55 protein-coding genes and 1 pseudogene (1 of these 56 running past the window's edge) are annotated in these 57,671 nt (G+C 43.0%); 20 read left to right on the top strand and 36 right to left on the bottom strand.

The features are described 5' to 3' along the window. On the top strand, window positions 1-272 hold the 3' portion of the coding sequence (gene uraH / locus C8322_RS04815; protein WP_034425031.1) for a hydroxyisourate hydrolase. The gene continues 124 nt to the left of window position 1, outside the view; 272 of the gene's 396 nt are visible here — the last part of the coding sequence; its start codon lies beyond the left edge, outside the window; it ends in the stop codon at window positions 270-272. On the opposite strand, the gene C8322_RS04810 is transcribed toward uraH, so the two are convergent. From C8322_RS04810 to C8322_RS04800, 3 genes are all read right to left on the bottom strand, one after another. Continuing rightward, the gene (locus C8322_RS04810; RefSeq protein WP_004815426.1) at window positions 252-728 is read right to left on the bottom strand and encodes a hypothetical protein; all 477 of its coding nucleotides are present in this window, start codon (window positions 726-728) and stop codon (window positions 252-254) included. The two genes, uraH and C8322_RS04810, sit on opposite strands and share 21 nt — an antisense overlap. A gap of 3 nt (window positions 729-731) precedes the next feature. Further along, entirely contained in the window at window positions 732-995 is a 264-nt protein-coding gene (locus tag C8322_RS04805) for a hypothetical protein (RefSeq protein WP_008306700.1), read from the bottom strand. A 62-nt stretch (window positions 996-1,057) separates the two neighbouring features. Beyond that, on the bottom strand, window positions 1,058-2,761 hold the full coding sequence (locus C8322_RS04800) for a M61 family metallopeptidase (protein ID WP_004815423.1): 1,704 nt from the start codon (window positions 2,759-2,761) through the stop codon (window positions 1,058-1,060). A 175-nt stretch (window positions 2,762-2,936) separates the two neighbouring features. Here C8322_RS04800 and C8322_RS04795 point away from each other — a divergent pair, with 175 nt between their 5' ends. From C8322_RS04795 to slyD, 3 genes are all read left to right on the top strand, one after another. Next, window positions 2,937-4,241 carry a D-alanyl-D-alanine carboxypeptidase PBP6B gene (locus C8322_RS04795; protein WP_004815422.1) on the top strand — a complete coding sequence of 435 codons (1,305 nt, stop codon included), beginning with the start codon at window positions 2,937-2,939 and terminating at the stop codon, window positions 4,239-4,241. A gap of 232 nt (window positions 4,242-4,473) precedes the next feature. Then, entirely contained in the window at window positions 4,474-5,760 is a 1,287-nt protein-coding gene (locus C8322_RS04790) for an NAD(P)/FAD-dependent oxidoreductase (protein WP_004815420.1), read from the top strand. 138 nt (window positions 5,761-5,898) lie between these two features. After that, the gene (slyD, locus tag C8322_RS04785; RefSeq protein ID WP_004815419.1) at window positions 5,899-6,381 is read left to right on the top strand and encodes a peptidylprolyl isomerase; all 483 of its coding nucleotides are present in this window, start codon (window positions 5,899-5,901) and stop codon (window positions 6,379-6,381) included. 125 nt (window positions 6,382-6,506) lie between these two features. Here the strand turns inward: slyD and C8322_RS04780 are convergent, their stop codons facing one another. The 4 genes from C8322_RS04780 to C8322_RS04765 all read right to left on the bottom strand — a co-directional run bounded on the left by C8322_RS04780 (window position 6,507) and on the right by C8322_RS04765 (window position 10,429). Then, complete coding sequence (locus C8322_RS04780) at window positions 6,507-7,277, bottom strand: M48 family metallopeptidase (protein ID WP_004815416.1); 771 nt, start codon at window positions 7,275-7,277, stop codon at window positions 6,507-6,509. A gap of 113 nt (window positions 7,278-7,390) precedes the next feature. After that, window positions 7,391-7,699, bottom strand: a complete 309-nt coding sequence (locus tag C8322_RS04775) for a hypothetical protein (RefSeq protein WP_004815415.1) — start codon at window positions 7,697-7,699, stop codon at window positions 7,391-7,393. A gap of 164 nt (window positions 7,700-7,863) precedes the next feature. Further along, the gene (locus C8322_RS04770) at window positions 7,864-9,183 is read right to left on the bottom strand and encodes an adenylosuccinate synthase (protein ID WP_004784184.1); all 1,320 of its coding nucleotides are present in this window, start codon (window positions 9,181-9,183) and stop codon (window positions 7,864-7,866) included. Between the two features lie 79 nt (window positions 9,184-9,262). Next, window positions 9,263-10,429 (bottom strand): ATP phosphoribosyltransferase regulatory subunit, encoded by a 1,167-nt coding sequence (locus C8322_RS04765; RefSeq protein WP_004815411.1) that lies wholly within the window; start codon window positions 10,427-10,429, stop codon window positions 9,263-9,265. Window positions 10,430-10,902: 473 nt separating this feature from the next. On the opposite strand from C8322_RS04765, the gene C8322_RS04760 reads away from it, so the two are divergent. Next, window positions 10,903-11,649 carry an AzlC family ABC transporter permease gene (locus C8322_RS04760; protein ID WP_111810421.1) on the top strand — a complete coding sequence of 249 codons (747 nt, stop codon included), beginning with the start codon at window positions 10,903-10,905 and terminating at the stop codon, window positions 11,647-11,649. Further along, window positions 11,646-11,944, top strand: a pseudogene (locus C8322_RS04755) (AzlD family protein). The gene C8322_RS04760 and the pseudogene C8322_RS04755 overlap by 4 nt, the downstream one beginning before the upstream one ends. 36 nt (window positions 11,945-11,980) lie before the next feature. Here the strand turns inward: C8322_RS04755 and C8322_RS04750 are convergent. Next, window positions 11,981-12,277 (bottom strand): hypothetical protein, encoded by a 297-nt coding sequence (locus C8322_RS04750; protein WP_004815405.1) that lies wholly within the window; start codon window positions 12,275-12,277, stop codon window positions 11,981-11,983. A 179-nt stretch (window positions 12,278-12,456) separates the two neighbouring features. Then, window positions 12,457-13,485, bottom strand: a complete 1,029-nt coding sequence (locus tag C8322_RS04745; protein WP_004815403.1) for a type I glyceraldehyde-3-phosphate dehydrogenase — start codon at window positions 13,483-13,485, stop codon at window positions 12,457-12,459. A gap of 409 nt (window positions 13,486-13,894) precedes the next feature. On the opposite strand from C8322_RS04745, the gene alaS reads away from it, so the two are divergent. From alaS to csrA, 3 genes are all read left to right on the top strand, one after another. Further along, entirely contained in the window at window positions 13,895-16,588 is a 2,694-nt protein-coding gene (gene alaS, locus C8322_RS04735; RefSeq protein ID WP_171063230.1) for an alanine--tRNA ligase, read from the top strand. A 64-nt stretch (window positions 16,589-16,652) separates the two neighbouring features. Next, entirely contained in the window at window positions 16,653-17,933 is a 1,281-nt protein-coding gene (locus C8322_RS04730) for an aspartate kinase (protein ID WP_004815398.1), read from the top strand. Window positions 17,934-18,181: 248 nt separating this feature from the next. Then, window positions 18,182-18,439: a carbon storage regulator CsrA gene (gene csrA / locus C8322_RS04725; RefSeq protein ID WP_004784202.1), complete on the top strand. Its 258-nt coding sequence runs from the start codon at window positions 18,182-18,184 to the stop codon at window positions 18,437-18,439. Window positions 18,440-18,518: 79 nt separating this feature from the next. Here the strand turns inward: csrA and rnhB are convergent, their stop codons facing one another. From rnhB to yaaA, 6 genes are all read right to left on the bottom strand, one after another. Next, window positions 18,519-19,109 (bottom strand): ribonuclease HII, encoded by a 591-nt coding sequence (rnhB, locus tag C8322_RS04720; RefSeq protein WP_004815396.1) that lies wholly within the window; start codon window positions 19,107-19,109, stop codon window positions 18,519-18,521. A 57-nt stretch (window positions 19,110-19,166) separates the two neighbouring features. Next, a complete protein-coding gene (locus C8322_RS04715; protein ID WP_004815394.1) occupies window positions 19,167-19,547 on the bottom strand; it encodes a hypothetical protein in 381 nt (126 codons plus the stop codon). Between the two features lie 184 nt (window positions 19,548-19,731). Next, window positions 19,732-20,076 (bottom strand): hypothetical protein, encoded by a 345-nt coding sequence (locus C8322_RS04710; protein ID WP_004815392.1) that lies wholly within the window; start codon window positions 20,074-20,076, stop codon window positions 19,732-19,734. Window positions 20,077-20,158: 82 nt separating this feature from the next. Beyond that, window positions 20,159-21,160, bottom strand: coding sequence for an adenosine deaminase (locus C8322_RS04705; RefSeq protein ID WP_004815391.1), 1,002 nt, complete (start codon window positions 21,158-21,160; stop codon window positions 20,159-20,161). 77 nt (window positions 21,161-21,237) lie between these two features. After that, the gene (locus C8322_RS04700) at window positions 21,238-22,560 is read right to left on the bottom strand and encodes an NCS2 family permease (RefSeq protein WP_004815389.1); all 1,323 of its coding nucleotides are present in this window, start codon (window positions 22,558-22,560) and stop codon (window positions 21,238-21,240) included. 1,108 nt (window positions 22,561-23,668) lie between these two features. Then, window positions 23,669-24,451, bottom strand: a complete 783-nt coding sequence (gene yaaA, locus C8322_RS04690; RefSeq protein WP_004815385.1) for a peroxide stress protein YaaA — start codon at window positions 24,449-24,451, stop codon at window positions 23,669-23,671. A 122-nt stretch (window positions 24,452-24,573) separates the two neighbouring features. On the opposite strand from yaaA, the gene C8322_RS04685 reads away from it, so the two are divergent. Continuing rightward, entirely contained in the window at window positions 24,574-25,206 is a 633-nt protein-coding gene (locus C8322_RS04685; protein WP_034424958.1) for an alpha/beta hydrolase, read from the top strand. A gap of 31 nt (window positions 25,207-25,237) precedes the next feature. Here the strand turns inward: C8322_RS04685 and C8322_RS04680 are convergent, their stop codons facing one another. From C8322_RS04680 to pheA, 5 genes are all read right to left on the bottom strand, one after another. Beyond that, the gene (locus tag C8322_RS04680; RefSeq protein ID WP_004815380.1) at window positions 25,238-25,783 is read right to left on the bottom strand and encodes a GNAT family N-acetyltransferase; all 546 of its coding nucleotides are present in this window, start codon (window positions 25,781-25,783) and stop codon (window positions 25,238-25,240) included. Next, the gene (locus C8322_RS04675; protein WP_004815377.1) at window positions 25,771-26,136 is read right to left on the bottom strand and encodes a hypothetical protein; all 366 of its coding nucleotides are present in this window, start codon (window positions 26,134-26,136) and stop codon (window positions 25,771-25,773) included. Before C8322_RS04675 ends, C8322_RS04680 begins: the two co-directional genes overlap by 13 nt. 100 nt (window positions 26,137-26,236) lie before the next feature. Beyond that, a complete protein-coding gene (locus tag C8322_RS04670) occupies window positions 26,237-28,483 on the bottom strand; it encodes a bifunctional prephenate dehydrogenase/3-phosphoshikimate 1-carboxyvinyltransferase (RefSeq protein ID WP_004815375.1) in 2,247 nt (748 codons plus the stop codon). Between the two features lie 3 nt (window positions 28,484-28,486). Then, the gene (gene hisC / locus C8322_RS04665) at window positions 28,487-29,578 is read right to left on the bottom strand and encodes a histidinol-phosphate transaminase (protein WP_004815374.1); all 1,092 of its coding nucleotides are present in this window, start codon (window positions 29,576-29,578) and stop codon (window positions 28,487-28,489) included. Between the two features lie 66 nt (window positions 29,579-29,644). After that, window positions 29,645-30,754 (bottom strand): prephenate dehydratase, encoded by a 1,110-nt coding sequence (gene pheA, locus C8322_RS04660; RefSeq protein ID WP_004815372.1) that lies wholly within the window; start codon window positions 30,752-30,754, stop codon window positions 29,645-29,647. A 485-nt stretch (window positions 30,755-31,239) separates the two neighbouring features. Here pheA and C8322_RS04655 point away from each other — a divergent pair, with 485 nt between their 5' ends. Beyond that, complete coding sequence (locus C8322_RS04655) at window positions 31,240-31,758, top strand: DJ-1/PfpI family protein (protein WP_004815370.1); 519 nt, start codon at window positions 31,240-31,242, stop codon at window positions 31,756-31,758. Window positions 31,759-31,840: 82 nt separating this feature from the next. Here the strand turns inward: C8322_RS04655 and C8322_RS04650 are convergent, their stop codons facing one another. Continuing rightward, on the bottom strand, window positions 31,841-32,983 hold the full coding sequence (locus C8322_RS04650; protein WP_004815368.1) for an acyl-CoA dehydrogenase family protein: 1,143 nt from the start codon (window positions 32,981-32,983) through the stop codon (window positions 31,841-31,843). 165 nt (window positions 32,984-33,148) lie between these two features. Continuing rightward, window positions 33,149-34,492, bottom strand: a complete 1,344-nt coding sequence (locus C8322_RS04645) for a dicarboxylate/amino acid:cation symporter (RefSeq protein ID WP_004815367.1) — start codon at window positions 34,490-34,492, stop codon at window positions 33,149-33,151. A gap of 414 nt (window positions 34,493-34,906) precedes the next feature. On the opposite strand from C8322_RS04645, the gene C8322_RS04640 reads away from it, so the two are divergent. Next, window positions 34,907-35,908, top strand: coding sequence for a glycosyl transferase family protein (locus C8322_RS04640; RefSeq protein ID WP_004815366.1), 1,002 nt, complete (start codon window positions 34,907-34,909; stop codon window positions 35,906-35,908). A 58-nt stretch (window positions 35,909-35,966) separates the two neighbouring features. Here the strand turns inward: C8322_RS04640 and C8322_RS04635 are convergent, their stop codons facing one another. After that, window positions 35,967-36,239, bottom strand: coding sequence for a YeaC family protein (locus C8322_RS04635; protein WP_004815365.1), 273 nt, complete (start codon window positions 36,237-36,239; stop codon window positions 35,967-35,969). A 3-nt stretch (window positions 36,240-36,242) separates the two neighbouring features. After that, a complete protein-coding gene (locus C8322_RS04630; protein ID WP_004815364.1) occupies window positions 36,243-37,145 on the bottom strand; it encodes an NAD(+) kinase in 903 nt (300 codons plus the stop codon). A 226-nt stretch (window positions 37,146-37,371) separates the two neighbouring features. Here C8322_RS04630 and mrcB point away from each other — a divergent pair, with 226 nt between their 5' ends. After that, the gene (gene mrcB, locus C8322_RS04625) at window positions 37,372-39,765 is read left to right on the top strand and encodes a penicillin-binding protein 1B (protein ID WP_111810419.1); all 2,394 of its coding nucleotides are present in this window, start codon (window positions 37,372-37,374) and stop codon (window positions 39,763-39,765) included. Window positions 39,766-39,778: 13 nt separating this feature from the next. Next, a complete protein-coding gene (locus tag C8322_RS04620) occupies window positions 39,779-40,318 on the top strand; it encodes a tetratricopeptide repeat protein (RefSeq protein ID WP_004815362.1) in 540 nt (179 codons plus the stop codon). A gap of 29 nt (window positions 40,319-40,347) precedes the next feature. Here C8322_RS04620 and C8322_RS04615 read toward each other — a convergent pair whose 3' ends face one another. Continuing rightward, entirely contained in the window at window positions 40,348-41,247 is a 900-nt protein-coding gene (locus tag C8322_RS04615) for an NUDIX domain-containing protein (protein WP_004815361.1), read from the bottom strand. A gap of 142 nt (window positions 41,248-41,389) precedes the next feature. Here C8322_RS04615 and hemP point away from each other — a divergent pair, with 142 nt between their 5' ends. Further along, on the top strand, window positions 41,390-41,560 hold the full coding sequence (gene hemP, locus C8322_RS04610; RefSeq protein WP_004815360.1) for a hemin uptake protein HemP: 171 nt from the start codon (window positions 41,390-41,392) through the stop codon (window positions 41,558-41,560). 95 nt (window positions 41,561-41,655) lie between these two features. Here hemP and C8322_RS04605 read toward each other — a convergent pair whose 3' ends face one another. The 4 genes from C8322_RS04605 to C8322_RS04590 all read right to left on the bottom strand — a co-directional run bounded on the left by C8322_RS04605 (window position 41,656) and on the right by C8322_RS04590 (window position 45,981). After that, complete coding sequence (locus tag C8322_RS04605; protein WP_004815359.1) at window positions 41,656-42,966, bottom strand: sensor histidine kinase; 1,311 nt, start codon at window positions 42,964-42,966, stop codon at window positions 41,656-41,658. 7 nt (window positions 42,967-42,973) lie between these two features. Beyond that, window positions 42,974-43,639, bottom strand: a complete 666-nt coding sequence (locus C8322_RS04600) for a response regulator transcription factor (protein ID WP_004815358.1) — start codon at window positions 43,637-43,639, stop codon at window positions 42,974-42,976. A 118-nt stretch (window positions 43,640-43,757) separates the two neighbouring features. Then, window positions 43,758-44,120, bottom strand: coding sequence for a NirD/YgiW/YdeI family stress tolerance protein (locus tag C8322_RS04595; RefSeq protein ID WP_004815357.1), 363 nt, complete (start codon window positions 44,118-44,120; stop codon window positions 43,758-43,760). Between the two features lie 103 nt (window positions 44,121-44,223). Next, the gene (locus C8322_RS04590) at window positions 44,224-45,981 is read right to left on the bottom strand and encodes a GspE/PulE family protein (protein ID WP_004815355.1); all 1,758 of its coding nucleotides are present in this window, start codon (window positions 45,979-45,981) and stop codon (window positions 44,224-44,226) included. 229 nt (window positions 45,982-46,210) lie between these two features. Between C8322_RS04590 and C8322_RS04585 the strand changes: the two genes are divergently transcribed. Next, window positions 46,211-47,470 (top strand): MgtC/SapB family protein, encoded by a 1,260-nt coding sequence (locus C8322_RS04585; RefSeq protein ID WP_004815353.1) that lies wholly within the window; start codon window positions 46,211-46,213, stop codon window positions 47,468-47,470. Between the two features lie 43 nt (window positions 47,471-47,513). Here C8322_RS04585 and tsaA read toward each other — a convergent pair whose 3' ends face one another. After that, a complete protein-coding gene (gene tsaA, locus C8322_RS04580) occupies window positions 47,514-48,221 on the bottom strand; it encodes a tRNA (N6-threonylcarbamoyladenosine(37)-N6)-methyltransferase TrmO (protein ID WP_004815350.1) in 708 nt (235 codons plus the stop codon). A 105-nt stretch (window positions 48,222-48,326) separates the two neighbouring features. On the opposite strand from tsaA, the gene C8322_RS04575 reads away from it, so the two are divergent. Beyond that, window positions 48,327-49,106 (top strand): ferredoxin--NADP reductase, encoded by a 780-nt coding sequence (locus tag C8322_RS04575; RefSeq protein WP_004815348.1) that lies wholly within the window; start codon window positions 48,327-48,329, stop codon window positions 49,104-49,106. Window positions 49,107-49,168: 62 nt separating this feature from the next. Here the strand turns inward: C8322_RS04575 and C8322_RS04570 are convergent, their stop codons facing one another. Beyond that, window positions 49,169-49,783 carry a cation transporter gene (locus C8322_RS04570; protein ID WP_004815345.1) on the bottom strand — a complete coding sequence of 205 codons (615 nt, stop codon included), beginning with the start codon at window positions 49,781-49,783 and terminating at the stop codon, window positions 49,169-49,171. 85 nt (window positions 49,784-49,868) lie between these two features. Between C8322_RS04570 and C8322_RS04565 the strand changes: the two genes are divergently transcribed. The 3 genes from C8322_RS04565 (at window position 49,869) to C8322_RS04555 (ending at window position 52,080) form a co-directional block, all read left to right on the top strand. After that, window positions 49,869-50,285, top strand: a complete 417-nt coding sequence (locus C8322_RS04565; RefSeq protein WP_004815344.1) for a Cd(II)/Pb(II)-responsive transcriptional regulator — start codon at window positions 49,869-49,871, stop codon at window positions 50,283-50,285. 128 nt (window positions 50,286-50,413) lie between these two features. After that, on the top strand, window positions 50,414-51,823 hold the full coding sequence (gene yegQ, locus C8322_RS04560) for a tRNA 5-hydroxyuridine modification protein YegQ (protein ID WP_004815341.1): 1,410 nt from the start codon (window positions 50,414-50,416) through the stop codon (window positions 51,821-51,823). A gap of 2 nt (window positions 51,824-51,825) precedes the next feature. Further along, a complete protein-coding gene (locus tag C8322_RS04555) occupies window positions 51,826-52,080 on the top strand; it encodes a YfhL family 4Fe-4S dicluster ferredoxin (protein WP_004815339.1) in 255 nt (84 codons plus the stop codon). A gap of 268 nt (window positions 52,081-52,348) precedes the next feature. Here C8322_RS04555 and ahpF read toward each other — a convergent pair whose 3' ends face one another. The 5 genes from ahpF to C8322_RS04530 all read right to left on the bottom strand — a co-directional run bounded on the left by ahpF (window position 52,349) and on the right by C8322_RS04530 (window position 57,621). Further along, complete coding sequence (ahpF, locus tag C8322_RS04550) at window positions 52,349-53,914, bottom strand: alkyl hydroperoxide reductase subunit F (RefSeq protein WP_004815337.1); 1,566 nt, start codon at window positions 53,912-53,914, stop codon at window positions 52,349-52,351. Between the two features lie 237 nt (window positions 53,915-54,151). Then, a complete protein-coding gene (locus tag C8322_RS04545) occupies window positions 54,152-55,072 on the bottom strand; it encodes a hypothetical protein (RefSeq protein ID WP_004815335.1) in 921 nt (306 codons plus the stop codon). Between the two features lie 40 nt (window positions 55,073-55,112). Continuing rightward, on the bottom strand, window positions 55,113-56,240 hold the full coding sequence (locus tag C8322_RS04540; protein WP_004815333.1) for a toxic anion resistance protein: 1,128 nt from the start codon (window positions 56,238-56,240) through the stop codon (window positions 55,113-55,115). 16 nt (window positions 56,241-56,256) lie between these two features. After that, window positions 56,257-57,048, bottom strand: a complete 792-nt coding sequence (locus tag C8322_RS04535; protein ID WP_004815331.1) for a hypothetical protein — start codon at window positions 57,046-57,048, stop codon at window positions 56,257-56,259. Between the two features lie 228 nt (window positions 57,049-57,276). After that, the gene (locus tag C8322_RS04530) at window positions 57,277-57,621 is read right to left on the bottom strand and encodes a GreA/GreB family elongation factor (RefSeq protein ID WP_228156488.1); all 345 of its coding nucleotides are present in this window, start codon (window positions 57,619-57,621) and stop codon (window positions 57,277-57,279) included. Window positions 57,622-57,671: the final 50 nt, after the last annotated feature.

The following is a 57,671-nucleotide window of genomic DNA, read 5'->3' as shown; positions in this document are numbered from 1 at the left end:
TAGAAGCCCAGCAAGGTGAGAAATGGGTCAAACTCAATGAAGCCAAAACCGATAATAATGGCCGGATTAAAGAATTCTATCCTAAAGAGACTGCGCTACAAAAAGGTATTTATAAGGTGACTTTTAAAACGGGCGACTGGTTTAAGGCAAATAATCAACGCACCTTTTTCCCAGAAATTCCGGTTGTGTTTGTGATTGATGGTACTTTGGAGCATTACCATATTCCACTGTTGTTAAGTTCTTATGGATATTCAACGTATCGAGGGAATTGATTCACTATTGATAATTAGCACCTTATTTTCACTCTTTATTTGAATATCAAAGTAGTGTTCCAATTGAAATTCATTTCCATAAATATCTTCAAAATTAATAAGTATTTTGTATTTAATTTCATTACATTTATTTAAAAGTTCGGCTTCATTTATTGTTAGATAAGATGCTATCCAAACACTCTGGAAATCATTTATACGGTTTAATTTTCGTATTAATTTTAGCTTATCAACCCCACCTAAAACCTCAATAAAACAGGCTTTTTCTTTACCATCATTAAAAACTCTAAACTGAAAAAATGGTGCTTCTTGATATTCTATATTGGCATCTAGTGCATCAATAGAATGTGGTTTTAATCTAATTTTAGGATGAGTAAGCTCTAGTATAGGCTTCACAGATTCTTGTAGAGAATTATAGTATTTTTGCTGATCATCAACCAATCTTTTCTGCTGTTTCACACTTTACTTCATCTCATCAATTTGAAGCTGTAATGCTTGTTCTTGTTGTTCTAACGCTTTGGTATTTTGTTCAAGTTGCTTACCTTGTTGCACATAACCAAGTACTAGCCAAAGAAATGCCACAGGCGCAAAAATACCTGCAAGAAAATCACCTAATTCATTTAAAGATATTGGACTTTTCAAATCTCCGAAAAACCAAAATATAAAAATTATGGCTAACCAGACAACCGTAATTCCCATTCCCCAATTTAAACTCTTCTTATTCATATTCACATAAAAAAACCGATGCCTAAGCACCGGTTTTACATGGTTTATTTAAACTATGCAAATTACGCTTTCAACCATTTCTCAGCTTTAGCTTGATCTTCAATTTTAAGTTCGACTTCAGTCAATGCAGAACCAGCTGCTTGAACCTCAAAGGCCATTAACTCATCACGACGAAATGCATGAACAGTATAAGTTCCTTCCTGCTTCGCATATTTCTCGGCAAGCTTTGTCGTCGCTTTTAAACCATCAATCGCAATGATCACATCATTGGCTGACAGGCCTGCTTTCGCAGCAGGACTGTCACGACGAGCCGATTGAATGAATACACCTTCAGGCTTATCTACCAACTTCAAACCAAATGGCAGAGACTTGTCATTTTTCAGGGTATAGCTTACACCGAACTCAGGGAATAACTGATCCAGTGGTAATTCTTCTGTGGTATTGATCAAATGGTTGATTTGTTCTAACCAGTTATCACCAGTCAATTCTTCACATAACTCAAAGATAGTACACTCGCTCACCTGAATACCATTTTGCGCATTTTCATACAGCTTACGCATCAACGCATCCAGGCTTGAACCACGTAGACGCAAGCCTAAGTCTAAGCAAAGTGCTACTAAACAACCTTTGTTGTAATAGCTGGTGCCAGCATTATTCGAGTTTTCATCCTGACGATAGAATTTCACCCAGGCATCAAAGCTTGATTCAGACACACTTTGAATAAAGCGACCTGGGTTTTGCAAATAACGGTCAATCTGTGCTTTCAGTAAAGCAATATATGATTCCTGGTTAATCACACCACTACGTAGCAGAATCAGGTCATCATAATAAGAAGTAAATCCTTCAAAGATCCAAAGTAAAGAGGTGTAGCCTTCTTTGTTTAAATCGTAATTCACAAAGTTATCAGGGCGAATAAATTTCACTAACCAAGAGTGGAAATATTCATGGCTACATAAACCTAAGAAACGCTGATAATCCTTCGATGGCTCTTCCGGCTCGTTGGCTTTCGGCAGATCGTCACGTGGAGTAATCAGACTGGTTGAATTTGGATGTTCCAGACCACCATAACTGTTGCCTGTTGCCATGGTCATAAAGGTATAGTTACTAAATGGCGCCGAACCAAACATAGAAATTTCGGTACTACAGATCTTTTCCAGATCCTGCTGCATGCGTTCAGCATTCATCTCATGTTTGCCAGAAACCACGAACTCATGCGGAATACCATTGGCTTCAAAGCTAAAACGGGTCTGTTCTGCTAGTTCAAATGGTGAATCGATCAGCTCGGCATAATTTTCTGCTTTAAGCGTATAGCGGCCTTTGACCAGGCTCTTGGATGCCATACCGGTTGCTAACTGGAAGTGTTTCAGTTCATCTGGCAGGAAGATTTCAACTTCAATCGCTTTATTTTCTTGTCCTTCCAGCCCCAGACAAGCACAGGCCGGGTTCACATATAGACGTGTTTCATCGACATACGCACCGCGTACTGACAGATCATAGGCATAGACATCATATTCAACCGTAATCAGCTCATGGTCGGTATTAAACAAGCGCCATTTATTCTTTTCAAATTTCTGGATTTTCAGCTGGCGTCCTGCTTCATCAAAGGCTTTCACTCCTTCAATGTGCTTGGAAAATTCACGAATCAGGTAACTGCCCGGAATCCACGTTGGCAAAGACAACACCTGTGTAGGGTCTGCTAAAAAGCGAACAGTCACGTGAACAAGATGCTGACGATAATCGTCAAATTCGATTTGATAATGCAACATAATGGGCGATTCAAAAGAAATTAGAATGTGTTAAGTCTAAGCTTAACATTTTTTTCCAATACATTGCGGAAGTGTCTTAAATGTCTACAATGAGTACTAGCCATGACAAAAAAAAAGGCTTAGCATGCCTAAAATTTTTTTGCTCGCCAATGGACTGGTCGAATAAGGAACTCCCTTGAAATTTATCGCCTCACTGATTGCGACATTGTGCTTTTTTATGTCCGCAATCTCGCATGCTGCCCTACTGAATATTAATCCTGAAAGTGTTGAGGCAGAAGCCTGGACCATTCTGGACAGCCAGACCGGTCAGACTATTGCTTCACATAATGAAGACCTGCAACGTGCTCCGGCTTCCCTGACCAAAATGATGGTAGCTTATATCACGCTCAAGGAAATTCAGGCCGGAAAATTAGATAAAAATGAAGTAATAACTGCAACGTCTGTAGTGAATATGGTGATGTGGGATGAATCCCAGATGTACCTAAAAGAAGGTGATCAGATTTCAGTAGATCAGTTATTAGCAGGCTTAATTGTAATGTCTGCCAATGATGCCGCAGTGACGTTGGCGGAAAAAATTTCTGGAAGCGTACCCAAATTTGTGGAGCGTATGAATCAGGAAGCCAAAGCACTGGGCATGCAGCATACCAACTTCCAGAATCCGGCTGGTATCACCATGCCTGAGCACTATTCCACGGCAGCCGACCTGGCCAAACTGTCTCAGGCTTTGGTCAATGAAACGCCAAACTATCTGTTCTATTCCAAGCAACAGAGCTTCAGTTATAACCAGCGTTTCCACCGTGCCACCAATCTATTGCTAAAAATAGACCCAACAGTAGACGGCTTGAAAACTGGTTTTACCCGTGCCGCGGGTTATAACCTAGCTGCCACCGCGATCCGTCCAAGCATGGACATGAGTCTATCTAACCGTCGTTTAATCGTCGTGGTGATGGGGAGCAAAAGTGCGGTAAAACGTGCGGAAGTCGCTCATAAGCTAATGAATCTGGCCTATACCTATACCCGCAATGAGGTAGCACTTAAGGACAAGCAAGTGCTGGCTGAACTGCCTGTGGTTCAATCTACCCTGAAAATGTTTAAGGTAGCGACCAAAAAACCTGAATTAATTACTACTTCACTCTATGATCAGAGCTATAGCATTGACCTGAACCAGTTTGATCAAAGTACTCAACGCGTGATGTTAGATACAGGGAATGGTACTCTACAAAGCATTGAGCCATTACGCGAAACTCAGACCCACTTAAACATTGAAGTGAATGAGACCCAACTGACCGCGCCACTGGCAAAAGTCATGCAATTGGCAACGGTAAACGTCTATCAGAATAATCAGTTGATTCGTACCATCCTGATTGAAGATCAGGTCGATATTGAAGAAGCGAATTTTTTTGAAAAGTTCCTGCAATGGTTATTTGGCCTATTCTCAAATACGAACGCAGACGTTATATTGTATCCGATTGGCAAATAAAATCTGAGACAGACAAAGGATGGTAATTATATTAATTAGCCGTCCTTTTTTATTGCCTACATTTATTTTTAATTTTACCAATAACAACCTCCATAAAAGACATTATTAATTTATATCCTTGAATTGCTACAATTTGTAAGCTGTATAACAATTCTTATCAAGACCTTATTTTAAGCCTGTCATAGTATGTTTTCTTTCTATTTCATTAAAAAAATAAATAGGTTAATAAGGTATGACAGCCCATAAAATTGTGATTGTAGGTGGTGGTGCAGGTGGTCTGGAACTGGCTACCCAGTTAGGACAAAGCTTAGGCAGAAATGGTAAGGCCCAGATTACCCTGATCGACCAGAAGCTGACCCATATCTGGAAACCTCTTCTTCACGAAATTGCAGCGGGAACACTCAATCCGCATGAAGAAGAAACCAATTATTTTGCCCATGCCGCAGCAAATCATTATGAATTTGTTCTGGGCACGTTTAAAAATATTGACCGTGAAACCAAACAGATTTTGGTTGAAACCGAATACTTTTCTAAAAAAGTCCAACCTACCAAGAATAGAAATATTGACTATGACACCTTGGTGCTTGCTTTAGGCTCCACTTCAAATGACTTTAATACCAAAGGTGTCAAACAGTTCTGTCATTTCCTCGACAGTCGCGAACAGGCGGATATTTTCCAGCAAGACCTGCTGCATCTTTACTTAAATGCCCAGAATGAAGCAGATAGCCGTGAACTGAAAATTGCCATTATTGGTGCAGGTGCTACAGGCGTTGAACTGGCAGCAGAACTGGTTTCTGCCAAGAATAATTTTCATAAATATGGTCTAAACAAGATCGATCCGAATAAGGTCAAAATTACCCTGATTGAAGCTGCAGATCGTATTCTTCCTGCCCTGTCTCCCAAAGTTGCTGAGCACACGATGAAGCAGCTGAAACAGCTAGGTATTGAAGTACTAACTCAACATCGTGTGGCTAAAGTCGATGAAGAGCATATTTATTTTGCAGATGGTTCAAGTTTGGAAGCAGAAGTAAAAGTCTGGGCAGCCGGAATCAAGGCGCCTGAGGTACTCACGCAACTTGAGGGACTGGAAAGAGACAATATTCATCGCCTTAAAGTTTATGCGACATTGCAGACGACCGCAGATCCGAATATTTTTGCCTTTGGAGATTGTGCACATTGCAAGCCTAGAGCTGATGAACCCGTCTTGGGACCACGTGCACAGGTTGCCAGCCAGCAGGCCAGTTTCCTTGTCAATTCTTTACGATTACGTGCGAATGGTCAGACACAGTTACCGATGTTTGTCTTCTCGGATAAAGGTTCTCTGGTGTCCTTAAGTGAAAATAAAGCCGTAGGTGAATTACTCGGTCAGGTCAATGTACAGGGCTTTGTCGCCAAGTCGATGTATGTTTCATTATACCGGCTGCATCAGGCCACGATCTTGGGCTATACTCAGGCTGGGGTAATGACGGTAAAAGACTTCGTTACAAGAAAAATCTCGCCGAAGATAAAATTGCATTGAAATTTACAGATGCGCCCCCATCAATGAAAAAATCAGCATTTATATAGGGAAATTGCATTTTTTTTGCTAATTTTAGTCTACAAAAACTCAATTTCACTTTATGATGTATCTCTTAAAAAATTTGATTGGATCAATATCATGACTGCAGTTGCAAATGACCTCGTGGTTTCTTTCCACTACACATTGACTAACGCAGAGGGTGAAACTCTCGATAAATCTCAAGGTGAACCACTTGCATATTTGCATGGTGCAGGCAACATCATTCCTGGCCTTGAAAATGCACTACTTGGTAAAACTGTAGGCGACAAATTCACTGTAACTGTTCCAGCAGCTGAAGGCTATGGCGAATACAACCCAGAGCTAGTACAAGAAGTTCCTGCGAAAATGTTCCAGGGTGTGGACAACATCCAACCTGGTATGCAATTCCAGGCGCAAACTGATGACGGCGTTCAAATCGTAACTGTTAAAGCAGTTGAAGGCGAAAACATTGTTGTTGATGCGAACTTCCCACTTGCTGGCCAAGACCTGACTTTCGACGTTGAAATCGTGGAAATCCGTGAAGCTTCTCAAGAAGAACTTGACCATGGTCACGTACACGGTGCAGGCGGTCACCACCACTAAGATCGATTGATCTGAAGTGCAAAAGGCAAAGTGAAAACTTTGCCTTTTTTTGTTGCCTATATATTTTATTCAGGCATAAAAAAAGCAGAGCCTCTACCCTGCTTTTTTTATGATTCAAGCAATAATTATTTACGTTGGTTATAAATCTGCATTGCGGCTGGCAGATTTTGACGCATTGCGGCAATACGCTGGCTGCTTGATGGGTGAGTCGATAAGAACGCGACACCACTACTGGTTTGCTTACTCATTTTTTCCCACAGGGTAATTGCAGCATTCGGGTTATAACCTGCACGAGCCATCAACATTAAGCCACCTTGGTCAGCACGGCTTTCCAGATTACGTGAGTATGGCAGACCAATACCAATCTGGCTGCCTAGTTGTGCAGCTGCTGCACCACCCTGACCCACACCTGCCGCACTCAGGCCAATGCCCAAAGCCAAGTCAGTCAGTGCCTGAGCACCAATCTTCTGTTTAGAATGCTCTTCTAGCGCATGCACCATTTCATGACCCATAATTGCTGCAATTTCAGCATCAGTTAAGTTCAATTTATTGACGATACCTGTATAGAACACTACCTTACCGCCTGGTGCAACATAAGCATTGACCTGATCGCTCTTCAGTACAGCCAGCTGCCAGTCAAATCGGGTGCCTGTCTGGTTTAGTTGGTCTGCATAAGGACGCAATTTGTTAAATACGGTGTTGATACGCTTATAGGTAACAGAAGACGTATCCAGTGTATTGGCAGCACGTGCTTCCTGAACGGTCTTGTTAAAGCCTTGTGTCGCTACAGCGTTTAAGGTTGATGTATCCGCGCCCGCTATATCAGCGACAGTGGTACAACCTGATAAAGTGACGACTGTGGCCGCACACATGCTGAACAAAAAATTATTTTTCATTATAGATTCTCCACCCCAGTTTCAAGGCACAATACTTGTTAAAAATTATAATTGAAACATCGCTATAGCTGAAACGTGTAATTACTTCATCTTTTTAGCATTTATGTAATATTTCAGGTGATGAATTGTATGCCAAGCCAATAAATTAGACAAAGTACATTTAAAACCAGATAAAACTGGCTCAAAGGTTGGATCTTCAACTCCAGACTTTCACTTTTGCGCTTGGCAAACAGGATAGCGTTCTGGATCAGGATCATTGGCACCAATATGCAGGCAATAATGACACTTAAGCCCACCAGCGCATTATAGATAATTTCAGGATTACTGGTTTGAGCACGAATAATCAGCATGGCAATGGTGGGCGCCCCGCCCATGGCAAACAGCAACGAATAGAACATGGTTGCCGAGATATTTTTTTGCATCCTGCAAGCTCTTATAATTTCTTTAATATTTATTCTAACAAGCACAGCAGCATTACACATCACTCTGTGATGCAACTTTAGTCGTGCGCCCGTATTCCTTACTCGATACGTTATAAAAAAACCCTGTGAAATCACAGGGTTTTTATCATTTTTAGCTCAAAGGATTAAGCATCAAACGGATGGCGAAGAATAATGGTTTCTTCACGGTCTGGACCAGTTGAAATGATGTCGATTGGACATTCAATCAATTGTTCAAGACGTTTCACATAGTTAATTGCCGCTTGTGGCAATTGATCTAGTGATTTCGCACCGAAAGTAGATTCTTTCCAGCCTGGCATAGTCTCGTAAATTGGTTTTAAAGTTTCAAATGCAAGCGCATCAGAAGAACCAACACAGCCAGAATCAGCAGCTTCGTAACCTACACAGATTTTCACTTCTTCCAAACCGTCAAGAACGTCAAGTTTAGTCAAGCAAATACCAGACAGTGAGTTCACTTCTACTGAACGACGCAGGATTTCAGCATCGAACCAGCCACAACGACGTTGACGGCCAGTAGACGCACCAAATTCTGAACCTACAGTACCCAGGTGTTTACCAATTGCATCACCTGTATCTGTTGCAGCGTCATACACCAACTCAGTTGGGAATGGACCTGAACCTACACGAGTAGTATACGCTTTAGTAATACCAAGAACGTAGTCAAGGTGTAATGGACCAAGACCTGAACCTGAGCTTACGCCACCAGCAGTCGTGTTTGAAGAAGTCACGTACGGATATGTACCGTGGTCAACGTCAAGCAATGAACCTTGTGCACCTTCGAACATGATTTTCTTGCCAGCTTTACGGTAAGCGTGAAGTTCACCAGTCACGTCCATAACCATAGGCTCAATCACTTTGCGCCATTCGTCGCAAAGCGCAAGTACGTCTTCAACTTTAACTGCTTCAACACCGAAGAATTGAGTCAATTGGAAGTTGTGGTATTCAAGCAATTCTTCAAGCTGAGCTTTCAGATGTTCGCCACCACGTACCAGGTCAGCAACACGGATTGCACGACGTGCCACTTTATCTTCATAAGCAGGACCAATCCCACGACCAGTTGTACCAATTTTCGCATTACCACGTTTTTTCTCACGAGCTTGGTCAAGTGCGATGTGGTGTGGAAGAATCAATGGACAGTTTGGAGAAATGCGTAGACGTTCACGTACTGGCACGCCTTCTTTTTCAAGAATATCCATCTCTTTGATGAGCGCTTCAGGTGAAAGAACCACACCATTACCAATTAAGCACAATACGTTTTCACGTAAAATACCTGATGGAATGAGGTGTAATACAGTTTTCTTACCACCAACCACGAGAGTATGACCTGCGTTATGTCCGCCTTGATAACGAACTACTGCAGCCGCTTGATCTGTGAGCAGGTCGACGATTTTACCCTTACCTTCGTCGCCCCATTGGGTACCAAGTACCACAACATTCTTGCCCATAATAGCCTCATTACATCATGCTGTTAAAGTTGAAAGTCCCACTCAGCGACATGAACACTGAGTAAAACAATTAAAGCGATTAAATCGTTTTGATAGTCCACTCACCGTCCACATTCACCAGCTGGTGAGTTGCATACGGTACTGAGTTTAAATCATCATTACCTAATAACTGAATTACACTTAAGCCTTGTGCACGGGTTGCCTGAATCGCATTTAATAGCGCAGCATCTGTACCCTTTGGTGCTACCACAACTTTAGCTGTAGCAAACTTACCTGCACTTAAAGCATATAAGTCACAAGAGAAACCAGTTGCCGGACGTGCACGACCAAAATGCTCACCAATGCCATCATAACGGCCACCTTGTGCCAGTGCCGCAGCACGGTTTGGTGCATAAACTGCATACATCAGGCCGGTGTGATAATGGTATGAACGTAACTCGACGACATCAATCCCAATATGCAGATTCGGCCAGCGCACCTGAACTTCATTTTTGGTGGTTTGCAGTGCATCAAATGCTTGTTTGAAGGCTGGATTTTCTAATACTTCAGCACTTAAATTCGTTTTTAAGGCATCCAGGTCACTTGCAAAGCGGCCAAGCGTATAGAAGTCTGAACCAAACTTAAGATTTGCAGTAAATTCAGCCAGTTCCGGCAATGCTTTACGTTGATACAGATCAGACAGTTGGCGTTCGGTTGCTTTACTTAAACCCGCTTGTGCAATCAGACTACGGAACAGACCAACATGACCTAAATCAAGGTGGACGCCGTCGGCCAGACCCGCTTCCTGAATCAGGCTGATCATCAAGTCAACCATTTCCACGTCAGCGTCAATGCTGTCTGAACCAAATAATTCTGCACCTAACTGCAATGGTGCACGTGTGGTATTAAATCCTTGAGGTTTCGTATGTAAAACCGTACCCGCATAACAATAACGAGCCACACCTTCCACTGGATGTACATGCGCATCGATACGAGCCACTTGTGGTGTCATATCGGCACGCACACCAAGCAAACGGCCAGACAACTGGTCGATCACTTTAAAAGTGGCTAAGTCTAAATCCTGATTCGATTCTGAGAGAGAAGATAGAGATTCAATGTATTCAATAAATGGCGTGTACACCAGCTGATAACCTCGAGATGCGAGGAAATCCAGTGATTGACGGCGCAGGCTTTCGATGACTTGCGCTTGTTCTGGTAATACATCAGCTACACCATCAGGTAATAACCATGTCTCTGAAATGGGCATGTTGTAAACCTAAATTCTTGTCAGCGCGGAATAAACCGCATAAAAAAATCGGGAGCACACCCGATTTCTCCTAGTCTAGCACGATCGTTTAGGCTGTGCATCGCAATTTTGATAATTTTCTCTGACTGAACAAAGGACTTAGATAGATAAACCAAATCATCTCTTTCTTATTAAGAGAAGATAGGCTGAATAAAATTCAATAACCAACATATCAACTTGATTTTCTAATATATTTCCCTAACCAAAACAATGACGAAAAACTTATTCTTGATTCAATCCTCATCTATCCAAGGGTAAGAATTTATAAAATATCAGTACTAGATGCTTAAAAATAATCCTATACAAAAACCTAATGTGCAGCCTTAAATGACCAAGAAAACAGCATCATTCTGGTAGAGTTTAAAGGCACTGCAAAGACTCCTATATTTCTTATAAACTTTCTTTCTCCTTCTAGAATAAAACCCGATCATCTCATGCCTCCCTTCCAGCCACGTATTACGCCTTCTGATGCTACTCCTCTGAGTGAGTTTCAGCGTGGTGTGAAAGACTGCATGCCTTTATTATTGGGTGTAATTCCCCTGGCGCTGGTCTTGGGTGCAACAGCAGCACAAAAAAATTTTAGCCTGCTTGAAGTGCCTTTACTGACCGGGCTGAACTTTGCTGGCGGTTCCGAGTTTGCAGTTTTAGAAGACTGGACTGATCCACCGCATCTGCTTACCTTAATCTTTATTAGTTTTCTCATTAACAGCCGCTATATTCTGCTCGGTGCCAGTCTGGTGCCTTATTTAAGACATCTTCCAAATCGAAAAGTCTTTCCGGCATTATTTTTTATGGTCGATGAAAGCTGGGCCTTAAGCCTGACCGATGCACAGCGTCGACTGGCACAGTTTGGTTATCGATATGCTTTTAGTCTGCCTTATTATGCCGGGCTATGTATTGTTCTTTATCTGGCATGGGTCGGGTTTACGACGCTCGGTGCACTGCTTGGACCTATGCTAGTAGACATTAACCGTTTTGGTTTTGATATGGCTTTCCTCGCCATTATGCTGGTCTTACTGAAAGGTATGTGGAAAGGCTTTATTGAAGCCAGACCTTGGCTAATCAGTTGTATTTGTGCTGCACTGGCTTATAGCTATCTACCGGGAAACTGGTATGTGCTGATTGGTGCGCTTGCAGGCATTGCCTCTGCCTTCTGGCTCATTCAGGAGAATGAAGCATGATCCAGATGAGCACTTTTATCGCCATCTTATTGGTGGCGCTAACGACTTACTGCACTCGGATACTTGGCTATGTCCTACTCAAAAATAAAACTTTGAGCAAACGTCAGCGTAAAATTCTGGAAGTGATTCCGGTTGTGTACTGATTTCGATGATCACCCCATATTTTTTACGAGATGATCCAGCTGATCTGATCGCTATAATGGTGACACTATTCGTTGCATCACGCTTTGGCATGCTGCCGACCATTTTGATTAGCATGGCGTCGGCAGTTATTTTAAGAACGTTACTGGTTTAAATCCTTTATATAAGGCTAGGCCAGCATAAAAAGGTCTTATGACTTTGGTTCTACTACTTTAGCGAGCAGATTTACCAGTTCTGCATTTTGCAGTTCAACTTTTTGCAGTTTGGCTGTAGTCTGATCCAGTACTTCCTGCTGCACATGCATCTTTTTCGCCAGATCCTGCATAATTTCCAAGGTCTTTTTTAAATTTTCTTCCAGATGTGCCACTTTTTCCTCAACTGGCACGCCTTCCACATTTTGTGAACTCTCATTATTATTAAATTGCAGCCAGATCAAAAAAATCACAGCCAAGGTCAGTAATATAATAAATCCCCAGATCAACATCATGTGCTTGCTCTTATTCCATTTAATTATCTTTATCTTAACGAAAAAATATCCAGATCACAGAAATATTCGGCATAAATCCAGAGCTTTTCGATCAATTACGTTCAAGTTCTTATTCATTTTCTTCTAATTTTTTAATTTTGCATAAAAAAGCACCCTATTTAGGATGCTTTCAAAATAGCTTAATCTGTATAAAAGGATTCACAGAGATCCAGCAAACGGTTGGCATAACCCCATTCATTATCATACCAGGCAAATACTTTAGCCTGATGCCCCACTACCAGGGTTTGGGTCAGATCCACAATCAATGAATAAGGCGAATGATTAAAATCGCTAGAGACCAAAGGCTCATCTGTCACAGACATGATTTCAGCAAAATCCTGACGTGCAGCGTTAATTAATACTTCATTTAACTGATGATCAGTAATGGGTGACTGAGAAATAAAAGTCAGATCAATTGCTGCGACATTAATGGTTGGCACGCGAATCGAATAACCATCAATCCGGTTCTCCATCTTCGGCATTACGCGTTTTAAAGCACCCAAAGCTGAAGATGTGGTTGGAATAATATTTTGCCCGGAAGCACGGGCACGTCTTAAATCACGATGGGCATGATCCAGTACTGACTGATCCGCAGTCACCGCATGAATTTCAGTCATCAGTGCAGTCTCAATCCCAAAGGCATCATCAATGATTTTGACTAGCGGTACCAATGCCTGCGTAGTACAAGACACGCTAGAAATAATCTGGTCACTTTCTTTGACATCACGATGGTTGACGCCATAGACAATTGCAGCATCCACCGTATCAAACGGTGCAGCGCCGATAATCACCCGTTTTGCCCCGGCAGTAATATGCTGAGTCGCAGCCTCACGCGAACGGAATAAGCCGGTACATTCCAATACCACATCAATATTCAGTTCATGCCATGGCATTTCCACCGGATTCGCCTGTCTTAACACCTGAACTTTCTGATAAGCATCGCGATAAGTGACATGCAGGTAGGCATACTCATCTTCATAAGTCAGATCAACCTGCCCCGGGAAACGGCCATGAGTAGAATCATATTTAAATAAATGCAATAAGGTTTCAACGTCGGCAACGTCATTAATGGCAACGATGTCAAAATTAAAATCTTTCGGATTTTCAAACCATGCACGCAACACATTGCGTCCGATTCGTCCAAAACCATTAATTGCGATACGTTGCATCGACGTTCCCTACTGCGGCATAAAACTTTGTGCGCCTATATTAATGGAATTATCCAGCTGACTGATAACTATTCAGCTAAATCCACTAAAAATTACACAGAATGTCCAATATTTCATCGAAAAATTCATGCTTTGCTTGAAGTAATCCAGTCTTTCTATCAGCGAGAATTAAAATAAATTGCTGTAATGACAATAGCTTTTGATTTTGCAGGGCATTTTTCTGATTTTTCTAATATTCATTCCTTATAGTTTTATGATCTATAAATATGAAAATCATTGGTTGAACAGGCATTTTCCGTTATAATTTGGCGTTTTTAAATATTTAAGCCCCGCATTGCAGCAGAGAACCAACCTTCTTGTCAGACTGTGATGTTTTTAGCCAAATCGGAAATTATGGAGTGACTTGGTTGTGAGTACTCGTTTTATGACATCAGCTGAAATTCGCGAAGCTTTTTTAAGCTACTTTGAATCGCAAGGGCATACACGTGTCGCGTCGAGTTCTCTGGTTCCTGCCAACGACCCAACATTATTGTTTACCAATGCTGGTATGAACCAGTTTAAAGACTGCTTCCTGGGTCTAGAAAAACGTGATTATGTTCGTGCAACATCTTCACAGAAATGTGTACGTGCAGGTGGTAAACACAACGACTTAGATAACGTTGGCTACACAGCTCGTCACCACACATTCTTTGAAATGCTGGGTAACTTCTCGTTTGGTGATTACTTCAAACGTGATGCGATTAAATTTGCCTGGGAATTCCTGACCGGCGACAAATGGCTGGCACTGCCTAAAGACAAATTGTACGTAACTGTGTATCACACTGATGACGAAGCGTTTGACATCTGGAATAAAGAAGTTGGTCTAGATGCCAGCCGTATTATCCGCATTGGTGATAACAAAGGCGAAAAATACGCATCAGACAATTTCTGGGCAATGGGCGATACTGGTCCTTGTGGTCCATGTTCTGAAATCTTCTATGATCACGGTGAGCACATTTGGGGTGGCCTGCCTGGTACACCTGAAGAAGATGGCGACCGTTTCATCGAAATCTGGAACAACGTATTCATGCAGTTCAACCGTACTGCGGATGGCGTCCTGCACCCTCTTCCAGCACCTTCTGTTGATACCGGTATGGGCCTTGAGCGTATTTCTGCGGTTCTGCAACATGTCAACTCTAACTATGAAATCGACCTGTTCCAAAACCTGTTAAAAGCTGCTGCTGAAATTATCGGTCTAGATACTTCAGATATTGACGCGAAAGCACAAGCTGAAAACAAACCGGTTGAATACCCTGCTTCACTTAAAGTTGTGGCTGACCATGCACGTTCATGCTGCTTCCTGATTGCGGATGGTGTGAACCCTTCGAATGAAGGTCGTGGTTATGTATTGCGTCGTATCATCCGCCGTGCAGTTCGTCATGGTAACAAACTGGGTGCGACTGGTTCATTCTTCCACAAAATGCTTCAGCCTTTAATTGATGTGATGGGCGCAGCTTATCCTGAACTTGAAGCAAACAAAGCACGTATCGAAGCCGCTTTGCTGAAAGAAGAAGAACAGTTTGCTAAAACACTTGAGCAAGGTCTGAAATTGCTTGAAGGCGAATTGTCAAATCTGAAAGGTTCTGTGATTCCAGGTGAAATCGTATTCAAACTTTATGACACTTATGGCTTCCCAACTGACCTTACAGCAGATATCGCACGTGAACGTGATTTAACCATTGACGAAGCTGGCTTTGAAAAAGAAATGGCGGCTCAACGTCAACGTGCACGTGATGCAGGTAAATTCGCAATCGACTATAACAGCGTTGTTAAAGTTGAAGGCGAAACTCAGTTTGAAGGTTATGACGCAACAGCAGGCGAAGGTCAAATCATCGCAATCTACAAAGATGGCGAGCAAGTTGACGAAGTGGTTGAAGGCGACGAAGCACTGATTGTTCTGAACCAAACTCCTTTCTATGCAGAAAGCGGTGGTCAGATCGGTGATACAGGGCTCTTCAAAAACGATACAGGTATCTTTGAAGTTCAAGATACCAAAAAATCTGGCGGTGCATTCGTTCACCAAGGTATCGTGACTATGGGTAACTTGAAAGTTACTCAAAACGTGGAAGCAACGGTTAAAGCCGACATTCGTGCCGCAACTGCATGTAACCACTCTGCAACTCACTTGCTACACGCTGCCCTACGTCAAATCCTGGGTTCACACGTACAACAAAAAGGTTCATTGGTTGCGTCTGACGTATTACGTTTCGACTTTGCTAACGATCAGCCTGTAACGTTTGAGCAACTGCAAGAAATTGAACGTCTGGTAAATGCCGAAGTGATTGCCAACACGCCTGTTACCACTGAACTGCTCGACATCGAATCTGCGAAAGCCAAAGGTGCGATGATGCTGTTCGGTGAGAAATACGGTGAAGAAGTTCGCGTATTGTCTATGGGTTCAGTGATTGACGAAAAAAACTTCTCAATCGAGCTGTGTGGCGGTATTCACGTGAAACGTACAGGTGACATCGGTCTGTTCAAAATCACTTCTGAAGGTGGTGTCGCAGCAGGTGTACGTCGTATTGAAGCCGTAACCGGTACTAAAGCGGTTGAAGCCGTACAGAAAGTCGATCGTGATGTTCAATATATCAATGGTTTGTTAAAAGCACAGAACCATCAAACAGTCGAAAAAGTTGAAGCTGTGGTGGACACTGCGCATCAATTGCAAAAACAGATTGAACAGCTGAATCAAAAATTGGCAAGCCTACAAGCCGGTGAACTTTTAAGCCAGGTTCAAGAGCTTGCTGGTCGTAAAACATTAATCACGACTGTTCAGGGTATGGATGCGAAAGCACTACGTAACCTGCACGATGGTGTGAAATCAAAATTAGAAAATGCAGTCATTGTTCTTGCAGGTGTAGAGGGTGACAAGGTTAGCTTGATTGCATCTGTAGCTAAAGACTTTACTGCTTCTATTAAAGCGGGTGACATCATCAAACACTTGGCAACTGAGCTAGGTGGTAAAGGTGGTGGTAAACCTGACTTGGCACAAGGTGGCGCGCCACTTAACGAGAAGTTTGCTCCGGTGATGGCTGATTTAGCAGCTTGGCTTGAAGCAAAATAAAAACTTCATTTTGTGTAACTGACCCTGATCGGAAAATCAGGGTCATGGTTTATATGGAACAACTATGGCATTAATCGTTCAAAAATATGGCGGTACCTCAATGGGTACTCCCGAGCGCATTCTCAATGTTGCTCGTCGTGTGAAGCGCTGGCATGACTATGGCCACAAGGTGGTTGTAGTCGTATCTGCTATGAGTGGTGAAACCAACCGCTTGCTTGCTCTCGCGAAAGCCATTACCGAAACCCCTGACCCACGTGAACTTGACCAAATGGTTTCTACGGGTGAACAGGTAACGATTTCCATGTTAGCTATGGCGCTGAATTCAATTGGCGTTGAAGCTAAATCTTTAACTGGTCGCCAGGTTGGTATTAAAACTGACAGCGCATTCACCAAAGCACGTATTGAATCTATTGATACTGATGTATTGACTGAAAACCTGGATGCGGGCCGCGTGATTGTGGTTGCGGGCTTCCAGGGCTTTGATGCTGATGGCAATACCACAACTTTAGGTCGTGGTGGTTCTGATACTTCAGGTGTTGCACTTGCTGCAGCGCTTAAAGCGGATGAATGTCAGATTTACACAGACGTTGATGGCGTATATACGACTGACCCTCGTGTTGCTCCTAAAGCGAAAAAAGTAGACCGTATCTCTTTCGAAGAAATGCTGGAAATGGCATCTTTAGGTTCTAAAGTTCTTCAAATTCGCTCTGTAGAATTTGCAGGCAAGTACCAAGTGCCTTTACGCGTACTCTCAAGCTTCGATAATGACAATGATGGCGCATTTGACGAAGACTTCAAAAACAACGTCGGAACTCTTATTACTACTGAACTGGAAGACAATATGGAACAGCCAATTATCTCTGGTATCGCGTTCAACCGCGACGAAGCTAAACTGACTATTCTGGGTGTTCCAGATGAGCCAGGTATTGCATCTAAAATTCTTAAACCAATTGGTGATGCCAATATCGAAGTGGATATGATTATCCAGAACGTTGAAGAAGATGGTACAACTGATTTCACGTTTACTGTAAACCGCAGTGAACTCGCTAAAGCCAAAAAAATCCTTGAAGAAACTGCTCAAGCGATTGGCGCACGTGAAGTTGCAACTCGTGATGACATCGTAAAAGTGTCGATCGTAGGTGTAGGTATGCGTTCTCACGCTGGTGTAGCGAGCAAAATGTTCACTGCCCTTGCTGATGAAGGCATCAACATCCTGATGATTTCTACTTCTGAAATCAAGATTTCAGTAATTATCGAAGAGAATTATCTTGAGCTTGCAGTTCGCTCACTTCACACTGCGTTCGGTTTAGACCGTGAACATGGTGAATCTAGCGCACGCGCTTAAAAGAACTACAAAATACCGTCATTGTCTGACAGTATTTCGTTAAATCTCTACAAAAATGCAGGGCCACTATAGTTTTTTTTATAGTGGCTCTGTTATATTAAGCCTAAGGATTTTCAACAGTCTGGATAGTTAACCTCTTCATTTCATGGACAGGACTTTCTATTCAAACTTTAATTATATAATTTTAGGTTGTGTTTTTTTATTACATTCAATAGATTGCAGGTTTTGCATTTTGCAAGGAGAGAAACATGCTGATTTTGACTCGACGCGTCGGGGAAACTTTAATGATCGGAGACCAAGTCAGCGTGACTGTACTTGGCGTAAAAGGCAACCAGGTTCGTATTGGGGTAAATGCTCCGAAAGAAGTCTCTGTACACCGTGAAGAGATTTACCAGCGTATCCAGCATGAACGTGCAATGCATGAACATCTTCAGCATATTGACCAGGATTATCAACCTTCTTCTTATGAAGATGATAACCAGACACAAAATAACTTTAACCGTTAATTTTGTATGAATATAAAGGCGGCTTTTAAGCCGCTTTTAATTTGCCTAATTTTCAACTGCATAGCAAAATAATCAGACTTTATCCCGCCTGCTGCTGATCAAGTAACGCTGCCAGCACTTTTTTCACCGGTCCAAAACTACGACGGTGCTCATCAATTACCCCATGTAACGCTATCGCTTCAAAATGTGCTTTGGTCGGATAACCCTTATGCTTGGCAAAGCCAAATTGCGGATACTTCTGATCCATCTCCACCATCTGGCGATCCCGGGTCACTTTGGCCAGAATACTGGCTGCCGAGATTTCAGGATGCAAGGCATCCCCACCTACAACCGCATCACAGCTCATCGCAAGGCCGTGAGGAATCTTGTTGCCATCGACCAGTACATGTTCCGGCTGAATGCTTAATGCTTCCACAGCGCGGCGCATTGCCAGCAAAGAGGCCTGCAAAATATTATGCTCGTCGATTTCTGCCGCAGAGGCTTCAGCGATGGCCCAAGCCAGTGCTTTTTCCTGAATCTCAATAAAAAGTTTTTCGCGCTTCTTCTCGCTTAGCTTCTTGGAATCATTTAAGCCTTCAATCGGGTTATTCGGATCCAATATCACAGCCGCAGCGACCACCGATCCCACTAATGGCCCACGCCCTGCTTCATCTACACCAGCAATATTCATTTTATTTCCCATAAAAAATAGGCTGAACCAGTCAGCCTATTCAAATTTGATTTTGACTTAGTTTACCGCTTCAGCCACGCAAGCGTTAATAGTATTTGCAACGACATTGTCTACAATAGTTGCACGTGCTGCTGGGTCAATTGCTGCAGTCGCCAAATCTACCGCAGTCACGTTTTGTGGTGCTTTTTCACTCACGCAACCACAAATTTCAGACTGGATATTCTGTTTTTGTGTTTCTGTCATTAAACGTGTTGCAGTTTGCCAAGCCGGAATATTGTTCAGTTCAGTGACACATTTTGCATTGATGGCAATTTTAATGGCTGCAGAACCGAGCTGCTGACCTGTACTTGCTTGAGTGGTTGTACCCGTACCTTGTGGTGCTACGCAGGCAGAAAGAACAAGTGCTAATGGAGCAACAACAGCCAATAATTTTTTCACGGATTTTATCCTTTTTTCAGCTTTTAAAATATGCGGCTATTGTGCCGAAGTTTATCGCAATAAGAAATCTAAAAATGCGCCATGATGTCTAATCTACGCACAGCCAGATTCACAGCCATCACAGGAAAGAAGACTCACTATTAATTTAAGGGTAAGGCCTGAATAAGCCAGCACCCAAAAATCCTTAATTGATAAACTCGCCCATACAGCCTTTTAAGCTATTGGCAATTGCTTTACGGGTCAGCTCTTTTTTAGTTTCTTCATCAACGGTTGCTTTTAACAGGGTTTTAGCCGGAACACCTTCCAAGGCATGCTCACCTACACAGCCACATACTTTTTGCTGTAAATGCTGTTTATTGGCTTCAGCCATGAAATAAGTACCCATTTTCCAGACTTTGGAATCTTTCAGCTCTTGGCCACACTGATATTCAATCAGAGGTTTCAGGGCTTTCTGAGTCATTGAGGTATCTGCACAAGCAGGATTGATTAAGCTAACAGCCAGAACAGGCCACAGGAATTTTAATTTCATCTTTGGTTCACAGATCAGATTAAATAAAAAGGCAGAGCGAACTCCACCCTCTTTGGGCTAACAAATTTACTGGAATGATATTTTAAACGAGTGCCTGAATCAGGCTGATCCATTTCTGTTTTTCAGCATCAGAAATAAATGAAGCTTCAAAAGAATTGATCGCCAGCTGTTTTAGCTCATCATTGCTTAGGTCCAAAGCTTCAGCAATGGCAATGAAATTGTCATTCATATAACCACCGAAATACGATGGATCATCTGAATTCACTGTGACATGCACGCCGTGCTGCAACAGGCGACGGATATTATGCTGCTGCATATCATCTACCACACACAGTTTCAGGTTTGAAAGTGGACATACTGTAAGCGGCATCTTCTCTGCAATCAAACGCTGCATCAATTCTGGATCTTCCTCAGAACGTACCCCATGATCAATACGGTTTACTTTTAATAAATCCAAAGCTTCCCAGACATATTCTGCCGGACCTTCTTCACCCGCATGTGCAACCACTAGAAAACCGGCTTCACGTGCTTTAGCGAAAACACGTTCAAACTTAGACGGTGGATGCCCGACTTCACTTGAATCCAACCCTACTCCAATGATTTGATCTTTATAAGGCAGTGCTTGCTCTAATGTCTCAAATGCTGCTTCTTCACTAAGATGACGTAGGAAACACATGATCAGATGTGAAGTAATGCCTAATTTAGCTTTCGCATCATCACAGGCTCTCTGCAAGCCATTGATCACGGTTTCAAAAGCAATACCACGATCGGTGTGGGTTTGCGGATCAAAGAACATTTCAGTATGCACGACATTGTCATCTGCGCATTTTTCAAAATACGCCCAGGCCAGATCATAAAAGTCCTGTTCATGAATCAGAACATTGGCGCCCGCGTAGTAGATATCTAGGAAAGATTGCAGATTATGGAAATTATAAGCCTGCTTTACTTCCTCAACCGATTTATAAGGAATGCTAATTTCATTACGCTGTGCAATTGCAAACATTAACTCAGGTTCAAAGGTACCTTCGATATGCACATGCAGCTCAGCCTTTGGCAAGGCCTGAATCAATTCAAGACGGTTCATCGCTACTCCTGATTAAACCTGAGAAAAATAAAAAAGGGTGCAAACTGAGTTTACACCCTTTTGATATTCGACAAAAATTAGCCGCCAAACATCCAGAACTTCAATGCCCACAGTACTGCGATGATCCATACCATGTATGGAACAGTTTTCGCTTTACCTGTCAACAGTTTAATCAGCGCATAGCTGATAAAACCCATTGCGATACCATCTGCAATTGAATACGTAAATGGCATGAATACAATGGTCAGGAACGCCGGAACCGCTTCAGTAATATCATCCCATTCAATATGAACAATACCCTGAATCATCAATACACCGACAAATAGCAATGCTGGTGCAGTTGCAAAGCCTGGTACAGATTGAGCCAATGGAGCCAGGAACAGGCAGGCAATGAACAGCAAGCCAACCACAACTGCAGTCAGACCGGTACGACCACCTGCTGCAACACCCGCTGATGACTCAATATAAGGTGTAGTTGAAGAAGTACCTAAAGCAGCACCTGCAACAATCGCAGAAGAATCGGCAAATAATGCTTTTTTCAGACGCGGCAATTTACCATCTTTCAGCAGACCCGCACGATGTGAAACACCTACCAGTGTACCGGTTGAGTCAAACAGATCGACCAGGAAGAATACGAAGATCACACCGATTAGACTGGCTGTAAACAGACCTTGAAAGTCCATTTGCAGGAAGGTTGGTGCGAGTGAAGGAATTTGACCCACTACGCCCTGGAACTGGTTATAACCTAAAGCAGTAGAAATGGCAGTGATTACCAAAATACTGATAATAATCGCACCACGTACTTTGAAGTGATGCATTACCACCACTAACAGGAAACCAAGTAGCGCAAGCATAACTGTAGGCTGTTTCAAATCACCCAGACCCACCAAGGTCGCTTGATTATCAACAATAATGCCAGCATTTTTCAGTGCAACTAAGGCCAGGAACAGGCCAATACCACCGCCAATCGCCAGTTTGAGTGACATTGGAATGGCATTGACAATCGCCTCACGTATTTTGAACATACTGATGGCAATGAAGACCAGACCAGATACAAATACTGCACCTAATGCAGTTTGCCAAGGCACACCCATTCCCAGACAGACTGAGTAAGTAAAGAAGGCATTCAGCCCCATACCCGGTGCAAGTGCAATTGGATAATTGGCAATAAGCCCCATTACCAGACAGCCAATTGCGGCTGCAAGACAGGTGGCTACAAAGACAGCCCCATGATCCATCCCGGTTTCGGATAAAATCATCGGATTAACAATAATGATGTAACACATTGTCAGGAACGTGGTTACACCTGCCAGAACTTCTGTACGGAAACTGGTTTTGTTTTCACTCAGTTTGAACAGACGTTCCAGCATATTTTCTGAAGATGGATTAGGAGTCGTCATGACCTAGCCCCTATTGAGTAAACTTTATGCTTTAAGCATGCCGCCGGATTCAGGAAATTTTATAGAAAACTCCATGAATTTTAAGGATCTGTTAGCAACGAATATGCCAGCTTCGCCATTTAGCGGGTCAAAATGTTTCAATAGCGAACAGTAAGAAAACTGCGCTAGAAAAACTCAAAAAACAATTTAAACAAAAAAGCTGCATAACCCCTATGCAGCTTTTTTCATCATTAGAATCAAATACTTAATTTAAGTAAATTTGATCTAACTTTATCTTTTGCAAATTATAACACATTGATTTCTGATTGCTTCTTAGAATTTATATTTTATTAAAAATTAATATAATCTAGTTCTACTATTATTAAATTTTCTTTTATTTATTATAATTTTATTTTTATCTTTGTATCTGATTCCCTAATCAAAGAGCTTAGTGCAAATCTATTAAGGTCGGGGCCGATTTGCATTCAGCAATTTAGTTGAATGTTGTACTTCTTTCAGAATCTGATGAAGCTCTTCATGTTTTTTTGTTTCGGCCTGTTGGTGAACACAATAACCGAGTAAACCCACCATCAGCACAAAAATAGGAATTGTATAAATTTTCATTTTTGTAGTTGAGTTATGTAACAGCATTGAAGTTATGCTAACAAAATAACAATAAAATTGTGACATAGTTTACAAATAATCCGATAAAATGCAGTTTTTTCAAATATTTAGGGTCTTTTCATTCTTCGTTTTTTTATACTTCTTATTCAATTAATCATAATTTTTTAAGTCATAATTTTTTTATTTTTTAGTCATTTTTTGAATATTAAAAGAAATTAATTGATTGATTCTATTTTTTATTTTTCTAGAAATTTGTCTTTACTATATAAATTTATCGAGTGAAAAATATCTTTTAAAGCTCCCTATAGCTTTCATTATTTTATTTAGCTTTTCTTCTAAAAAATTTATCCATTTCCTGTTAAAAATTCTTCTAAATAAATGATATTTTGGAAGTTCCTTCCCTTTTTTTTAATTTTTATTCAATTCAACCCAATATTTCTAAACTTAAATTCACCCAAGACTTTTAAGAAAATTTCTTCATTCAGTCTTGGGTGAATCTTTTACCTTAAGCAGCTAGCTGCTCATCACGTTTAAATACCAACTCACCTTTTAATGAACTTTCAGCATCAAAATAATATCCATCGGTATTAAAGGCTTTTAAGTCTTCAGTTCGTTTGATCTTGTTTTCAATGATAAAGCGCGCCATTAAACCGCGAGCTTTCTTGGCATAGAAGCTGATGACTTTATATTTGCCATTTTTCTGATCTAAAAATACCGGCTTGATGATTTCAGCCTGAATTTTGCTTTCTTTCACTGCCTTGTAATATTCATCCGAAGCAATATTGACCAGAATTTCAGACTCTGCTGCTGCCAGGTCATGATTGATCAGATCAGTGATGGTATGTCCCCAGAACTCGTAGAGATGAGCACCACGTGGGTTAGTCAATTTGGTTCCCATCTCCAGACGGTAAGGCATCATCAGATCCAGCGGACGCAATAAGCCATATAGGCCGGATAACATACGCAGATGGTTCTGTGCATAATGAATCTGATCCTGCTTTAACTGGTAAGCATCCAGACCGGTATAAACGTCCCCTTTAAAGGCAAAGATTGCCTGACGAGCATTGGAAAAATCAAAATCTGGCTGCCAGTCTCTGAAGCGTTCCGCATTCAGATTGGCAATTTTTTCACTGACGCTCATTAAGCTGGCAATTTCAGTTGCTGATAACTTGCGGGCAACTTCTATCAATTCCTGGGAATGTTCCAGCAATCTTGCCTGAGTAAATTGATCTGTAGGTAAAGGTGTTTCGTAATCTAGAGTCTTGGCTGGAGAAATTAAAGCAAGCATAGCAACCTGGTTAAAAAATGATTAATCAAACTATATCAGTAGACTTATTTTAATTCCAATTCATGTTTTTATTTATCATAATCGTTAAAATAGAAAATTCTCCTGCAATTTATCGGTTTTCTATGTCCGAACCAATCTTCCTCCAAGGCCCTGCTGGCCAACTTGAGGTTTTTGTGGATTATCCTCAGGGTGAAGTGAAAGGATTCGCGATTGTTTGTCATCCCCATCCATTACAAGGTGGCACACCACAACATAAGGTTCCGGTGTTACTGGCACAAATGTTTTTAGAGCGTGGTTGTGTTGTCTATCGTCCAAGTTTCCGTGGTTCTGGTCAAAGTGCCGGTCTGCATGATGAAGGCTTTGGTGAAACGGATGATATACTTGAAGTCATTAAATATACGCGTCGCCAACATATTGGCCTGCCTTTCTTTGCAGGCGGTTTCAGTTTTGGCGCACATGTCATGGCCAAGTGTTACGCTGCCCTGCCCGTTGAACTGCAACCTTCAAAAGTGATTTTGTGTGGTCTACCGACTGCAACCGTAGCTGGCCTACGTCACTATGTTACTCCACAGATCAAAGGTGATATTTTATTTATCCATGGTGAAGCGGATGATGTCACGCTTTTATCCGACATGATTGAATGGGCCAAGCCTCAACGTCATCTGGTCACGATCCTGCCTGGCGCAAATCATTTCTTTACCGGTTATTTAAAACAGCTTCGGATTGCGATGAGCCGTTTCCTCGCATTAAGCTAATCAAAAAAACCTCATCATTTGATGAGGTTTTTTATTCAGTCATAAAATCTTTAGCGTGTATTTCATAAATTACAGCCCGATATTTAGGTTTATCTAGGTGGTTGATAATTTTTCCACCTACACGTTCTGCAATTTTTCGGCTAGCCCAGTTTTCTTCTGCTACCGGATAGCTCAAAACCTTGATCCCTAATGTATTGAAAGCATAGGCCACAATACAACGCACCGCCTCATGTCCATAATGATGACCATGCGCCTTTTCACGAATCCAGATACCCACTTCAGGTATTTCATCTTGTAGTCGATGCAAACCACATAGTCCGATAAATTCATGTCTTTCAATATGACGGATCACAAAGATATATTCTTTATGATCAGCCATATTGTTTAGCCAGTTTTGCCAGACTGTTGCAAATACCTGTTCAGATTCCGGTGCATCCCATGCCATAAAACGGGTCAGACTCGGGGTAATCGAGGCATAGGCTTCCGCAGCATCAGATGGCTTAAAATAATCTAAAACAAGACGTTCACTTTGTAGTATGGGCAAAACCCTTTGCATTTGTTGAACTAGTTCTTCCACTCAAACTCACTAAAACTTTCTTGTTCTTTCAATGATGCTTCAACGGCTTGTGCCAACTGATTTAATAAACTTTGTTCTGTAATCCGGTCCAGCCAGTCCTGTTCTTCATCCGGATAAGAAGCAATTTCACAAATCAGGTGCCCTTCCTGATCTCGTGTCTCACAGCTCACTGATAATGGCAACTCGTGTTCATCGACACTTACGGCCACTTGTGCGCCACTTTGCGCCAAGGTCTTAAAGCCATATTTACCGAGCTCTTCCGTCAGCAGATGTGCCACATATTCCTGAGTCTGCTGACTGCCCTGTAATTGTTCCTGGCTCTGAGGATTGGCCATAAATTTTAATTTTCGCATTGCTACATCCAAATGGCTTTTTTGTTGTATGGTTTTAGCATAAGCCAATATAAACAAAACAGCCAAGCAAAAGCTTGGCTGTTTCATGTAAATTTTAGAATTATTCTGTCACTTCAATCGCCAAACCGGCTTGAGAAGTCAGTTCAGTGAAGGTTGGGAAACTGGTTGCGACAGTTTCAGTCCCAACAATCTTAATTTCACCTGAGTTACGCAGACCTGCGATTGAGAAGCTCATGGCAATACGATGATCATGATGTGATTCAATTTCACCACCGGTAAAGATTGGTGACCAGTCACCTGCCTTGCCCTTACCTTCAATGATAATGCCATCATCAGTTGGCGTACAATCAATGCCCATGGTTTTCAGACCATCTGCCATCACCTGAATACGATCCGATTCTTTGACACGCAGCTCAGCAGCACCAGTTAGAATCGTTTGGCCTTCAGCACAAGCTGCCGCGATAAACAATGCCGGGAATTCATCAATTGCTAGTGGCACTTGGTCTTCCGGCATATGAATGCCTTTTAAGGTACGTGTACCACGGATACGAATATCCGCGATCGGTTCACCGCCCGCAATACGTTCATTTTCAACAGCGATGTCGGCTCCCATCTGTTTCAGGATTTCGATGACACCAGTACGGGTTGGGTTAATGCCTACCGCTTCCAAAGTCACGTCAGCATTTTCAGTAATCGCTGCACCGACCATAAAGAAAGCAGCAGAAGAAATATCCGATGGGACTTGAATATTGGTACCCACCAGTTTGCCGCCACCTTGCAGGGAAATACGGTTAGCTTCAGTTTTTACGTCATAACCAAACGCACGCAACATACGTTCAGTATGGTCACGGGTTGGTTCAGGTTCAGTCACTGAAGTTTCGCCCTCAGCCCAAAGACCCGCTAGCAAAATCCCTGATTTCACCTGAGCAGATGCCATTGGCAAGTCGTATTGAATACCTTTCAGGTTTTGATTACCGGTAATCGATACTGGTGGTGTACCACGTTCACCCGTAGTTTGAATCTGTGCACCCATCAAACGTAATGGTTTAGCAATACGCTCCATTGGACGTTTAGACAGCGAAGCATCACCGGTCATCACCGAGTCAAATTTTTGTGCTGACAGCATGCCAGACAGCAGACGCATCGAAGTACCTGAGTTACCCATATACAGTGCAGACTTCGGTGCTTTCAGGCCGTGCATACCCACGCCATGAATGGTCACTTCACCATTTTTTGGCCCTTCAATGCTTACACCCATATCACGGAAGGCTTGTAAAGTTGCAAGCGCATCTTCACCCTCAAGGAACCCGGTCACATGCGTTGTGCCTTCAGCGATGGCACCAAACATGATGGAACGGTGTGACACAGATTTGTCACCTGGCACGGTAAATTTACCCTGGAACGTCTTGGCACCTGGTTGAATGGTAAATTGTTGTGTCACTTTATTTTTCTCCATGAGAGGTTTCTTGGCGAGCATATGATTGAAGTGCTGACGCGCGGCTTGCGCATGCCCCAATAAGCCCATTAAGGCTTGTGAATCTTCATCTTCAATCAGCTTGCGGATAATCGCGAGTTGAGCTTCAAAGCCGTCCACGGCATTGAGAATCGCCTTTTTATTGGCAAAAAAGATGTCATGCCACATTTGTGGATCGCTGGCGGCAATACGCGAGAAGTCGCGGAAGCCACCGGCAGCATAACGAAAAATATCCAGATTGTCTTCGCGTTTGGCCAGTTGTTCGACCAGATTGAAGGCCATCAAATGCGGAAGATGACTGGTATGGGCCAGCACTTCATCGTGCTTTTCCACATCCATACAAATCACTTCCGCTTTGGCCGCCTGCCACAGTTGAATCAGTTTCTCGACCGCCCATTGTCCGCTGCTTGGCAACGGTGTCAAAATCACCTTGTGATTAGCGAACAGATCCACCTTACCCGCATGCACCCCGGTATGTTCTGCACCCGCAATTGGATGCCCCGGCACAAAACCGGCTGGTAGATTTTCACCAAATACGGCTTTGGCTGCTTCTACCACATTGCCTTTGGTACTACCCACATCGGTGATAATGGCGCCCTCAGCCAGATATGGCTTGACGGTTTCCAATACCTTTTGCGTTGCACGAACAGGTAAAGCCAGCACCACCAGGTCTGCACCTTGAACAGCTTCTACAGGATCTGCATAGCCGTCTGAAATCAGACCAAGTGCCTTGGCATCTTCCAAGGTTTTTTGTGAGCGGGTCGATGCCACGATGTCATTGGCTAAATGCTCGGCCTTAATGACACGCGCCAGACTTGAACCAATCAGTCCAAGTCCGATAAAGGCAACTTTTTCAAACAGTGGCTGCGACATAACTTAAGCTTTCGCCTCTAAGCCAAGTACTTTACCTAATGCAGCAAGAAATTTGGCATTTTCAGCTTCAGTACCAATCGATACACGCAGGTGATTTGGAATACCCACTGGACGTACGATCACCCCTTCTTTCAACAACTTGTTAAATGTTTCTGCTGGGTCAGCCTGTACATCAACCAAGATGAAATTCGCGCGTGAAGGTACATAGTTCAGGCCTAAAGCTTTGAAACCCGCTTCTAGCTGAGCCATACCCGCCTTGTTCACTTCACGAGATTTCTCGATAAATGCTTCATCTTTCAGTGCAGCAACCGCAGCCACCATCGCTAAATGGTTGACGTTGAATGGCTGACGGATACGGTTCAAGTAATCAGTCACTTCAACAGATGCCAAAGCAAAACCAACACGCAGCGCAGCCAGACCATAGCACTTAGACAGCGTACGGCTGACAATCAGGTTTGGATACTGTTTCAGAAATTTCAGGCTATTGAAGTTTTCCGGGAAATATTCCACATAAGCTTCGTCCAGTACCACGATCACATTCGCAGGCACTTTCTGCATAAATGCTTCAAATTCAGCTTCTTCGAACCAGGTGCCTGTCGGGTTGTTCGGATTGGCAATAAAGATCAGTTTGGTGTTGTCTTTTACCGCAGCCGCCATCGCTTCAAGGTCATGCGAAAAACCTTTTGCTGGCACTTCAATTGCTTCGGCATTAATCGCTTGAGTTACCAGTGCATATACCGCAAACGCGTGCTGGCTATACACCACAGAATCTTTTTCAGAAACAAATGCACGGGCGAATATTTCCAGTAAGTCGTTTGAACCATTACCTAAAGTAATCTGGTTATGATCAAAACCGAATTGTGTCTTGATCTGATCTTTCAGGATAAAGCCACCGCCATCCGGATAACGGCCAATTTCCGCCAGCTCCGCAGCCACTGCTTCTTTGACTTTATCTGAACAGCCCAGCGGGTTTTCATTTGAAGCCAGTTTTACGATATCAGTGATGCCCAAATCACGCTCAAGTTCACTGATCGGTTTACCTGGTTGATATGGCTTTAATTTAGAGATGCCTTCATTGGCTGGGACAAACGACATTTTATACTTCCGATTTACAGATGAAACAGTGGTTAGCACCCTCGCACTAACCACGAAAGGCTGCTTTTATAAAACAGCTGCAGGATATGAACCAAGCACGCGGACTTCTTTCACAAACGGACGAATTTCTTCGATCGCAGCTTTAACATTTTCCTGCTCAATATGACCTTCAAGATCGATAAAGAATACATAAGCCCATTTTTCAGGAAGTGCAGGACGAGTTTCAATACTTGTTAGACTTATGTTGTGCTTGGCAAATGGTGCAAGGATCTCAAGCAATGCACCGGCGCGGTCATGCGCTGACACCAGCAGTGAAGTTTTGTCATTACCGCTTTGTGGCACTTTCTCGCGACCAATCACCAGGAAACGTGTCGTATTTTCCGGATTGTCCTCGATATTGCTGTGCATGATCTCAAGATTATAGATGTTCGCAGCAATTTCTGAAGCAATTGCAGCAGAATGCCATTCATTCTGAATACGGCGTGCGGCTTCAGCATTTGAACTGAGTGCGACACGCTCAACACCTGGATAATGGGCATCTAACCATTTACGGCATTGTGCCAAAGTTTGCTGATGCGCATAAATCTGCTTGATACTGTCTTTACGGGTATTTTCAGAGATCAGGAACTGGTGATGAATTGGCAATTCCACTTCACCAATCACATTGAGATGCGAAGTTTTGAAACAGTCTAAAGTATGGTTCACCACACCTTCAGACGAGTTTTCAACTGGTACCAGACCATAATGCGCACTTCCCGCTTCTACTTCACGGAATACTTCATCAATGGTTGGCAATGGACGTACTACAGCATCATGCCCAAAATGTTTCAATACTGCTGAATGCGTATAGGTGCCCACAGGCCCCAGGAAAGCAATACTTTGTGGTGCTTCGAGCGCTAAACATGCCGACATGATTTCACGGAACAGACGTGCCATGGTGGTATCAGACAATGGCCCCTCATTACGTTCCATAACATTACGCAAAACCTGCGCTTCACGTTCAGGACGGTAAAACAGTGGATTCTCTTCTGAAGCAAACTTTGCTTTTGCTACAGCTTCTGCCAAACGCGCACGGCGATTAATCAATTGCTGAATTTGCTGATCAACTGAATCGATATCTTCACGAATCTTAGCCAAATCAAGAGAAGTCGTAGTGTTTTGATCGTCGTTGATCATTGTTATGTCGCCCTTCATAAACCGTAACTGTTTCAGTATAACAATAGTAAGCTTTCAAATGTTACGCAATATGACTTTGTCTTTTAAAAGTCAGTTATTTATGCGTTGCCTAAGCACTCATCGCATCTGCAATGTTTGGTAACATTTTCCACAGCGTATTCAGCAAAAATTACATTATCAAATTGTAAAGTTTGCGTTTGCATCTTAACTGATTTTAGGATGGATGAATTATCATTATTTCTTAATCTATATAACGATTTTAACCATAAGAAAAATCATGCAAAGACTCAAAAATCAGCAATGGAAAGACGTTGCTAGATGATCAATAGTTCATTTTAAAATTACCGCTCAACCTCCTGCACATATGCTTTTTTTACTTGTTTTAACAGAGCTTTTTACATTTAACATGTATTTATTTACAGAGCAGGGACGATTTTTAAACCTTATCCCGCTAGTCTGTTCAAAACTTAGGCAGGAGCAAATACATGCCAAAAAGAATAGCTGTGCTCGTCACTCATAACTTTGATGATCAGGAATATTTTGAACCTGTAGAAGCCTTTCGTGCTGCCAGTCACAGTATCTGCAATATTGACCATGAAGCTGGAAAGGTCATATATGGTCAGAAACATACAGCTTCAGTGACTATAGATGAAAGTATTGACCAAATCTGTGTCGATGATTTTGACGCATTACTAATTCCAGGTGGAGAATCTCCCTTGACCTTCACTTCAGATGCTGTCGTTCTAAAGTTGATTCAGGAATTTAATGCAGCCAATAAAACCATCTTTAGCATCTGCGATGCTTCATTATTACTCGGTGCAGCTGACGTACTGAAGGACCGGATTATTACCAGTATTCGTGACCATGCGCACTGGCTGCAAGATGCAGGCGGTCGTTATTATGATGCAGAACTGGTCAATGATAATAACCAGTTGATCTCTTCACGTGCACCAGACGATTTACCTGTATTTATTGATGAGTGCCTAGAAGTATTAAGGTCTTAAAATATGAAAAATGTCATTTGCTCCCTTACATAAAAATGAGCCCTTATAGGCTCACTTTTACTTTATAGCGAATGAAATACTTTTATCGACCTAATAGGCTACGTGCCACGATTTCTTTCATGATCTCGTTCGTACCACCATAAATCCTTTGGATACGCGCATCGACAAAGAAACGGGAAATCGGATATTCAGTCATATAGCCATAGCCACCAAACAGCTGGAGCAAATTATCCGCAATTTTCATCTGCATGTCAGTTGAAAAACTTTTTAAGGCTGCTGCAGTTTCAACATTCAGCTTGCCCTGCATATACAACTCAACATTCTGATTATAAAACGCCGCTGTTGCCAGTTCATCAATCTTGGCCTGTGCCAGTACAAAGCGAGTGTTCTGGAATTGGCCCACTGCCTGACCAAAGGCTTGACGTTCTTTGACATAGGTCGTGGTGATATCAATTGAACCACGAATCGCACCCAAAGCCGTAGCCGCAATCGCAGTGCGCTCACGTGGCAGTTCCTGCATCAGGTATGCAAAGCCTTGGCCTGGTTGACCGAGTAACTGATCTTTTGGCACTTTGACATTATCAAAGAACAGCTCAGAGGTATCTTGCGAGTGCAGGCCAATCTTGTCCAGATTGGTGCCTTTCTTAAAACCTTCCAGATGAGTATCTACTAAAAGCAGTGAAACACCTTTGGCACGTGCCTGTGGATCGGTTTTTACAGCCAGCACCACCAGATCGGCATGCTGACCATTCGAAATAAAAGTTTTGGAACCATTTAACAGATAATGGTCGTCCTGCAAAATGGCACTGGTTCGAATTGCCTGCAAGTCAGAACCCGCACCTGGTTCAGTCATACCGATGGCACCGACCACCTCACCGGTTACCATTTTAGGCAGCCAGTATTTCTTCTGTTCTTCAGTGGCGATATGCAGGATATAGGGTGCAGCAATATCCGAGTGGCATGACAAACCAATAGAGAGTGCACTAAACCCTGCACGTGCCGACTCTTCGAGTAACATTAAGGAGTAATGGGTTGGCACACCATAGCCACCATATTCTTCTGGAACATCCACACAAAGAAAGCCATTTTCACCCAGCGCATTCCAGACTGAACGTGGAATCTTGCCCTCACGTTCCCATTGCTCATAGTGCGGTGCAATCTGTTCGCTCATAAAGCGTTTAAAGTTATCGCGGAATAATTCCAGGTCTGCATCATATGCCAGCATTGTTCTATCCTTGTGGTGTTTATCATTATATTTCCACAAACAGGCTAGCGATTTTTAAGGTGAGTGTCATGCGCTAATATGATTTTTTTCAAACTTTACAGTCAATTTATTTTAATAAAAGTTTAAAAAAGGAAGCCGAAGCTTCCTTTTTTAAACAGACTGAAATCAGTGAGATTTAACGCTTTCTTGCTGCATTAATTCATCAATTTCTGCCGGATTGTTTAATGCATAATTCAGTTTTTCTTTGTCAAGCTGACCGACCCATTTTGCAACAACCAGAGTCGCCAATGAGTTGCCAATCAGGTTAGTCAAAGCACGTGCTTCAGACATGAAACGGTCGATACCCAAAATCAGTGCCAAGCCCGCTACCGGGATATGCCCTACTGCAGACAGGGTTGCAGCCATTACGATAAAGCCAGAACCTGTTACACCTGCTGCACCTTTAGATGAAATCAATAGCACAAGAAGCAAGGTAATCTGATGAGATAGATCTAGCTGGGTATTGGTCGCCTGAGCGATGAAGACTGCCGCCATAGTCAGGTAAATAGAAGTCCCGTCCAGGTTGAAAGAATAACCTGTTGGAATGACCAGACCGACTACTGATTTTTCTGCACCTGCCAGTTCCAGCTTTTTCAGCATACGCGGCAATACAGATTCAGAGGATGAAGTACCCAGTACAATCAGCAATTCTTCGCGGATCAGACGGATCATTTTCATGATACTAAAGCCGGTAAAACGTGCAATCGAACCAAGAATAATGAAAATAAACAGGATACAGGTGATATAGAAGCACAGAATCAATTGACCCAGCTGCGCCAGTGTACCGATACCATATTTACCGATCGTAAATGCCATGGCACCGAACGCACCGATAGGTGCAAGTTTCATGATCATGTTCACGATGTTAAAGAATACATGTGAAATCTGGTCAATGAACTTCAGTACTGGCTTACCATTATCACCCAGCTGATGCAGGGCAAAACCAAACAGGAGAGCAAATAGCAGTACCTGAAGGATTTCCCCTTCAGCAAATGCGCCCACTACCGTATTTGGAATGATATTCATGAAGAAATCGATGGTCGATTGTGACTCACCTGATGCAACATATTTCGAGATACCTTCCGTATCCAGAGTTGCTGGATCAACGTTCATACCAACACCAGGTTTGGCAATATTGATCACAAGCAGACCGATCACCAAGGCAATCGTCGATACGATTTCAAAGTATAGTAAAGCAATACCACCTGTCTTGCCGACAGATTTCATGCTTTCCATACCTGCAATACCACTCACTACCGTACAGAAAATTACTGGTGCGATAATCATTTTGATCAGGCGGATAAAGCCATCACCCAATGGTTTCAGCTGTTCGCCCAAACCAGGAACATATTGCTCAGCACCATTGATAATTTGCGTACCGCTTGGTGAGAAGTGACCCACGAGGATACCGGCAATAATGGCAATAATCACTTGAAAATAAAGTGACTTATAAATAGGTTTTTTAGCCATGACCTTAGTTCACAATATACTTCTAACAAGAAGCAATATTCAGTTTTCACTTATTTAAGAAAATAAGCATCCAATACTTCATTGCCTTAAACAAAAAAGTGCTTACGTATCAAGAAATTAATCTGATACCGAAAATAGATTGTGTATGTACGTTTAACAATTACAGGAACACCGCTCTTCAGCAGAAGTTAGTGTATTGATCAGGAGATGAAGCAAACACAAAAAATCAAGAGAAATTTTAACCGCTTTTTAGACTTTTGTTTAACCCAAAATGTTAAATTTGTCTAAATAATAATCAATATTCCTTAGACTATAGTCTTATAAAACTATAATTCTTCTGCAAAATAAGAAGGTGAAATACCAATATCAGCGTAAAATATGCCAATACTTGATAAACATGATTGATCTATCCCTATGACCACAAAGCGAAATATTTATAAAGATGCTGAACATCCTTTTGCCCAGTTTATTCGTATTATTGGTAAAGGAAAGAATGGTGCACGCTCGCTCAGTTATGATGAAGCCTATCAAGCTTTTAGTATGATCCTGAAAAATGAGGTGCTGGATGTGCAGCTAGGTGCCTTCCTGATGCTACTGCGCGTAAAAGAAGAATCCGTCGAAGAACTGGCAGGTTTTGTTCAGGCAACCCGGGATCAGCTTAATTTTAAAGATCTAGATGTAGACTTGGACTGGTCATCTTATGCTGGCAAGCGCAAGCATTATCCATGGTTTATCCTGTCTGCCCTCACCTTGGCCAAGCATGGCTATAATATTGTCATGCATGGTGCAGCTGGGCATACTTTGAATCGGGTTTATACTGAGCAAGTATTAGAATACCTAGGCTATTCTATTTGCCACAGTGAGGTTGAAGTCGAACAGCAGCTGCAAGAAAGACATTTTGCTTATCTGCCTTTAGATGTGATTTCACCTATCCTGGCTGAGCTGATCGGACTGCGAAATGTTATGGGTTTACGTTCTCCTATTCATACATTGGCGCGCCTGATTAATCCATTCAATGCCAAAGCGACTTTACAGGCCATTTTCCATCCGGCTTATCGTGGTTCACACCAGCGCGCTGCTTTTCAGCTCGGTTATCAAAATAGTGCTGTGATTAAAGGTGAAGGTGGCGAGTTTGAACGTAACCCTGATGCCAAAACCTTAATTTGTGGTATCAAGAATGGCGAACTGTATGAACACGAACTGCCTAAACTGACGGACAATCGCAGTCCGATTGAAGAAGAGCTGAATCTGGCTGTATTTAAAGAAGTCTGGGATGGTCAACGTTCGCATGAGTATGGCGAAACCGCAGTGGTTGAAACTATCGGTATTGCGCTATATACCATGGGCAAATGTGAGAGCTATGAAGCAGCGATGCAGAAAGCTAAAGAACTCTGGAATACTCGTCTTTCGGTTTGAACAAAATCATTTATTTCAGACATTAAAAAGACCACGTTTGTGGTCTTTTTGGTTTCAATTAAACGAAACGAATGGGTCTGAATTCCGGTTCATTCTTGTGATGATCATCATCACATTCTTCACCTTCTTCTTTGGTACCGCGGTCGATATAACCACTACGTTCAGTTTCAGGCAGATGTTTAATTTCCCAGGCATACACGGCTTGCATACACGTCTGACGCTGCTCTTCCGTCAATGCCACACCGTTCGGCCATTTACCAATTTCAATCGCAGTACGCAGTCGGTCTACAATCTCAGGATTGAGCATAGAAAGCATTTGTTCAATATTCATGATTTAATCCCGATTCTGATAATCAAAGTCTTGGTTCCAGCCGAGCTTGGTCCGACACGCCATATAGAAATCATAACCCGGTGGATGTAAAAGTTGCAGTTTAAATGGGTGTTTACGAATGTGAACCGTATCTCCCACATTCAAAGAAATGCTGTGCTGTCCATCTGCGCTGACCATCGGCATCACGCGATTTTTACGGATCACCAGCTTAATCTCACTATGTCCTCCAACCACAATCGGTCGGGATGACAGGGTATGCGGATGCATGGGTACCAGCACAATCGCATCCATACTTGGATGTACAATTGGCCCACCACCAGAAAGTGCATAGGCAGTTGAGCCTGTTGGTGTCGACACGATCAGACCATCACTATGCTGACGATAGACATATTGTCCATCAATATTCAGCTCAAAGTCGATCATGTGCACGGATTTACCGGAATGAAGTACGACATCATTCAGGGCAATCGCATCATGGATAATTTCGCCTTTAGACCGGATTTCCAGTTCTAACAGAAAACGTCGCTCAAGCTGGAATTCACCTTTAAGGACCTGATCCAGCTTGAAGATGACTTCTGTCGGCTTGATATCCGTCAGGAAGCCCAAGCGGCCACGGTTCACACCGATGACAGGAATATTATATTTGACCAGTGCCCGGGCAGCATGCAGCAATGAACCATCACCACCAACCACAATGACCAGATCGACCACCTCACCAAGCAAGGCACGGCTCACTGTCTGGGTATTTTCATAAGGTACCAGCGCAGCGGTATCTGCATCAAACACTGGATGCAGGCCCACGTTCAACAAATGATCATGAATAAGACATAAGGTTTCAACTACTGAAGATTTATCAGGACGTCCTACTAACCCGATATTTCGGAATGTCTTATGTGAAATTAGCACCAGTCTCGTCGCTCCGCTACGAATCACTCCTATAATAGCATTAAGCTCTGGCTCGTTGACAATTTTCCCTGGTTTTTATGTATAAGTAGAGCAAGTTAGAAATAATATTATGCAGACTAAGTGTATTTTTTAATTGATATTTTTTAACCAATTTCTCTTTAAATATTGCAAATTCCCTAAAAGCTTCGCATGATTAGCAGAATTTTACAGACGCTTATCATCATTTATGAAGTATGAACGTGGTTTGGGGTTTATTGCCTTAATCTTTTCCGTTTTGGTCATTTCAGCTTTTGTTGCCTTTAGTATCTATCTGATTCGTCTAGATAATATTGTACGTGACAAATTTGAAGGCCAGCGCTGGGACATTCCTGCGAAAGTCTTCGCACGTCCGATGGAAATCTATGTCAATGCACCTGTCAGCCAACAGGATCTTCAGGAAGAGCTCAAACTGCTTGGATATAAGAGTGCTGAAAGCTATACCAAGTCCGGAAGTTATGTGACTTCTGGTAATACTTTATATGTACATACCCGTGGTTTTGACTTTGGTGACCGGGTTGAGCCTGAGCAGATTTTAAAAGTCAGCTTCAATGGTGAACAGATTAATGACGTAAGTGCCACCAAGCCCTCCACGTCCGGAATTGCCCGTTTGGAACCTTTATTAATTGGCGGGATTTACCCCCAACATAATGAAGACCGGGTACTGATCAAGCTGAATAAAGTACCTAAATCTTTGATTGAAGCACTGATCGCCACCGAAGACCGTAATTTCTACCACCATCATGGTGTATCTCCACGCGGGATTGCACGTGCAGTGGTCAGCAATATTACCGGCGGTAAACGTCAGGGTGGCTCGACTTTAACCCAGCAGCTGGTCAAAAACTTCTATTTAAGTCCAGAGCGTACGTTAAAACGTAAAGTCAATGAAGCCTTTATGGCGATGTTGATTGAATTGCATTATGACAAGGATGAAATCCTTGAAGCCTATTTAAATGAAGTGAATCTGGGCCAGAATGGCAATTATTCTATTAATGGTTACGGTCTGGCTTCCCAATTCTATTTTGGTCTGCCGTTGCGCGAATTAAATATTTCCCAACAGGCATTTTTAGTTGGTCTGGTACAAGGTCCTTCCCTCTACAATCCATGGCGTAACCCTGAAACGGCGAAAAGACGTCGTGATATTGTGCTGAACAATATGCTGGTTATGGGTTATCTGACCCAAGAGCAATATGAAACCGAGAAGGCACGCCCTCTCAATGTCATTACAAAACCAACCCTGGGTCCAGCACGTTTTCCTGACTTCTTGGATATTGTGCGTCGTCAGCTGCGTACCGAATATCAGGAAGGTGATATTACTAATCAGGGCCTACGCATCTTTACCACGTTGGATCCATTGGCACAGACCCGTATTCAGCAAAGCTTCAAAAATACAGTAGCGAACTTAAGCAGATCAAATCCAAAACGTTTAAAAGATTTGCAAGGTGCGGTGCTGGTCATTCATCCAGAAAATGGTGAACTGGTTGCTGCAGTTGGTTCGACCCAGGACTTTACCGGCTTTAACCGTGCCTTGGATGCCAAGCGTCAGGTGGGTTCGTTATTAAAACCTGTGATTTACCTGACCGCAATTGAATCAAACCGTTACCATTGGGGGAGCCCGATCGAAGACAGCGAGCTAAGTATTAAAACTGATGGCAAGACCTGGACACCCAAGAACTATAGTGGCCGCCCGCATGGTGTGGTTCCAATGTCTCAAGCACTGGCAAATTCCTATAACCTGTCCGCGGTACGTTTGGCTCAGGAATTCGGTATGTCGACCTTTATCAATCATCTGAAGAAATTTGGTGTGACTTCTGATATTCCGTCCTACCCTTCCATTTATCTGGGTGCGGTAGATATGTCACCTATGGAAGTGATGAGTCTGTATGGCAATTTTGCAACTGGCGGTTTTAAATATCCGGTCAAAGCCATTCGTTCCGTGGTGGATGCCAATGGTCGTCTGGTCGATCGCTATGGCCTGACGGTTCAGCCAACCATTGATCCGGCTTATGCCTATATCCTGAACAATGGTTTACAGCAGGTCATGAGCAGCGGTACCGGTCAATCTGCTTATAGTACCCTGCCACGTAATCTTGGTCTGGCTGGCAAATCAGGGACAACCAATGATACCCGTGACTCATGGTTCGCAGGCTATTCTGGTAATTACCTAGCTGTGGTCTGGTTAGGTCTGGATGACAATAAGATTACTGGTTTGACCGGATCATCTGGTGCGCTACCGGTATGGACCAGTGTCATGAAGCAGCTACGCCAGAAGCCAGTGAATCTGCATCAACCAGGTGAGGTACAATGGCAATGGGTCGATCGCGCGACAGGTCATTTGTCTGCTCAAGGCTGTGAAGGTGCCATGTATATTCCGTTGACTCGTCACAGCATGCCAAATCAGGCTACTGCTTGTGGCGCATCGCATTATGCCCCTGCCCCACATACGATTGATTCAGAAGAACCTCAAGGTTCTGATGATCCAAGCGATGAAATTGGGATCTGGATTGAAGAAACTGAAACGGAAAACCAACGTGATTCTTTACAAGATACACGTATCATCTCAAGCGGTAGTTATTCACCCTAATTGAGTGAGATATATGTTTCAAAAAATCCTGATTGGTTCAATTTTAGTTGCTTTAGTCGGCTGTCAGTCCATACAGCAGGAACCATCTGCTCCAGCCAAGCCTGCACCTGAAAAGCCACGGGTGCAGAAATCTGATGGTGTAGTGATTACGCCTTATGATCATCCTGAAATCAAACGTCAAAAAGTGGTCGTGCCACAGCAGAAACCTGAACCACAGCAGTTTGATGATGGCCGTCAGTTACCTGCTTTCAAGAAATTGATGCAGCAGACTCAAACAGCGTATAAAGCACAAAAGTTTGATCAGGCTGAAGCCTATGTCACCCAGGCACAGCGACTGGCACCGCAATCTCCTGAAACCTATCTGTATTTAGGGATGCTGGCGAACCGCAAGAATAAACCCGCCAATGCACAAGCGTTTGCGCAGCGCGGCCTTAGCTATGCCCAAAGCAATGCCATGAAAAAGCAGCTCTGGCAGGTGATTCTTAAAGCTGGTCAGCTGCAAAAAAATCCACAAACCATTCAAAAAGCACAGAAGGCATTAAGCGCTCTTTAAGCTATAATTACTTTTAGTAATTAACTTACTTATATCCCACGAATGCCTGCGATCCCGTAGGCATGATGGGATTGAGCCAGACTCAAATCTTCTTTGTTCATTCCACCAAGTGCATACACAGGAATCTGAATCTGTTTGGCAATCTTCTCAAAGGCAATCCATCCCAGTGGCTCTACTTCTGTATGAGTCGCTGTTGGAAGCACAGGACTCAGAAAAATTGCTTCACAGCCCAGCTGTTCTGCCCGTTGTGTAGACGCATGATCATGACACGCCACAATATAGCGTTTCCCTATAACCAGATCACTGGTACTTAGTTGATTCAGCTGTGCCTGTTTAAGATGTAAAGTCTGAATACTCTGTTGCTGTTGTTCATCCAGCAGCAGATATAAGTCATGATTAATAATCAATTGGGATAATTTTTCTAACGGCAGGGTTGCCAATTTCTCGGCCTGTTCTGCGTTGGCGTCAACTCGCCAATACAGCATTTGCGCTTTGTCGAGCTGATGCAGATCTGCCAGATCATTGCTGATTTTAATCATCTGTGGCCATAACAGTTTTTTTAAAATCACCGCATTGGCTTTCGGAAAATTCAGCTGCTGTAACTGCTCGCGGCTATACCACTTCCAGGGTTGCTGAATCTGGGCTAACTGTGCTTCAGCTACACTGGCATGAAATAAATGCAGATGCACAATCACATCTTCATATTCATGACGAATAAAATCGAAAGGATGCCAAAGCTCGATATCAATACCGACTTCTTCCTGGATCTCACGACGGCAGGATTGCAGCGGTGTTTCACCTTCTTCTACTTTGCCGCCAGGGAATTCATGTTTATTTCCCTGATGCTGTTTCGCTTCCCGCCAGCCAACCAGAACCTGATTTTGGTGAAATAACAAGGCAATCGCGACATGAATATTTGCTTTAGACATACGAAGATAAACTGGCTGGAAATATTACAAATTGTAAGTGATAGCGGATTTTTTAGGAATTGAAAAATTTAGGCGTTGACAGCCCTATTCGATAATGATTATCATTTAAATCAATCCAAGCACATACCACGGAGTCTATGGAATGAACGCACCTTTTAGCCTGTTTACACGTAACAATGACGCTCATCATGCATTACCAATGCTGCATTCAAATAACCTGTTTGCTCTCGGACGTGAAATTCGCATCATGCATGCCGGTGAAGAATACCGCCTACGCTTGACCCGAAATAATCGTCTCATTCTCACTAAATAAATAAAATAACTCACACAATAATAAACGTGGTCATCAGCAGTATGAATCAGCACGTACTGCTTTTTTCTTATTTGGTCTGCTTCCTGATTCTATATCTAAAAGCGCAATACGACTTTTAACCCGCCAAGATCAGAAGCCATAAATTGAATATCACCATGATGCAATTGCATGATTTTCTGGCAGATAGATAATCCCAGGCCTGATCCTTGCGTTTTAGTGCCCAAAGCGCGATAAAAACGCTCACCCAGTCGCTGTAAAGTTTCCTCAGAAATTCCCTCTCCTGAATTTTCAATCACCACTTCTGTTTTATCCGCCTGATGCTGGCACTGGATCAGAATTGTACCCGCAGACGGCGTATATTTGATGGCATTGTCGATCAGGTTTCGCACGCAATTGAAAATGAGTTCGGCATTCCCTGAAATATCAGCATGATTTAGCTCAAGTTTTAGGTCCAGCTGTTTCTCTTCTATGAACGGCGTGAGTGTTTTTAAAGCATCCTGAATAAGCTCAGGCAAATCTAACTTTTGTTGTGGCAGGTTATGATTTTGTTCAGGGTCCAGTCGAGCCAGCAGCAAGAGGTTTTCCAGAACCTGAGTACCGCGACTGACATCTTTTTGAATCTGCGCCAGATCCTGAGACAATGTCTCATGAGTCTGATATTTGCGTTTTAACACCTGCAGGCGCATTTGAATCGCTGATAAGGGTGAGCGTAGTTCATGCGAAGCATCCGCAGTAAAGCGCTGTTCTGCACTTAGGGACTGCTCTACCCGAGCCAGCATCCGGTTTAACTGACTGACAATCGGTTGTAGCTCAGCAATTTGCGGTTCGGGCGATTGAACCGGACTTAGATCCTGGGCGGATTTGGAGGCAATATCCTGTGAAATCCGGTTAAGCGGCTTTAACTGATGCTTAATCAATAGATGTAGTAACAACCATTGCACTAACCATAAGAGCAGAAGAATCAAACCAAAACCCAAAATACTATTCCAGATCTGTTCAAAGCGTATGGATACTGGCTGTATGACCTGAACTTTGAGTCCATCATCTTCAGCTACCAACGTTCGTAATAACTGTCCATTTTCAAACTGAAAGTGCAGCCCTGATTGATGACGTAACTGATGTTGCAACAGATTATTCTTTTCGGAAGTGGTTAGCTGATCTTGATCCAGCCAAAGTCGATACTGTATCTCAAACTCTTCACTGATATCATCCACATTGTGACCTTGGGACTGAGTCACATCGCCAAGTAACAGTTCCGCAATATCTTCCATCAGTTCATCATGAATCTGCATAGACTGATAGCCAGAAATGCCCAGTAATAACAACCAGGCCAGACAGCCCGCCAGAATGGAACTATACATGGCGCTCTTGATCAGCTTGTGTTGCAGTGAAATCATCTGAGCCATGATTGATCTACCCTTCAGCTTTATGCATACGATAACCCAGCCCACGTATGGTCTTGATCATCTGACTGCCAATTTTCTTGCGCAGTTGATAAATAAAAACCTCGATGGCATTACTCTCAATTTCATCCCCCCAGGCATAGAGAGATTCTTCCAGCTGTTCCCGGGTCACTACATGCTCTGGCTTTTGCATCAATTTATGCAAAATCTGAAATTCTTTGGCCGTTAAGTTCACCACTTCACCTGCTTTAGTCAGAGTTTTGGCCTGTACATCCAGCTGCAAGTCTTCCCAGGTCAGCACATGGCTCAGATTTTTTTGCTGCAAGCGGATCTGGGCACGAATTCGTGCAGACAATTCTTCCAGGCTAAAAGGTTTGACCAGATAATCATTGGCACCTAAATCAAGTCCTTCTACCCGGTCATCAATACTGTCTCGAGCAGTAATAAAAATAACTGGCGTATCTTTCTGCAGTTTACGTAGCGTCGTCAGAATCTGATCCCCACTGGCTCGCGGTAAACCACGATCCAGTAAAACACAGTCATACTGATGCTGTTCAAGCGCCAGAATGGCATGGTCCCCACGCTCAACCCAGTCAATTACATAGCCATCCATTTCCAGCCAGGTCTGAATACTTTCTGCCTGTGAGGTATCATCTTCCGCCAAAAGAATACGCATGCTGAATCCCCCTTATTTTCAACATATAATCATGAATTTTAAATAAAAAAAACCACATGCTTTTTGTAATATTGCATGTGGTTTTCTCTAGTCAGGTCATTCGGCCATCGCCAATGCCTTAATTGAAACGCACTTCATCAACATCGATTTCAACACGTTTCGCGGGTTTGTAATCGATATCTAGTTCACCAATAATGGTTACCGGTGTTTTGGCAGAAATCGGTTTGCCTTGCCATAACTCATCATCAATTTCGACATTGATGCTGCCTGTGTTGTCACGGAACTGATATTTTTCGTCGCCTACTGATTTCACCACATGACCTTTGATTTGTACCTTGCTGTCATCTTTCATGGTGAGTGCTTGTTTTACAGTTACGGTTTTGGCAAACGCGCTTTGGTTTACTGTACTTTCTGCCATAGTCGCAGTTGTTACTGAACCAATAAGTGCCACTGCTACAAATGCTTTGGTCATATTTTTCATATTCAGTACCTTTTAGGCTGTCTTGTTTCGATGAAGCTATTAAAACAGCTGAAGATGAATTGAATCTTAAGAAAACTTTATTTTCAAAAATGGGTTTTAAAAGTTAATTCAATGGCACTACACGTAGTACTTCCTCTAGCGTGGTGACACCTTCAATGACTTTTCGTGCACCCGCAATTCTAAGTGGCTCTACACCTTCTTTTTTCGCCTGAGCACGTAACTGGTTCAAGTTGGCATCTGCGCCAATCAGCTGTTTGGTTGCCAAACTCAGTGGCATAAACTCATAGATCCCTATACGCCCTTTATAACCCGTATGACGACACTCCTCACAACCTACTGGACGGAACACAAATTCTGGACGGGCCAATGGATAATCTGCTGCTAAATGCTGCCATTCCTGCTCATCCATAAAGCCTTCTGCTTTGCAGTGTGGACACAACTTACGCACCAGACGCTGAGCCAATACACCGAGAATCGTTGCAGCAGTCAGGAACGGTTGTACACCCAGATCATGCAGACGGGTTAAACTCGACGGTGCGTCATTGGTATGTAACGTGGATAAAACCAGGTGACCTGTCAAGGCAGCCTGAATTGCCATATTGGCAGTATCCTGATCACGAATCTCACCGACCATGATGATATCTGGATCCTGACGCATTAATGCCCGTACACCATCGGCAAAACCCAGATCAATCCCGGTATTCACCTGCATCTGGTTAAAGCTTGGCTCCAGCATCTCGATCGGATCTTCAATGGTACAGACATTGACCTCTTCGGTCGCCAGCTGCTTTAAAGTTGAATACAGCGTAGTCGTTTTACCCGAGCCTGTAGGTCCAGTCACCAGAATGATGCCATGACTATGACTGGTCAGCGTGTTCCATTCATTCAGCAAATGCCCTTCAAAACCCAGTTGCTGGAAGCTGCGTACCAATACCTCCGGATCGAAAATACGCATTACCAGTTTTTCACCAAAAGCGGTGGGTAAGGTCGATAAACGCAGTTCCGTTTCCTGCCCTTTAGGCGTACGGGTTTTTAGACGGCCATCCTGCGGCTTGCGCTTTTCTGCCACATTCATCCGGCCCAGAATTTTAATACGTGAAATCACTGCAGTAAGCGTATTGGCTGGCATTTTATAAATGGTATGCAGCACGCCATCAATACGGAAACGGATTTTCCCGGTATCTTTGCGTGGTTCCATATGAATATCACTGGCACCCTGTTCAAAGGCAAACTGCAATACCCAGTCCACCAGTTTAACAATATGCTGGTCATTGGCATCTGGATTTTGCGAATCACCGAGCTGTAGAAGTGCTTCTACACCCTTATTTTCACGGTCATAAGCCGAGGATTTTTGTGATCCACTGACAGCACGACTAACCTGATAATACTCGACAATATATCGCTGCAACTGTTCCGGATTCAGTAGCACCCGTTCAATACGGCGCGGGCTAACATTCTGCTGTAGATTCGACACCCATTCCATTTTATAAGGCTGATCGGTAGCAATTAGAATTTTGTCTGGCTGGATTTCAACGGCGAGAATACGGTTACGGAGTGCGTATTCCTGCGACATTACTGCGGTAAGTGCCTGAACATCGGCTTTTAAAGGATCAATAATATAAAATGGCAGATTTGTTTTTTCTGACAGCCACTGACATAAACGGTTTAGGGTAAGTGTACTTTGGGGATGAGAGCGGTCGACCAGATTAAAATTGGCAATCCACTGTAAAGGATGCCATTTCAGCTGTTCACGCTGACGATGCGTCGTCTGTACCAGCATACGGTCTCTATCACTGATCTTACCGTCTTTAAAAAGTTGCTCCAGACACCACGCGGTATCAATTTCAAAGTCAAATTTCATTGTTCTAGGCCCCTAAACATGCCTTCACTATAACAAGTTTTTGCTATTTTTCGCATTCTCCTGCTGTGTCTTCTGGCTGTTTCTGCTAGCTGGTGCCAATCTTTAGAGTTACCAATCTTTTCACCCCTATCTTATCTCTCACATTTCTCTCTTGTTCATCCTCTAGCTTATGGCCTATATTTTAGAGATACCTTTGAAAATAATTACTTATTCATAGCTGAGGCCGGATATGGATTTTAGCGCAGTGCCCATGAATGACAGCTCCTTTCAGGAACTGCTCACTATCCTGACTTCCGCATTGGGCTGTGGCTTATTGATAGGCCTGGAACGAGAACGGCATAAACAGCGGGAGCAACAGCCAAGCTTTGCCGGCTTACGTTCTTTTGCTATCTGCGCCCTGTTGGGAGCTATCTGTTTTTTATTCGGAATAATCACTGGCCTGGTGGGTGCACTGATTATTGGTGGCATGGTCATTTCCTCTATCCGAAATCAGCCGGATGATCCTGGAATTACCACCGAACTTGCTTTTGTGATGGCCTATTTTATTGGGGCAATCTGTCTGTGGAATATTCCGCTGGCTGCCGGACTTGCAGTACTCATTACCGTCATTCTGATGGCCAAACATTCCATGCATAATATTGCTGGAAAATGGATTACTGAAGCTGAATTCCGGGATGGTTTACTGTTACTGGCATTGGTCTTGATTGGTTTACCTTTGACACCCGATACACCGCTATGGGGCAAGGTGCTTAATCCCTACCTGACTCTGAAACTCTTAACTTTAATTTTGGTGGTACAGGCGCTAGCACATATTGCCAAACGCTTACTTTCTACAAAAAATGCTCTGATGCTTTCTTCGATTGCCTCTGGTTTTGTTTCCAGCACAGCCACAGTGGCCCAGTTGGGTCTACAGGTCCGTAAAGGTGAGATGGATGCCCGATCCAATGCGGGTGCCGCACTCATGTCCTGTATCTCGACTTTAGTACTGCTGTTCATTGTGGTCGGAGGCGTATCTTTTAGCTGGCTTAAAATTATTTTGCTTCCTTCCCTGGTGGCAATGGCCATTCTGGCTGCCTGTGCATTTCTATTGCTGCGTAAAGCTAAACCGCCAGAAAATTGTGAAAAAGAAGAAGATAGCCGGATGTTTAGCCTGAAAGAGGCGGTCATCATTGCAGTCACCTTGACGCTGATTCAGGCTGCGATTTATGGGCTGGAGCTCTTACTCGGCGATGCCGGCTTGCTGGCAGGGACCCTGCTGGCTTCACTATTCGAGATTCATGCAGCCATGGCCAGCGTGGTCATTCAGGGTGACCCGAGCAATACCCGGCTGATTCAGGCACTGCTCATAGGCCTTGCAGCCCATGCTTTAGCAAAATCTGTAAATTCCGGCCTGTCAGGCGGATTCAAATATGCGATGTATTTTGTCCCTGTACAGATTCTACATATGGCAGTTTTGATCGGAATTTTGTGGTGGACGCTAAAACTTTAGAATGATTTGAGCAGAAAGTATAAGTACCCTGGTCCTTTAGCCATCACTCAATCTCTACAATCAGGACAGAAGTTTCATTTACAATAAATTTGATATTGAAATCTGCAAAGCGTATACCATAAATTCGCTCCGGATCCTCCTGATAGGCTGGACGTGGATCAAGGGATAAAACCTGTTCAAGTTCCTGAATGGTCTGTACAGAAATTTTTCCATTTTCTAGCAATTGCTGCTTTTGCTGCTCTGCTTCATCACTCCAAATAACGGTTTTACGTTGTGGCTCCTCCTGAGCATAACCGCTCTGCGCTTCTGTCACAGCGTCGGAATAGTGAATATAAGGTTTAATATCGACAATCGGAGTACCATCTAAAAGATCACTGCCCGTCACATAAACACGGACTGTTTTGCCAACTTTTTTCACCTCTTTCAGTTTGACCACGGATAAACCAATCGACGAAGGACGATACATACTACGTGTCGCGAACACCCCTATTTTCTGGTTGCCACCTAAACGTGGTGGACGTACCTGTGGACGAAACTTGCTGTTTTCCTGATTTTTATTGTCATGGAACTGCCAGAGCAGCCATAAATGGCTAAACTCCTCAATTCCCTCAAAAGCCAGCAGATCATTATAAGGCCCCTGCATTTCAATATAGGATTCCACTTCCACCAGATTAGGCTGACGTGGAATACCAAATTTCTCTTTATAGGGAGATTTCATTATACCGATTACAGGTATAGTCAGTTCAATCATCATCACTTTTTTTGATAAGCTCAATTAAATATATTCAGTTTATCGAGAATGAATTTGGTTTAGAATAGCAACCTGTTCTAATTTGATAACTTATTGAGACCTTTAATGGCTGCTTTTAACGTCGAAAAGATTACTCACGTCCACCATTGGAATGACACATTATTCTCTTTTAAAACGACTCGTGATACTGCATTACGTTTTAAAAACGGTCAGTTTGTGATGATCGGCCTTGAGGTCAATGGTAAGCCTTTAATGCGTGCATATTCAATTGCAAGTGCAAACTATGAAGAAGAACTGGAATTCTTCTCGATTAAAGTTCCAGATGGTCCACTGACTTCTATTTTGCAAAAAGTAAAAGTTGGCGATGAAATCCTGGTTTCTAAAAAACCGACAGGTACACTGGTTCTGGATGACCTGAATCCTGGTAAGAATCTGTACTTGTTATCTTCAGGTACTGGTCTTGCACCTTTCCTGTCAACTATTCGTGATCCTGAAACTTATGAACGTTTTGAGAAAATTATCGTGGTTCATGGTACACGTTTCATTTCAGAACTGGCTTATCAAGATCTGATTCTGAACGAAATTCCAAATCATGAGTTCTTCTCAGAATTGGGCGCTAAAGAAAAATTGGTATATTACCCGACGGTAACTCGTGAAGAATATCCAAATCAAGGCCGTGTAACGACTGCAATTGAAACTGGTGAACTGTTTGAAAAAATCGGCCTGCCACGTTTTAACCCTGAAACTGACCGCGCGATGTTATGCGGTAGCCCAGCCTTCCTTGATGACGTTGCTGCGCTTCTTGACCAACATGGTCTGAAAGAATCTCCACGTATGGGTGTTCTAGGCGATTATGTAATTGAACGTGCGTTCGTTGAAAAATAAGATTCCTTGAATCTAAAAAACCGGGCAAATTGCCCGGTTTTTTTATTTAGCATTAATTTTTATCATGCAGTTGTACGACGTTCTTGTAATGCCTGCTTCACCACCTGATATCCTGCAGTTAGTCCCAGACTGGCCATAATCACCGCCACAATCATATCGGGCCATAGACTACCGGTTCCAAATACACCAATGGCCGCAAAAATAACTGCTACGTTGCCAATTGCATCATTTCGGCTACACAGCCACACAGACTTCATGTTTGAGTCTCCATCACGGAAAGCATAAAGAATCACAGCCGTGATCACATTGGCCAGTAAAGCAATTGCGCCGATGATACTCATCGTGATGGCTTCAGGAGAAATACCGAGCAGATAGGCATAGATGACTTTAGCCATCACCACCAGACCAAAGGCTGCCATAGTCAGGCCTTTAATTAAGGCTACAGTGGCTCGCCAGTACAGGCTTGCGCCTAATACAGCCAGTGAAATCCCATAATTCACTGCATCCCCAAAGAAATCTAGCGAGTCGGCCCATAAAGCTGAAGAATGAGCATAGGCTCCCCCGACCAGCTCTACCAGAAACATACTGAGGTTAATCCATAAGGCAATCCATAAAGCCATTCTAAACTTGCTGTTTGGCTTGATGGGTGCCGGTTCATGACTACAGCTACAGGCCATATTCTTCTCCGATGTATTTTTATACGAAATACGATACATTGATTAGAAACTATGGAGTAACTCCAAGGTCAAGCCCGAGGTGTATATGTCTTTGTATCTAATTTCAGAAATCGCCAAAAAGTCACATTTAACTACTGACACGGTGCGTTTTTATGAGAAAAAAGGATTCATCACGCCGAATTTTCGAGCAAATAATCAATATCGTTATTTTGATGATGAAGCGCTTAAAAGACTGATTTTTATCAAGCGTTGTCGTGATCTGGATATGTCCTTAAAGGAAATCGAGACCTTAATCGAACTGGAGCAAAATCCCGAGCAGAACTGTACAGCAGTCAACAATATTATTGACCAGCATCTACAGGATATCACCAATAAAATGAAAGAATTAGCAGCTTTTAAAACTCAGCTTACCGAGCTAAGAAATAGCTGTAATACGCCGACTACGGTTGACCATTGTCAAATCCTGAAAACCCTGGAACGGTCTGAAATCGAAGATCAATAGTCTGTATATTTATTTCAGTTTTACTTATTTGATAATGTTGAAAATATCAACAAAAACCATGATTTCCGAGTGATTTACTTGGTTGAATCTTGTTTTTAAATGAATAAAATAAAAGCCGTACTTTTTATATGTCTTTCGATTTCGTCATGAGTATCATCCCTGTTACTGAACTTCTCTCACCTGCTGGCTCACTGAAAAATATGCGTTATGCTTTTGCCTATGGTGCAGATGCAGTCTATGCCGGCCAGCCGCGTTATAGCCTGCGTGTTCGTAACAATGAATTTGACCATGACAATCTGGCTATAGGCATCAAAGAAGCACATGATCTTGGCAAAAAATTCTATGTGGTGGTGAATATCCAGCCACATAACTCCAAGTTGAAAAACTTTATCCGTGACCTAGAACCTGTGGTGGCGATGCAGCCAGATGCACTGATCATGTCCGATCCGGGCCTGATCATGCTGGTGCGTGAACATTTCCCGCATATGGACATTCACCTGTCTGTCCAAGCCAATGCCGTGAACTGGGCAACGGTAAAGTTCTGGAAAAACATGGGGCTTACTCGTGTGATTCTGTCACGTGAACTATCCATTGAAGAAATTGCAGAAATCAAACAGCAAGTACCAGATATGGAGATTGAAGTCTTCGTGCATGGCGCGCTGTGCATGGCCTACTCCGGACGTTGCATGTTGTCTGGCTACATGAATAAACGTGATGCCAACCAAGGTGCCTGCACCAATGCTTGCCGCTGGGAATACAAAGTTCTGGATGCCAAAGAAGATGTGACCGGTGATGTAATACCGGTGAAAAATCTGGATTCAGGCTGCTGCTCCCAAGATATGGATGAAGCTCATAAAGTAGCTCAACATCAGTTTGACGAGCCGGTCCTACTTCAGCGTAACGATGAAGATATGTTTGCTGCCGAAGAAGATGAACATGGCACTTACTTCATGAACTCAAAAGATTTGCGTGCAGTCCAGCATGTAGAACGATTAACCAAAGTCGGTGTGCATTCGCTAAAAATCGAAGGTCGGACTAAATCCTATTTCTACTGTGCACGTACTGCACAGATTTACCGCAAAGCCATTGATGATGCTTTAGCTGGCAAGCCATTTGACCCATCACTGATGACCCAACTGGAAGGTTTGGCAAATCGAGGTTATACCGAAGGCTTCCTGCGTCGCCATGTTCATAGTGAATATCAAAACTATGAAAATGGTTCTTCCAGTTTTGATCATCAAATTTTCTGTGGTGAAGTATTAGAGCGAAATGGAGATTACATCAAGATCGATGTGAAAAACCGTTTTGTAGTCGGTGACTCACTGGAGCTGATGACGCCTAAAGGCAACATTACCTTCACCTTGACGGAAATCAAAGACCGTAAAGGCAATCTGATTGAAGATGCCAAAGGTTCGGGGCATATCGTCGAAATTCCGATTCCAGCAGATATTGATATGCAATATGCCCTGCTGATTCGCAACCTGCCGACATCGACTGCAGATATTTCCGCATCTTCACTCGCTTATCAGGCAGGCTAAGCATGGCACTCTTGATTACCGATAAATGCATCAACTGCGACATGTGTCTGCCGGAGTGTCCGAATGATGCCATTTATGAAGGTGACAAAATCTATGAAATCGATGTCAATCGCTGTACGGAATGCGTCGGTTTCTATGATCATCAAACCTGTGTATCCGTGTGTCCAATTGAGTGCATTGTGCCCCATCCGGAGCATGTGGAGACCAAAGAACAATTGATGGAGAAATTTAAGGGACTGAATCTATTCAACTCTTAATGAAATCTTAAAGATGGCATATTTTATGCTCATCTAAAGAACAACCTTGGGGAAGGCATAATAATAAATTAAAACAAAAACAGCGCAGAGGAAAGGAACAGTCAGAAGCAATTGGGGATGGTTCTGACTGATCTAAAACGAAGGAAAGCAAATATAAAAAAAGAAACTCTGGTGTTAGCGTCCGGAGTTCCTGTAAAAAGGGAATAAGAAATAGAGTCGATTGATGTTCTAGCACCTGGGTTTTGGGGAACCCAGGTGCTTTCCTTTATTACTGACCCGAACGGATGATGTAGTCAAATGCAGACAGTGATGCTTTCGCGCCTTCACCTGTAGCAATGATGATCTGCTTGTAAGGTACTGTGGTGCAGTCACCCGCAGCAAATACACCTTTTACGTTGGTTTCATTGCGCTCGTTAATCACAATCTCACCGCGGTTGCTTAACTCAACTTTGGTTTCTTTCAGGAAATCCGTATTCGGTAACAAACCGATCTGAACGAAGATCCCTGCAAGCTCAACCGTATGTTCTTCATCGGTCGCACGGTCTTTGTATTTCAGTGCAGTTACCTGTGAACCATCACCCACTACTTCTGTTGAAAGCGCATTCTTGATCACCGTGGTGTTTGGCAAGCTGTTCAACTTGTCCTGAAGTACCTGATCCGCACGAAGTTTGGTATCAAATTCCACCAGGGTGACATGCTCAACAATACCAGCAAGGTCGATTGCAGCTTCTACACCTGAGTTCCCCCCACCAATCACCGCAACACGTTTGCCTTTGAACAATGGACCATCACAGTGTGGACAGTAGGCAACACCACGGGTTTTGTATTCCTGCTCACCCGGAACATTCATCTCTCTCCAGCGTGCACCAGTCGACAGAATCACGGTTTTAGATTCAAGCTTGGCACCATTTTCTAAAGTCACTTCAACCAGACCGTTGGCAGTTTCATCTGCACCCTTGATGTCAGATACACGTTGCAGGTTCATGATGTCGACACCGTATTCACGTACGTGTGCTTCCATCTCGGCAGCAAATTTTGGACCTTGGGTCTTTTGCACTGAAGTGAAGTTCTCAATGTCCATGGTATCCATGACCTGACCGCCCATACGTTCAGCCACGATCCCGGTTTTGATGCCTTTACGCGCTGCGTAGATTGCAGAGGTATTTCCCGCAGGACCACCACCAATCACAAGAACATCAAACGCTTCTTTGGCATTCAGCTTTTCCGCATCTTTGGCAGCAGAATCCGTATCCAGCTTGGCAATGATTTCTTCCAAAGTCATACGACCCTGACCGATGTGTTCATTGTCCTGGAACACCATAGGTACAGCCATGATTTTACGTTCTTCCACTTCTTCCTGGAAGAAAGCACCATCGATCATGGTTGCTGTTGTACCCGGGTTATAGATAGCAATCAGGTTGAGTGCCTGAACCACATCCGGACAGTTATGACAGCTTAAAGAGACAAACACATCAAAGTCAGACTTGATTCCTAAACCTTTGATCGATTCAAGAGCTTCATTCGATACTTTCGGTGCATAACCCGAAGTTTGCAGCAATGCCAGAATCAGCGATGTGAACTCATGACCCATTGGCAGGCCTGCGAAGAACACACGAGGCTGTTCACCGGCTTTAGCCACACCAAAACTTGGTGCACGTTTGTTGGTACCATCAAAACGGGCAGTCACTAAATCAGACAGTGCAGCGATTTCTTCTACAAGTTCTTTGATTTTTGCAGATTTATCCGAAGCATCTAAAGTGGCTACCAGTTCGATTGGTCCTTCAAGGCGCTCTAAAAGGGTTTTTAATTGGGCTGCTGTATTTTGATCTAACATTGCTAACGTCTCCAAAGGAGTAATAATTTATTCGATGAAAGAATAATAGGATAAATCAAAACACAGGTAAAACAGTTTGTTTTTATACAAATGATCGTTTTTTCAGATTATTAAATAATTTTTAATATGATTTCAATACATTGGCATATAGCTATTTCATTAAACAACCATATTTCCTTTACTCCCCACGAGGGAAAACAATAAAAAGAAAAGCTCTATGACTGGAGCTTTATTCATTTAGTTCAAGCGTTGTTCAATCCGCAATGAACGTTTTTTAATGGCATTGGCCAATGCAAAGAAAATCAAACTCATCACTACAGATACGGCCAATATAATACTGATGACTACCTGAACAATATCAGTCAACTGATTGGCTTGTTGTACCTGGGTACTGACCGATTCAGCTGCCGGTGTCAGGGCCTTGCCGTATACCTGCTGTTGCATGGTCCACAGCTGCTCTGCCTTAAAACCATATTGATCAAACTGATTGTCGCTTTTCTCCGCCTCAATTAGTCGCAGTACATGCGGTCGGGCGGCTGATAAATCGGCTGGTTCATGCAATAAAGCGGTCTGCGCAAGCAAATAGGACTTCACCGGTGCTTTAATATCTTCCGCATCCACTAAATAACGGGCAATATCACTGTCATTGATATTGCTGTCGTAATATACCGCCTTTTGATATGCATCATCATGATCACCATTCAGGTCGTGCTGCCAGTAGCTCAGTCCGCCCCAGATCAGGATAAAAGCAATCAACCAGCCCACAAATTTCATTACAAAGGACTGAAAGCGAACATAAAAATAACGGATTTTTTTCAGGAAGTGCACGACAAAGAATGCACCAATAAAAGAAGCAAACAATTTCAGAATCAGCCAGCCAAACCAGCTTAATAGACTGAAGAAATAGTCGGGGCTGTCACCAATACTGGCTAAATTGGCATCAACACTAACCGGTAGATGCAATTGCTGCACTTCGGTACTGAGTCCGAAAAATCCATAGACCAGTTCCTGATGCAGAAACAGGCCAATTAAGGATGCAATACCAACGGTGGCCGTCGTGACACTAAGTAAAGTCAGGCGGTTCTGACGCTTTTTCAGTGCAACGACACCCTGCTCAATCTCACGAGGATTTACAGCATACTCATCTAATGGTGGCAAACCTGACTCCTCTAATAAATCCGGGGACAGGTGCCCAATATTATTCCGCCCTGTCTGTACTTGATTCAATGACCAGATAATTCAGATTATCCTGCAAGGCTTTTAAACGTGCTGTCGCTTCAGTACGTTTCTGCATGCCTTCTTTCTGAATCTGAATCACATCATTTACTGTATTAATAAGGGTATTTTGGACATGTTCAAGTGTTTCTATGTCAATGACTGAACGCTGGTTGGCACGAGCCGTGTCGACAGAGTTCTGATGCAGCAGGTCAGCATTGCGACGTAACAGCTCATTGGTCGCATCATCAATACTATTGGCAAGCTGGACACTGTTCTTTTGTTCATGCAGGGAAATCGCCAGGCTGATCTGGTTCTTCCAGGCCGGCAAGGTAATGTTTTTAATCGCATAGAATTTGTCGACCAGCATCAGATTATTAGATTGAATAATGCGAATCATGGGCAAGGTCTGCATCGCGGATTGCTGTAATACCTGCAAATCACTGATACGTTTTTCCAGATTATTGGCCAGATGATTCAGGTCATAAATTTTCTGGGTAGTGGTCTGATCTTGTGGTAATGCTGTCAATGCAGCAATATCCTGCTGTAATTCATGTTCACGGATGCGCCCTGCAGCAATATGAATGCCCAGCTGCTTATATTCATCCTGCACACCATCGAACATTTTATCTAAAGTCGATACACGTGCTTTCAAGCCAGATTGTGAAGTCTCAATTTCTTTAACCAGTACATCAATCTGTTCTTTGGTGGTATTAAAATGAGTATCAAAATTCTGTTTGGCACCTTTGAATTTATTAAGCAGATTACCCAAGAAACCTGAGGTTTTATTTTTGCTCAGAATACTGGAAGCATTCAGCTGCTGTGCCACCTGAACCACCTGATTCAGTTTCTGGCCTGTTGTATCCAGATCCCGGTTTTGAACCAGATTGAGCAGTTCATCAGTATAGGTCGCAGTCTTGCTGGCAATATTCTTGCCGTATTCTGCAACAGCGTTATGGCTCATTTCCTGTAATTCCTTGCGCACTGCCAGTACTTCCTGAAAATCCTCAGGCTGTAAACCCAGTTCTTTCAGGTCCATTTGCTGAAATTTCTGTTCAGCAATTTCATTGTCTTTTTTGACAGGCAGATTCACAGTATCAGGATTGGTCATAGTTCACCTTATCTTGTTATATTTTCGAGGGTTTTTCGAGCGATTTTCTTAACGTTTTAATCAGATTTTCCCGACTATTATCAAGTTTTTCCAGATCACTTGTCGAGTGTTTACTGTTGCTTTGTTTGACATGATATTGCCAGGCCGGAATCAATACCTGCTGTGCTTCCTTAAACCGGTCCAGCAGGCTAAAGGAAAGCTGTTGGGACAGTTGCATCTGGGTAATGGCAATATCATTACTGGCTTGCAGGGTTTTTAAGGTATGGATTTTCTTGGATAAACGTTCTGAGAAATTATCCAGCGGATGCTGGTTTTTCACAAACTGTGGATATTCCTGCAGAAATTCTTCTGCGGCCAGAATATGTTTAGCCATCTGTTCACGTAAACCTGTAAGCTGTTGAAATCGTGACTGGGATTTCTGGATTTCAATCTGTAGTTTACGGCTGAGATGACTGGCCTGATCCAGCAAGCGATCCAGATTTTTATAATACTCAACCTGACTGGAGCCATAATCCAGATCAATTCCTAGCCATTTTTGCAAGGCATTAAACTTGCGCTGTTTCAAATATTTTCTGGAATTTGCCAGCGCCTGAATAATTTTTTCAATGGTCTGGCTGAGCTGTTGGGTCAGTTGCGGATCAACCCCATTTAACAGGACTGCCTGGGCCTGAATCAACTGATCGGCATAATGATTCAACCTGTACTGATCACTGAGCAAAGGGACAAGCTCATTACGCTTGATGCTTAAAATCTCACTCGGATCTGCTGTAATATCCTGGATCCGGATCAAAACATCTATCTGTGACATAGCCCTTTAAACTCAGTTGAACCGATTTTTATAGTACGTGGTTTCCTTCAACATAACATGTAGCATTTTGCAAAGGAAAGCCTTTAAGGCATAGAATTTTTTATATAAGTTAAAGATATTGTTGGATTTAAGCTTTAGTTATCTTAAAAAAATTACAAAATACCAAAGCCAAATAAAAAAGCCCCACTGATATGAGGCTTTTCTATTATGCAAGAGATCAGAACGACTTTATAAATAGTCCCCTTCACGTTCTGGCTGATACAGTACCTTTTCTATTTTGACTTTCATCATTTCACCGTCTGGCTGCGGCCATTCAATGGTTTCCCCTTCCGCCAGCCCAAGGATCGCGGCACCGACAGGCGCTACAATATTCAGCTGTCCCGGCTCACCCCTGAACTCATGCGGATAGACCAGCGTAATTTCTTTAGTCTGGTTAGCAATTGTGACCAAGGCGCGTGCATGCATGGTAACGATATTGGCAGGAACATCTTGAGGTTTAACTACCTCTGCCCGTGCCAGTTCATCCTCTAGCTGCTGCATAGTTGGAGTCAGCTTGGGTTGATTTTCAAGCATTGAACCGTACCGGGTTTGTCGGAGACTTTTTTATTTAAGTTAGGCCACCT

The organism is Acinetobacter sp. SM1B (assembly GCF_003289665.1).
Taxonomy (GTDB): Bacteria; Pseudomonadota; Gammaproteobacteria; order Pseudomonadales; family Moraxellaceae; genus Acinetobacter; species Acinetobacter schindleri.
The sequence above is the reverse complement of the archived record's forward strand: the minus strand, read 5'-3'. Positions and strand labels throughout refer to the sequence as shown.

Coding starts and splice junctions, on each gene's coding strand:
- C8322_RS04805 (WP_008306700.1), bottom strand. CDS start 995: ATGAATAAGAAGAGTTTAAATTGGGGAATGGGAATTACGGTTGTCTGG.
- C8322_RS04800 (WP_004815423.1), bottom strand. CDS start 2,761: ATGTTGCATTATCAAATCGAATTTGACGATTATCGTCAGCATCTTGTT.
- C8322_RS04790 (WP_004815420.1), top strand. CDS start 4,474: ATGACAGCCCATAAAATTGTGATTGTAGGTGGTGGTGCAGGTGGTCTG.
- slyD (WP_004815419.1), top strand. CDS start 5,899: ATGACTGCAGTTGCAAATGACCTCGTGGTTTCTTTCCACTACACATTG.
- C8322_RS04780 (WP_004815416.1), bottom strand. CDS start 7,277: ATGAAAAATAATTTTTTGTTCAGCATGTGTGCGGCCACAGTCGTCACT.
- C8322_RS04775 (WP_004815415.1), bottom strand. CDS start 7,699: ATGCAAAAAAATATCTCGGCAACCATGTTCTATTCGTTGCTGTTTGCC.
- C8322_RS04770 (WP_004784184.1), bottom strand. CDS start 9,183: ATGGGCAAGAATGTTGTGGTACTTGGTACCCAATGGGGCGACGAAGGT.
- C8322_RS04765 (WP_004815411.1), bottom strand. CDS start 10,429: ATGCCCATTTCAGAGACATGGTTATTACCTGATGGTGTAGCTGATGTA.
- C8322_RS04760 (WP_111810421.1), top strand. CDS start 10,903: ATGCCTCCCTTCCAGCCACGTATTACGCCTTCTGATGCTACTCCTCTG.
- C8322_RS04750 (WP_004815405.1), bottom strand. CDS start 12,277: ATGATGTTGATCTGGGGATTTATTATATTACTGACCTTGGCTGTGATT.
- C8322_RS04745 (WP_004815403.1), bottom strand. CDS start 13,485: ATGCAACGTATCGCAATTAATGGTTTTGGACGAATCGGACGCAATGTG.
- C8322_RS04730 (WP_004815398.1), top strand. CDS start 16,653: ATGGCATTAATCGTTCAAAAATATGGCGGTACCTCAATGGGTACTCCC.
- csrA (WP_004784202.1), top strand. CDS start 18,182: ATGCTGATTTTGACTCGACGCGTCGGGGAAACTTTAATGATCGGAGAC.
- rnhB (WP_004815396.1), bottom strand. CDS start 19,109: ATGAATATTGCTGGTGTAGATGAAGCAGGGCGTGGGCCATTAGTGGGA.
- C8322_RS04710 (WP_004815392.1), bottom strand. CDS start 20,076: ATGAAATTAAAATTCCTGTGGCCTGTTCTGGCTGTTAGCTTAATCAAT.
- C8322_RS04705 (WP_004815391.1), bottom strand. CDS start 21,160: ATGAACCGTCTTGAATTGATTCAGGCCTTGCCAAAGGCTGAGCTGCAT.
- C8322_RS04700 (WP_004815389.1), bottom strand. CDS start 22,560: ATGACGACTCCTAATCCATCTTCAGAAAATATGCTGGAACGTCTGTTC.
- yaaA (WP_004815385.1), bottom strand. CDS start 24,451: ATGCTTGCTTTAATTTCTCCAGCCAAGACTCTAGATTACGAAACACCT.
- C8322_RS04685 (WP_034424958.1), top strand. CDS start 24,574: ATGTCCGAACCAATCTTCCTCCAAGGCCCTGCTGGCCAACTTGAGGTT.
- C8322_RS04675 (WP_004815377.1), bottom strand. CDS start 26,136: ATGCGAAAATTAAAATTTATGGCCAATCCTCAGAGCCAGGAACAATTA.
- C8322_RS04670 (WP_004815375.1), bottom strand. CDS start 28,483: ATGTCGCAGCCACTGTTTGAAAAAGTTGCCTTTATCGGACTTGGACTG.
- hisC (WP_004815374.1), bottom strand. CDS start 29,578: ATGTCGTTTGTCCCAGCCAATGAAGGCATCTCTAAATTAAAGCCATAT.
- pheA (WP_004815372.1), bottom strand. CDS start 30,754: ATGATCAACGACGATCAAAACACTACGACTTCTCTTGATTTGGCTAAG.
- C8322_RS04655 (WP_004815370.1), top strand. CDS start 31,240: ATGCCAAAAAGAATAGCTGTGCTCGTCACTCATAACTTTGATGATCAG.
- C8322_RS04650 (WP_004815368.1), bottom strand. CDS start 32,983: ATGCTGGCATATGATGCAGACCTGGAATTATTCCGCGATAACTTTAAA.
- C8322_RS04645 (WP_004815367.1), bottom strand. CDS start 34,492: ATGGCTAAAAAACCTATTTATAAGTCACTTTATTTTCAAGTGATTATT.
- C8322_RS04640 (WP_004815366.1), top strand. CDS start 34,907: ATGACCACAAAGCGAAATATTTATAAAGATGCTGAACATCCTTTTGCC.
- C8322_RS04635 (WP_004815365.1), bottom strand. CDS start 36,239: ATGAATATTGAACAAATGCTTTCTATGCTCAATCCTGAGATTGTAGAC.
- mrcB (WP_111810419.1), top strand. CDS start 37,372: ATGAAGTATGAACGTGGTTTGGGGTTTATTGCCTTAATCTTTTCCGTT.
- C8322_RS04620 (WP_004815362.1), top strand. CDS start 39,779: ATGTTTCAAAAAATCCTGATTGGTTCAATTTTAGTTGCTTTAGTCGGC.
- C8322_RS04615 (WP_004815361.1), bottom strand. CDS start 41,247: ATGTCTAAAGCAAATATTCATGTCGCGATTGCCTTGTTATTTCACCAA.
- hemP (WP_004815360.1), top strand. CDS start 41,390: ATGAACGCACCTTTTAGCCTGTTTACACGTAACAATGACGCTCATCAT.
- C8322_RS04605 (WP_004815359.1), bottom strand. CDS start 42,966: ATGGCTCAGATGATTTCACTGCAACACAAGCTGATCAAGAGCGCCATG.
- C8322_RS04600 (WP_004815358.1), bottom strand. CDS start 43,639: ATGCGTATTCTTTTGGCGGAAGATGATACCTCACAGGCAGAAAGTATT.
- C8322_RS04595 (WP_004815357.1), bottom strand. CDS start 44,120: ATGAAAAATATGACCAAAGCATTTGTAGCAGTGGCACTTATTGGTTCA.
- C8322_RS04590 (WP_004815355.1), bottom strand. CDS start 45,981: ATGAAATTTGACTTTGAAATTGATACCGCGTGGTGTCTGGAGCAACTT.
- C8322_RS04585 (WP_004815353.1), top strand. CDS start 46,211: ATGGATTTTAGCGCAGTGCCCATGAATGACAGCTCCTTTCAGGAACTG.
- tsaA (WP_004815350.1), bottom strand. CDS start 48,221: ATGATTGAACTGACTATACCTGTAATCGGTATAATGAAATCTCCCTAT.
- C8322_RS04575 (WP_004815348.1), top strand. CDS start 48,327: ATGGCTGCTTTTAACGTCGAAAAGATTACTCACGTCCACCATTGGAAT.
- C8322_RS04570 (WP_004815345.1), bottom strand. CDS start 49,783: ATGGCCTGTAGCTGTAGTCATGAACCGGCACCCATCAAGCCAAACAGC.
- C8322_RS04565 (WP_004815344.1), top strand. CDS start 49,869: ATGTCTTTGTATCTAATTTCAGAAATCGCCAAAAAGTCACATTTAACT.
- yegQ (WP_004815341.1), top strand. CDS start 50,414: ATGTCTTTCGATTTCGTCATGAGTATCATCCCTGTTACTGAACTTCTC.
- C8322_RS04555 (WP_004815339.1), top strand. CDS start 51,826: ATGGCACTCTTGATTACCGATAAATGCATCAACTGCGACATGTGTCTG.
- ahpF (WP_004815337.1), bottom strand. CDS start 53,914: ATGTTAGATCAAAATACAGCAGCCCAATTAAAAACCCTTTTAGAGCGC.
- C8322_RS04540 (WP_004815333.1), bottom strand. CDS start 56,240: ATGACCAATCCTGATACTGTGAATCTGCCTGTCAAAAAAGACAATGAA.
- C8322_RS04535 (WP_004815331.1), bottom strand. CDS start 57,048: ATGTCACAGATAGATGTTTTGATCCGGATCCAGGATATTACAGCAGAT.
- C8322_RS04530 (WP_228156488.1), bottom strand. CDS start 57,621: ATGCTTGAAAATCAACCCAAGCTGACTCCAACTATGCAGCAGCTAGAG.